Source organism: Streptomyces panaciradicis, from assembly GCF_023516615.1.
Lineage (GTDB): Bacteria > Actinomycetota > Actinomycetes > Streptomycetales > Streptomycetaceae > Streptomyces > Streptomyces panaciradicis.
The window spans coordinates 1-44,408 of record NZ_JAMGBF010000141.1 but is presented as its reverse complement, the minus strand read 5'-3'; the positions used below and the strand labels follow the sequence as shown (position 1 = coordinate 44,408).

The window sequence follows — 44,408 nt, the reverse complement described above, 5'->3', positions numbered from 1 at the left end:
GGGCGGGGTCGCGCCCGGGGGCGGGGCGAAGCCCTGGGCGGGCTGCGGCGCCGGGGCGGGAGGTGCGGCCGGGGCGGCGAACGCGGGCGGTGCGAAGCCGGGAGCGGCGCCCGAGGTCTGCGGCTGCTGGGGAGCCGCGGGGGCCTCCTCCTCCGCGACCTCGCCGCCGAAGTTCTTCAGCAGCGCCTCCAGACCGCCGTCGAAGCCCTGGCCGACGGCCGCGAAGCGCCACACGTCCTTCAGGTAGAAGTCGCCCAGCATCACGGCCCGCTCGGTGGTGAACTCCGAGCCGTTGAACGCGTACCGGGCCACCTCCTCGCCGCCCGCGACGATCCGCAGGTAGCCGGGGCCGACCTGCGACATCTGGCCGGCGCCGTCGATGGTCGCCGTGAAGGACAGCTTCTGGATCTGCGGCGGGATCCGGTCCAGCGTGATCCGGAAGGACTCGGTGTCGCCTGCCTGCGCACCCAGGAGCTGGATGGACTCCTCGGGGGACTTGGGCTGGTTGAAGAAGATGAAATAGCGGTCGTCCGAGAGCCGTTCCTCGGCGTCGAGACCGAAGCAGCTGATGTCGAACGTCAGCCCGGGTCCGCCGATCTGCACGCCTACGTACAGATCGGTGCCCGGGGTGAGGTCACTGATCTTGGCCTTGTGGCCGCGTTGGAATTCCCTGGCCATGCGTAACGACCGTCCCCCATCCCGAATGTGAGTGCGTCGCGCCAGGCTAACGGCTAACTCCGACATCGGAAGAAGCCGGTACAGACCCGGTACACAACCGCGTCCCGGCGGCCGGGGCGGCCGTCAGTCCTCGCGGACGCCCGGCAGATGCGGCAACCGTTCGGCGGCGACCACTCCTTCGAGGTAGCCGCGGGCCCGCTCGGTGCGCGGATAGGCCTCCAGGAGCCGCCAGAACCGGGGGCCGTGCCCGGGCACCAGCAGATGCGCCAGCTCATGGACGAGCACGTAGTCGATGACGTACTCGGGCATCCCCTGCAGCCGGTGCGACAGGCGGATGCTCCCCTCCGACGGGGTGCACGAGCCCCAGCGCGTGTTCTGGTTGGTGACCCAGCGCACCGAGGCGGGCCGCGCCCGGCCCTCGAAGTACTGGGCGGACAGCCGCTCGGCGCGCTCGGCCAGCGCGTCGTCGCCGAGGATCCGTTTGCTCTCCTGGGCGGCCAGCTTGTCGAGCATGACGGTGACCCAGCGCTGCTCCTCAGCCTCGGACATCCGGGCAGGGATGAGCACGACGGTGCGATCGCCCTCGCGGTACGCGGAGACCGTCCGGCGTCGCCGGGCGCTCCTGCGGACCTCGATCGCGCTCGCCCCCGAGCCGCTCGGCGGCTGGCTCGTCGTGCTGCGCTGTGGCGTTCCGGCGCGGTGCAGTGGGTCGGCGGGCACGCCCCGACGTTACCCGCTGTACCTGGGGAAGTCCCGACTCCGGGACGGTTCCGTGCCGATCCCCCACCGAGCGTTTGATTCGTACGACGAATATCCACTGCCTGTGGACAACTTTCGGCACGCTCCGCCGGGCCCGTGCATGCTGGGTCCCACCGCGGAGGCCGACCCGCCTCCGCTGGCGGACGGGATGTTCTCTCAGGGCTACGGGGGCCTGCCGATGAATGCGACGGATGCACTGCTTGCCGCAGATGCCGGGAATGTCACGGATGTGATCGCGCCGGTGATGAAGCCCGCGCTCAGGCGCGGCTGGCGTGATCTCAACACGGTGCAGTTCGGGATGGCCGCGGCGCACGCGCTGACGCTGGGTCCGATGGACTCCGCGACCGGCAGCTTCCTCGACCTGCTCGACGGCACGCGCGGTCTGCCGCTCCTGCGCGAGGAGGGGCGCCGCATGGACCTGCCCGACGGCCACGTCGACAGGCTGGTGTCCCGGCTGGCCGGAGCCGGTCTGCTGGACGACGCCAAGGGGGGCGGGCCGGCCGCCGACACCCTGCGCGGCAGGAAGGAGGTCCTGGACCGGCTGCGCCCCGACCTCGCCTCCCTGTCGGTGTTCAGCACCGCACCGGGTGAGGCGCTCGGACGCCTGGCCGCCCGGCGTTCCCTGCGCGTGCAGGTCCGGGGAGCGGGCCGGGTGGGAGCGCTGCTGGCCTCGCTGCTGGCGGCCGCGGGCGTCGGCGAGGTCGACGTCCGCGACATCGGCCGGGTCGAGCGCTGGGACGTCTCGCCCGGCGGCCTGCCCCCGGAGTCCGTCGGCGCCCGCCGGGACGAGGCCGCCCGGCAGGCGGTACGCCGCTGCGCACCGGGCCGTCCGCCGCGCCGCGGCCCCGCGGCACCTCCCTCTGAAGGCGACCCCGGATTCTCGCTGGTGATCCTGGCCCCGCGCGACGACGTCGCCGTCCACGCCCCCGCGCCGTCCGCCGCCGAACCCCTCATCACTTCGGGTACGCCCCATCTGTACGCCGGTGTGGTGGAGGCGACCGGTGTCGTCGGCCCCCTCGTGCTGCCCGGCGAGACCGGCTGCGCGGGCTGTCTGCACGAGGGGCGCACCGACCGGGACCCGGCCTGGCCCCGCCTGGTCGCGCAGTGGCGGTCGGGTTCGGGCAGGTCACGGCAGGTGCGGCCGTGCGATGTGACACTGGCCACCACGGTCGCCGGACTGGCGGCGGCCCACGCGCTCGCCTTTCTCGACGGCCGTCTCCCGGGAAGCGCCGGAGCCCGCTGGGAGGTCTCTCTACCGGCTCTGAGCTGGCATTCCCGGCCGGTCTGGCCGCACCCGGCATGTCCGTGCGGAGCGGAGGAGAAGGTAAGTAAAGGGGGACACACCGATGAGGACGCGGAGCGGCACGCGACAATGAAGGGGCAACGGTCGCCGATGAAGTTGTGCCGTGAGGCAGAGGCGGCGCGGCCGGCAGGGACTTGGAGGGCGCATGTCTGATCTTCCCCGCAAGGCGGTCACCCGGACCGCCAAGCTCGCCGCGCTCCCGCTCGGCTTCGCCGGGCGGGCCACCTGGGGACTGGGCAAGCGGATCGTCGGCGAGTCGGCGGAGATCGTCGGCCGCGAGCTGCAACAGCGTACGGCGGAGCAGTTGTTCAAGGTGCTCGGCGAGCTCAAGGGCGGTGCGATGAAGTTCGGGCAGGCTCTGTCCGTCTTCGAGTCCGCGCTCCCCGAGGAGGTGGCCGGCCCCTACCGTGCGGCGCTGACGAAGCTGCAGGAAGCGGCCCCGCCGATGCCGACGCGCACCGTGCACACGGTGCTCGCCGAGCGGCTGGGCACTGACTGGCAGGAGCTGTTCCTGGAGTTCGAGGACAAGCCGGCCGCGGCGGCCTCGATCGGTCAGGTGCACCGGGGAGTGTGGCACGACGGCCGCGAGGTGGCGGTCAAGGTGCAGTACCCGGGAGCCGGCGACGCCCTCCTGTCCGATCTGAACCAGCTCAGCCGTTTCGCGCGTCTGCTGGGTCCGCTCATCCCCGGTATGGACGTCAAGCCGCTGATCACCGAACTCCGCGACCGCGTCTCGGAGGAGCTCGACTACGGTCTGGAGGCCCAGGCCCAGCGGACCCACGCCGAGGAGTTCACGGGCGACCCGGACGTGGTGGTGCCGGCGGTGGTCCACCAGTGCGACCAGATCCTGATCACGGAGTGGATGGACGGCATGCCGCTCTCGGAGATCATCGCCGACGGCACCCCGGAGCAGCGCGACCGCGCCGGCCAGTTGCTGGCCCGCTTCCTCTTCTCGGGGCCGGCCCGCACCGGTCTGCTGCACGCCGACCCGCACCCGGGCAACTTCCGTCTGCTGCCCGGCGACCCGGAGACCGAGGGCGACTGGCGGCTGGGCGTGCTGGACTTCGGCACCGTCGACCGTCTCCCCGGCGGGCTGCCCACCCCCATCGGCGACTCCCTTCGGATGACCCTCGACTCGGACGCGGAGGCCGTCTACGAGTTGCTGCGCGAGGAGGGTTTCGTCAAGGAGTCCATAGAGCTGGACCCCGCGGCCGTCCTCGACTACCTGCTGCCGATCATCGAACCGGCGCGGGCGGACGAGTTCACTTTCACCCGAGGCTGGATGCGCAGCCAGGCGGCCCGTATCGCCGACCCCCGCTCCCCCGCCTACCAGCTCGGCAAGCAGCTGAACCTGCCCCCCGCCTACCTGCTGATCCACCGGGTCACGCTGAGCACGATCGGGGTGCTGTGTCAGCTGGGAGCCACGGTGCGGCTGCGCGAGGAACTGGAGGAGTGGCTGCCGGGGTTCGTCCTGGAGGACGAGGAGGACGAGCCGGCCGCGGAGGCCTGAGCTACCACCAGGCCGAGTCCAGCCGGCCCTCGATCGCCCTGAGATTCTCCCGCGAGCAGGCGTCGCAGTAGTGCCGGCGGACGCCGTCCTCCACCGAGAAGGTCCAGGTGGGCGGCGCTTTCTCGGCCCGGGCGCCACAGCGTGCGCACACCACCGGCCGGGGCTCCGCCGCGGAGCCCGAGTCGTCACGGTTCCCGGGATGACTCGTCATCCGGCGACGATACCTCCGGCGCCGGGGCGCGGGCGGGCACAACGCACCGCGGGGGCCGGTCCGTTCGCACGGACCGGCCCCCGCGGGGAGCCGGCGCCTCCCGGCTCGGGAGGCGCCTACATGGGACAGGCGGCTACTGCATGACCGCCATGGCGAGCGCGCGGCGAGCACGCCGGGAGGCGAGCTCGGCACGGCGCTGCATCCGGCGGGCGGCCATCAGGCGCGCGGCCGGGCGTTCCCGCTCGGCCTCACGCAGCCGCTCGTGCATATGCGCACGTGCCAGGGCTTCTGGAATGAGTTGCATCTCTCGGGTCCTGTTCTGACGCGAACCGGTCACGCCGGTGCTGGTGGTGGAGTCTTCGATCGCGGAGCCGGTGGGCTCAGTGGTGGACGGCTTCATCGGGGCCTGCTTCTTGGGGTCGTGCGTGTGGGGACGGTCGATCGTGCCTGCGGTGTTCATGCCGTGACCGGGTTCTTGCGCGGGCGGCCACGCGGCCGCTTGCGGGCGACGACGACACCCTGGACGAACAGCTCGCCACCCCAGACGCCCCAGGGCTCACGCCGCTCCTTGGCGCCGGCGAGGCAGGCCTCGATCAGCGGGCAGGTGCGGCAGAGGGACTTGGCGTACTCGACGTCGGCCGGCGACTCGGCGAAGAAGACCTCCGGGTCGTAGGAACGGCAGGGGACGGGTACGCCGAGGTTCTCGATGGCGTCGTCGAGCGCGGTGAGCGCGGTGAGCGGGGTCAAGGTGGAGTCCTCCGTGAGGCCGGGCGGGGGGATCGTTTCGGAAGGCGGTACGGACGGGGCGTGCGCTTCGAGTTGCACGTGTCGTCTTCCTCGTCTGTTCGTTTCCGGCCCTGTTGGGCCGGGAGGCGGCTGGTACCGGGTTCTGCTGTTGTCCCGAGGCCCCTTCGCTCCGTCGTCCCCGGTGCGGGGACAAACAGAAGGGCCGCGGATCCCGGATGGGGTTCCGCGGCCCTGAAGGCGCCGGCCTGATCGGCTGTCAGGCTGGATCACTCCAGGGTTCTCGCCCACGGAAGGCCCACATCAGGTGGTGCTGCGTCTGCTTCCGGCTGCCGGCACCGGCCGCCGTAAAGGCATAGGCCTGCGCCTGTGCCTCTACTGCTTCCAGTGCCTTCGTCGGTCGCTCATTGCGCTCACGGACGGGAAGACCCGCGAGAGACACAGGGGACGCCGGACGCACGGCACGGATGCCGGACAGACCGGTGCCCGGGATCGAGGCGCCGAGCATGCACAGGGAGACGACGACCGAGTGATCGGTCATTTTGACGGTGCTGGTGGAGCTGCTGTTGATGCTGATCACTGGACTCGCCTCCTCTCGGCGCTTCGGGGACTGGGATGAACCAGTCCGACGGATATGCAAGTAGAGCACGGAATCAGGGCCTTCGAGAAGGCCTCTGTCCCCGTGGCTAAGAACCTATGGGGATTGCTGGGGCATGCGCAAACTATTTTTCCGACGAGTTCGCATCAGTCTTTCGCGCCGTCTCCCGCGAGGTCCTGGCCTGCGCAGAGGGCCAGTACGTCCGCCCCGTAGCGGTTGAGCTTGCGCTGTCCTACCCCGGGGATGCGGGCCAGTTCGTACTCGTCGTCCGGCACGGCCTCGGCGATGGCCACGAGCGTCTTGTCGGTGAAGACGCAGAAGGCGGGCTGTCCGCTGCGCCGCGCCTGCTCCGCGCGCCACTCGCGCAACCGCTCGTACAGGCCCTCGTCCATGTCGGAGGGACAGTCCTCGCACCGCATCAGCTTCATCTCGCCGGCGTCGGTGAGGGTGCGCCCGCAGACCCGGCAGCGGGCCGGGGTGCGCTGGGTGCGTCGCGGGGCGACGGCCTCCGGTCTGCTGGTGCGGCCGCGCTCGACGCCCCCCGCGCCGCCCGTCGCCCCGCGCCCGGCGGTGCCGGTGGAGCCGGGGCGCAGACCGTCCAGGAAGCGGCTGGGACGGCGGTTCGGGCGGCCGCCGGGCGAGCGGGACAGCGCCCAGGAGACGTGCAGGTGCTCACGGGCGCGGGTGACACCGACGTACAGGAGGCGGCGCTCCTCCTCGATCTGCTCGTCGGTCTTCGCATAGGTGATCGGCATCATGCCCTCGGCGACGCCGACCAGGAACACGACGTCCCACTCGAGGCCCTTGGCGGAGTGCAGCGAGGCCAGGGTGACGCCCTGCACCGTCGGGGCGTGCTGGGCGTTCGCCCTCTCGTCCAGCTCGGCGACGAGGTCGGCCAGGGTGGCGCCCCGCTCGGCGGCGGCGAAGTCGTGGGCCAGGTTCACCAGGGCGGACAGGGACTCCCAGCGCTCCCTGACGGCGCCGGAGCCGGCCGGGGGCTCCGTCGTCCAGCCCTCGCCCGAGAGCACGGCACGCACCTGGGAGGGCAGGTCGACGGCGTCGTCCAGCCGGGAGTCGTTGCCGCCGAAGCGGGCCGCGCCCCTGAGGTTGACGATGGCTCTGCGCACCTCGGGCCGGTCGAAGAAGCGCTCGGCGCCGCGGAGCTGGTAGGGGACTCCGGCGTCGGCGAGGGCCTGCTCGTAGGTCTCGGACTGGGAGTTGGTGCGGAACAGGATCGCGATCTCGCTCGCCGGGACGCCCGCGGCGATGAGTTCGCGGATGCGGCGGGCGGCGCCCTCCGCCTCGGCGGGCTCGTCGGTGTACTCGGTGTAGCGGGGCTCGGGTCCCGCGGCCCGCTGGGAGACCAGTTCCAGGCGGTGGTCGGCGGCGCGTCCGCGGGCCTGGGCGAGGAGGCCGTTGGCGAGATGGACGACCTGCGGGGTGGAGCGGTAGTCGCGGACGAGCTTGACGACGGTGGCCCCGGGGTGGCGGGCACGGAAGTCGAGAAGGTGGTCGGGGGTTGCTCCGGTGAACGAGTAGATCGTCTGGCTGGCGTCACCGACGACGCACAGGTCGTCCCGGTCGCCGAGCCACAGTTCCAGCAGGCGCTGCTGGAGGGGGCTGACGTCCTGGTACTCGTCCACCACGAAGTGCTGGTACTGGGCGCGGACCTGCTCGGCGATGTCGTGCCGGTCCTGCAGGACGGCCACGGTCAGCAGCAGGACGTCCTCGAAGTCGATGACGGAGCGGTCCCGCTTGAGGTCCTCGTAGACGGAGTAGAGCTGGGCGATCTCGGCGGGGTCGCGGGGGGACTCGCGGCCGGCCTTGGCGGCGGCCGCCGCGTAGTCGGCGGGGACGGTCTGGGTGACCTTGGACCACTCGATCTCGCCGGTGACGTCGCGCAGCTCGCCCCGGTCGAGGCGGATGCGGCAAGCGGCGGCCGCGTCCGCGACGAGCTGGATCTTGCGGTCGACGAGCCGGGGCATGGAGCCACCGACCGCTTTCGGCCAGAAGTACTGCAGCTGGCGCAGGGCCGCCGAGTGGAAGGTGCGGGCCTGGACGCCGACGGCGCCGAGCCGGCGCAGCCGGCCGCGCATCTCGCCGGCGGCGCGGTTGGTGAAGGTGACGGCCAGCACGCTGGACGGCTGGAGGATCCCGGCCCGCACCCCGTAGGCGATGCGGTGGGTGATCGCCCGGGTCTTGCCCGTGCCGGCGCCCGCCAGCACGCACACCGGGCCGCGCAGGGCGGTGGCCACCTCGCGCTGCTCGGGGTCGAGCCCTTCGAGTACCGCGTCGGCCGAGTCCGGTACCGGCGGGAAGAGCGTGGAGTGCGTTGCTGCTGTCACACAGCCATGCTGCCAGGTCGCCGGAGACGGGTGCTCCGGTTGTCCACAGGCAGGCACCTCTTGTCGTACTAATGCGGCAGGCGTCGTGGATCGATGTGGATCGATGCGGCAGGCATCACGTGGGGTCCTGGGCCGCGTGCGGGAATGGTGGCCCTTTCAAGTACGTTCCCTCTCTGCGACCACCGATCCCCAGCAGCTGAGGAGCCGAGAGACATGCCGGGCACTGTGACGATGTACAGCACCACGTGGTGTGGCTACTGCCGTCGGCTGAAGAGCCAGATGGACCGCGAGGGCATCACGTACGACGAGATCAACATCGAGCAGGACCCGGCGTCCGCCGCTTTCGTGGAGAAGGCGAATGGCGGAAACCAGACGGTTCCCACCGTGCTGTTCCCGGACGGTTCGACGCTGACGAACCCGTCGCTGGCCCAGGTGAAGCAGAAGATCGGCGTGTGACACCCGGCACTGGCGTACAGAAAGGCGATACCCGAGGTCGACTCGGGTATCGCCTTTTCGTTTTCGCGGTCCGCCCTGCGCCGTAAGGCCGTCACACGCTCCGCGTCGGCAGCGGCTTGCCGTACCAGAGCTCGATCAGGCGGGCCGCGATCGAGATGCCGTAGGGCGGGAGCACCTCGCCGGAGTCGAAGGCGGCGCCGAGTTCGTCGCGGGAGAACCAGCGGGCCTCGTGGATCTCGTCGCCGTCGACGTCGATCTCGATGGAGGTGGCGTGGGCCATGAAGCCGAGCATCAGGCTGGACGGGAACGGCCAGGGCTGGCTGGCGACGTACTCGACCTGGCCGACGCTGATGCCGGCCTCCTCGAAGACCTCGCGGCGCACCGCCTGCTCGATGGACTCGCCGGGCTCGACGAATCCGGCGAGCGTGGAGAAGCGGCCCTCCGGCCAGTGGACCTGGCGGCCGAGGAGGATGCGGTCCTCGGCGTCGGTGACGGCCATGATCACGGCGGGGTCGGTGCGCGGGTAGTGCTCGGCGCCGCACGCCGGGCAGCGGCGGATGTGGCCGGCCGCGGCGATGACGGTGCGCTCGCCGCAGCGGGAGCAGAAGCGGTGGGTGCGCTGCCAGTTCTCCAGGCCGACGGCGTGCACCATCAGGCCCGCGTCCCGGGGTGAGAGCAGCAGGCCGGCCTCGCGCAGGCCGGCCGGTCGCGCGGACTGGTCGATCCGGCCCGGCAACGCGTCCTTCTGGAGGGCGAAGTAGCTGACGCCGTCCTCGTCGGTGCCCAGGAAGTAGCGGTGCGCCTCCGTCAGAGGAGCCTCGAAGGACGGGGTCATGACGAGTTCGGTGCGCCCGTCGGGCGTCTCGTCGATGAGGACCTGGCCGCCGGAGACCACGAAGCAGCGGGTCGTGGGGTGGCTCCACGCCGCCGCGAGCCAGGCCTCGTCGAGCCGGTGGTGGGCGGCGCGGTCGATGCCGCTCGGGGCGGTGAGCGAGATGGGGCGGTCGGCGGTGTGGTCGGTCCAGGTGGTCACGGGTGCTTCCAACTCCCCCTGTGGAACGGGTTGTTTCGGCGATCGGTTCGGCGGGACGCAGTGCGGGAGGTGACCGGTTCCGGTGGGGCTGGTCGGTGCGGGGCGTTCCCTCCAGTGTGCCCCTGGCAGCCTGCCCGTCCGGGCGGCGCGGGATGCTCAGGGCTCATGACGCCAGGTCCGGGCGAGGTCGTCCCACAGGTACGCGGTGGTCTCGACGCCCTTGAGGAGCAGGTCGAGCTCGACCTTCTCGTTCGGCGCGTGCCAGCCGTCGGAGGGGACGGAGATGCCCAGGAAGAGCACCGGTGCGTCCAGGACCTCCTGGAGGTCGGCGGCCGGGCCGGAGCCGCCCTCGCGGGTGAAGCGGACCGGCTTGCCGAAGGCGCAGCCCATCGCGCGGACCACGGACTGAAGGGCGGGGTGGTCCAGCGGCGTCAGGCACGGGCGCGTGGCGGCACCGAACGTGATCTCGTGCCGGATCCCCGCGGGCACCTGGGTGGCGGCCCAGTCGCGGACGACCTTCTCGATGTGGGCGGGGTCCTGTCCCGCGACCATGCGGAAGGAGAGCTTCACCATCGCCGAGGACGGGATGATCGTCTTGCTGCCGGGGCCCTGGTAACCGCCGCCGATGCCGTTGACCTCGGCGGTGGGGCGGGCCCAGATGCGTTCCAGGGTGGTGTGTCCGGCCTCGCCCCGGGCGGCGTAGGACTTGGCGGTGCTCAGCCATTCCTGCTCGTCGAAGGGCAGTTCGGCGAAGAGTTCCCGCTCGCGGTCGGTGAGTTCGACGACGCCGTCGTAGAAGCCGGGGACGGCCACGCGTGCGTGCTCGTCGTGCAGGGCCGCGACCAGACGGGCGGCGGCGGTGGCCGGGTTGGGGACGGCGCCGCCGAAGGACCCGGAGTGGATGTCCTGGTCGGGGCCGAAGAAGTGGATCTCGCACTCGGCGAGACCGCGCATGCCGGTGCAGACGGTGGGGGTGTCCTCGGACCACATGCCGGTGTCGGAGACGATCACTGCGTCGGCGGCCAGCCGCTCGGCGTGCTCCTCCACGAGGGCACGGAAATGCGGCGAACCGGACTCCTCCTCGCCCTCGATCAGCAGCTTCAGGCCGACGGCCGGGGTGGTGCGGCCGGTGGCGGCGAGGTGGGCGCGGACGCCGAGGGTGTGGAAGAAGACCTGGCCCTTGTCATCGGCCGCCCCGCGCGCGTAGAGGCGACCTTCGCGGACGGCCGGCTCGAAGGGCTCGCTGTCCCAGCCGTCCTCGCGGGCGGCGGGCTGCACGTCGTGGTGCCCGTAGACGAGGACCGTGGGCGCTCCCGGATCGTCGGAGGGCCACTCGGCGAAGACGGCGGGGGCGCCCGCGGTCTCCCAGATCTCGGCGGTCGGGAAGCCGGTCTCCCGGAGTTTGGCGGCGAGCCAGTCGGCGCTGCGGCGTACATCGGGCGCGTGGTCCGGCTGGGCGGACACGGACGGGATGCGCAGCCACTCCGCGAGGTCCCCCAGGAAGGCGGAGCTGTGCTGCTCGATGTACGTACGGACGGCGCTGTCCGGGGTCTGGCTCATGGTCACGAGCCTATCGGCCCGCACCGACATCCTCGGTGGGCGGTTCCTCACACTTTGCCGACGCGGCCGGCTCGCCCAGGAGCAGCCGCTCCAGCGCGGCGCGGTCCGGCAGGCCCCGCGGTCGGACCACGTCACCGGTGCGGACGTACAGGAACGTCGCGTTGACGGACTCCAGGGGGACGCCGCGCTGCTCGGCCCAGGCGAGCCGGTACAGGGCGAGCTGGAGCGGATCGGCGGTGCGGTCGCGGCCGGTCTTCCAGTCGACGATCTCGTACGTCGCCGCGTCGCCCTCGCCCTCCTTGTAGACGGCGTCGATACGTCCCCTGATGACCCGGCCGGCGATGGTGAGCTGGAAGGGGGCCTCGACCCGGTGGGGCGTGCGGTGGGCGTACTCGGTGCGTTCGAAGGCCTCCTTGAGGGCCTCCAGGTCGCGCTCGTCGGCGATCTCGGCGTCGCCGCCGGGCAGTTCCTCCGGCTCCAGCACGGGCAGGGTCAGCTCTTCGAAGCGGGCTTCGACCCAGGCGTGGAAGCGGGTGCCCCGGCGGGCGGCGGGCTGCGGCGGGCGGGGCATGGGGCGGGCGAGTTCCTGCGCGAAGCCGTCCGGGTCGGCGGCCAGCCGCAGCACCTGCGAGGCGGTGAGGGTCACGGGCAGGGGGACCTCGGTGACGGCCGCCCGCGCGCGCAGGAGCTCACCGGTGAGGGCGTCGAGGTCACGGTCCCAGGAGGCGATGGTGCGGGCCTCCTCGGGGGTGGGCCGGGGGCGGGGGTGCTCACGCGCGTGCGTGTTGCCGGGCACGCGCGTGCCGTGCTGCGCCGCGCTCTGCGGTCCGGTCGCCTGGTGCGGGACCGCCGGGCGGTCCGCCGACCAGCTCTCCCAGTCGCCGGACTCCTCGTCCCGGAACGGGTCCTCTTCCCCGTAGGACGCGTCGCCGTCGTAGGGGTCTTCGTCGTCGTACGGCTCTTCGTCGTACGGCTCCACGTCGTCGTGGGGCTCTTCGTCGTCCGGCGGTACGGGCCAGTCCGGGTCCTCGTCACCGTCCGGGTCGTGTACGGCCGCGGGGTGGCCGTCCTCGTGGGAGGCGAGGTCCTCCAGGTGAGCGAGGACGGTCTCGGCGGCCCTCCGGCGGCGGGCGAAAGACGCCTCGTCCAGCGGCAGGGGCCAGACCTGGTCGGCGCTCGCCGTGTGCAGGACGGGGTTTTCCTCGTCCTCGGCGGGCTCCTCCGCCCATGCCTCGATCTCGCCGTACCCGGCAGCGCAGTGCTCGTACAGGTCCAGCAGGAAGCTCGAGGGGCCGCGCCGCTTCTTCTGGGTGGGGCCCCACCAGTGGCCGGAGCCGAGGAGGAGGCTGCGGGGGCGGGTGAAGGTGACGTAGCCGAGGCGGAGCTCCTCGGTGTGCTGGTGCTCCTTCATGGCCTCCTGGAAGGCCTTCAGGCCCCGGGAGTCCCAGGAGCCGACGTCGGGCAGGGTGTCGGCGTCGCCGCGCAGCGCGTGCGGCAGCACCTTGCCCTGGGCGGTCCACTTCTCGCGGCCCTTGGTACTGGGGAAGGTGTCCTTGACCAGGCCCGGGACGGCGACGACGTCCCACTCCAGGCCCTTCGACTTGTGGGCGGTGAGCACCTTCACGGTGTTCTCGCCGCCGGGCAGGGCGTTGTCGAGGCCCTTCTCGTACTGCGCGGCGGTGCGCAGGAAGGCCAGGAAGGCGAGCAGGGTGGCCTCGCCGTCGCCGGCGGCGAAGGAGGCGGCGACGTCCAGGAAGTTGGAGAGGGTCTCGCGGCGGCGGGCGGCCAGGGCGTGCGGGGACGCCGACAGTTCCACCTCCAGGCCGGTGACGGCGAGGACGCGGTGCAGGACGTCCATCAGCGGGTCGGACAACGACCGGCGCAGATCGCGCAGTTCGGTGGCCAGGCGCGCGAAGCGCACGCGCGCGTCCGGCGAGAACGGCAGTCCGTCGTCCTCTCCCTCCGCGTCGAGCGGCATCTCCAGGAAGGTGTCGAGGGCGTCCGCGAGCGATATCACCTCCGACGGATCGACCCCCTCGACGGCTTCGGCGAGCCGCCGGTCCCGGTCGTCGTCGTCCTCCACGCGCGCGTGGGACACGAGCAGCCGGGCCCGGCGTCCCAGGAGGGCGAGGTCGCGTGGGCCGATGCGCCAGCGCGGGCCGGTCAGCAGCCGGACCAGGGAGGCGTTGGCGCCGGGGTCCTGGAGTACTTCGCAGACGGCGACCAGGTCGGCGATCTCCGGAAGGTGCAGCAGCCCGGACAGCCCGACCACCTCGACGGGGACGTCCCGGACGACGAGCGCGCCCTGGATCTCGGCGAAGTCGCTCGCCGTGCGGCACAGGACGGCGATCTCACCGGGCGCCTTGCCGGTGTCGACCAGGTGGGCGATCGAGTCGGCGATCCAGTCGATCTCCTCGGCGTGGGTGGGCAGCAGCGCGCAGCGGACGACGCCGTCCCGTTCGGCGCCGGGGGCCGGGCGGAGGGCCTCCACGCCCGCGTGCATGGCGCGCAGGGGTTCGGCGAGGCCGTTGGCGAGGTCCAGGAGGCGGCCGCCGCTGCGGCGGTTCTCGCTGAGGGCCTGGCGGGTGGCGGGGCTGCCGTCGGGGCGGGCGAAGTGCTCGTGGAAGTCGTCCAGGTTGGCGACGGACGCGCCGCGCCAGCCGTAGATGGCCTGGCAGGGGTCGCCGACGGCGGTCACCGGGTGGCCGGTGCCGCCGCCGAACAGGCCCGCCAGAAGGATGCGTTGGGCCACGGACGTGTCCTGGTACTCGTCCAGGAGGACCACGCGGAACTCCTCGCGCAGGACGCGGCCGACCTCGGGGATCCGCGCGAGCTGTGCGGACAGGGCGATCTGGTCGCCGAAGTCGAGCAGGTCGCGTTCGCGTTTGGCGGCGCGGTAGCGGACCACCAGGTCGGCGAGTTCGCGGCGGGCGGCGGCCGCCTCGGGGACCTTGCGCAGATCTGCGTTGGTGAGCTTGGCGCCCTGAAGGGTGCCGAGCAGCTCTGCGTCGTACGCGCGCACGTCCTCGGGGCGCACGAGGTGCTCGGCGAGTTCGGCGTCGAGGGTCAGCAGGTCGCTGACGAGGTCGGCGAAGGAGCGGGTGAGGGCCGGATAGGGGCCGGGGGCCTCCCGCAGCACGCGCGCGGCGAGCTGGAAGCGGGTGGCGTCGGCGAGCAGGCGCGAGGTCGGCTCCAGGCCGATGCGCAGACCGTGGTCGGTCAGCAGGCGGCCGGCGAACGCGTGGTAGGTCGAGATGACCGGTTCGCCCGGCGGGTTGTCCGGGTCGATGACGTCCGGGTCGGTGACGCCCGCCTTGATCAGCGCCTTGCGCACGCGCTCGGCGAGTTCCCCGGCGGCCTTGTTGGTGAAGGTCAGGCCCAGTACCTGCTCGGGGGCGACCTGTCCGGTGCCCACCAGCCAGACGACGCGGGCCGCCATCACCGTCGTCTTGCCCGATCCGGCGCCGGCCACGATCACCTGCGGGGCGGGCGGCGCGATGATGCAGGCCGTCTGCTCCGGGGTGAACGGAATCCCGAGGAGCTCCTTGAGCTGATCGGGATCGGTGATAGGGGGCGGCACGTCGAAGAGGCTAGCCGCGACCACTGACAGCGGAGGACGCAATCACCCTGCGCTTCGGTGGAAGCGCAGGTCAGCCCGGGTGGTGTGATGAATCACCCGGGCTACTCGACGATGTGGCGGCCCTCGGGGCGGGCGCTGCAGGACGCCCGGAACGCGCAGTGCGTGCAGTGCTGTCCGGCCGTCGGCGTGAACCGCTCGTCGAGCACCTTTCCGGCGGCGGTGGCGAGCAGTTCGCCGACCCACTCCCCCGCCGGGCCCTCGACGGGCTCCTGGGCCTGCACCTTGGGCAGCGTCTCGCCGCCGTCGCGCTGCGCGGCACCCTGCCGCAGGTGCACCAGTTCGGCGCCGCCCGGTTCGGGGCGCAGACCGTCGAAGGCCTCGTCCACGGCGCCCTCGCGGACGGCGAGCTGGTAGACGGCGAGCTGGGGGTGGCGCTCGACCTCGCGCGCGGTGGGCGCCTGTTTGCCGGTCTTGAAGTCGACGACGTAGGCGCGGCCCTCGCCGTCGGCCTCGACGCGGTCCATCTGGCCGCGGATGCGCACCTCGTAGTCGCCCGCCTCCAGGGTCACGTCGAAGTCGTGCTCGCTGGCCACCGGGGTGCGGCCGGTGCGGTCCATGACGTGCCACTTCAGGAAGCGTTCGAGCGCCACGCGCGCGTTCTCCTTCTCCTGCGCCGACTTCCACGGCGCGTCGAAGGCGAGGGCGTTCCACACCGAGTCGAGGCGTTCCATGAGGACGGCGAGGTCGGCGGGCGTGTGCCCGGAGGCGACCTCGTCGGCGAGGACGTGCACGACGTTGCCGAAGCCCTGGGCGGTCGTCGCGGGCGCGTCGGCCTTCACCTCGCGGCCCAGGAACCACTGCAGGGAGCAAGTGTTGGCGAGCTGGTCGAGGGCGCTTCCGGAGAGCACGACGGGCTGGTCGCGGTTGCGCAGCGGCACCTTGCTCTCGGTCGGCTCGAACATGCCCCACCAGCGGTAGGGGTGGGCGGAGGGGACGAGCGGGCGGCCGTCCTCGTCGGCGAGCGCGGCGAGGCGCGCGAGCCGTTGGGCGGCCGCCTCCCGGAGGGTGTCCGAGACGCGCGGGTCGACGGTGGTGGCGCGCAGTTCGGAGACCAGCGCGGCGACGGACAGGGGGCGGCGTGGCCGGCCCGTGACGTCCTTGGGTTCGACGCCCAGTTCGGTGAGGAAGCGGGAGGGCTGGTCGCCGTCGTCGGACGGTGCCTTCACGGCGGTGACGACGAGGCGTTCACGCGCGCGTGTGGCGGCGACGTAGAACAGGCGGCGCTCCTCGGCGAGCAGGGCGCCCGGGGTGAGCGGTTCGGCGAGTCCGTCGCGGCCGATGCGGTCGGCCTCCAGGAGCGAGCCACGGCGGCGCAGGTCGGGCCACAGCCCTTCCTGGACGCCGGCGACGACGACGAGGCGCCACTCCAGGCCCTTGGAGCGGTGCGCGGTCATCAGGCGTACGGCGTCCGGACGTACCGCCCGTCGCGTGAGGGTGTCGGCGGCGATGTCCTCGGCCTCGATCTCCTCCAGGAAGTTCAGGGCGCCCCGGCCGCCGGTGCGTTCCTCCGCGCGCGCTGCGGTCGCGAACAGCGCGCAGACGGCGTCCAGGTCACGGTCGGCGTTGCGCCCGGCGGCCCCGCCGCGCCGCGCGGAGCGCTCCAGGCGGGTGGGCCACGGCGTGCCCTCCCACAGGTCCCACAGCGCCTCCTCGGCCGTGCCGCCGCCCGCGAGGCGTTCCCTGGCCTTGCGGAGCAGGGCGCCGAGCCGCTGGGCGCCGCGCGCGTACGCGGGGTCGTGCACGGCCAGGCGCTCCGGCTCGGCGAGGGCCCGCGCGAGCAGTTCGTCCGACGGCGGCGGCAGGGCGTTTCCCGCGGCCCGCTCCTCGTCGCGCAGGGCCCGGCCGAGACGGCGCAGGTCGGCGGCGTCCATGCCGCCGAGGGGCGAGGCGAGGAGGGTGAGGGCGGTCTCGGTGTCGAGCCAGCAGGGGGCCGCCTCCCCGGAGGGGGGCTCCTCGTCGTCCGCCTGCGCCGCCGCCTCCGCGCCGGCCACCGCCCGCAGTGCCGTCAGCAGTGGGGCCACCGCCGGCTCGTGCCGCAGGGGCAGGTCGTCGCCGTCGATGTCGAGCGGGACGCCGGCGGCGGTCAGCGCGCGGCGGACCGTCGGGATGGTCCGCGACCCGGCACGCACCAGGACGGCCATGTCGCGCCATGGGACGCCGTCCTCCAGGTGGGCCCGGCGCAGGATGTCTGCGATGTTGTCCAGCTCCGTGCCGGACGTCGGGTACGTGTACACCTCGGCGTGGCCGCCCTCCCGGACGGGGGCGAGTTCGCGGTGCGCGCGGACCTTCTCCGCCGGCAGCCGGGTCAGCGGCATGCGCTGGGTGAGCAGGCGGGTCGCGGCGAGCAGCCCGGCGCCGGAGCGGCGGGAGGTGCGCAGGACCTGCACGGGCGCCGGGCGGCCGTCCGCGCGCGGGAAGGTGTGCGGGAACTCCAGGATGCCGTTGACGTCGGAGCCCCGGAAGGCGTAGATCGACTGGTCGGGGTCACCGAAGGCGACGAGCGTGCGGCCCCCGCCCGCGAGCGCGTGCAGCAGCCGTACCTGGGCGGCGTCCGTGTCCTGGTACTCGTCGACGAGGACGGCGTCGTACTGCGCGGCGAGCCGTTCGGCGACCTCGGGCCGGCGGGCCAGGAGGACCGCGCGGTGGACCAGTTCGGCGTAGTCGAGCACGCCCTGCAGGTCGAGGACGTCGAGGTACTCGGCGAGGAAGGCGGCCGCGGCACGCCAGTCGGGGCGGCCGATACGGCGGGCGAAGGCGTCCAGCGCGACGGGGTCCAGGCCGAGTTCCCGGCTGCGGGCGAGGACCGCGCGGACCTCATCGGCGAAGCCCCTGGTCGTCAGGCAGGCGCGCAGTTCGTCCGGCCAGCGCACGTGCGCGAGGCCGAGCCGCTCCAGGTCGGGCTGCCCGGCGAGCAGTCCGCGGACGGCGACGTCCTGCTCCGGGCCGGACAGCAGACGCAGCGGCTCCACGAACAGCTCGGCGTCCTGATGGGCACGGACGAGGGCGTAGCAGAACGAGTGGAAGGTGGTCGCCTGGGGAGCGCGGGCCGCTCCCACGCGCAGCGCCATGCGGTCGCGCAGCTCGACGGCCGCCTTGCGGCTGAACGTCAGCACGAGCACGCGCGCGGGGTCGCCGCCACGGGCGATTCGGGCGGCCACGGACTCCACGAGGGTGGTGGTCTTGCCGGTGCCGGGACCTGCGAGAACGAGCAGCGGACCGGACCTGTGGTCAACCACGGAGCGCTGAGCGGCGTCCAGACGAGGGGGATCCGGTCGGGCCGGAGGGGTACGCACCAGTCGGTAAGCGCCACGGTTCCCCTGTCGCACCGCGGGGTGCGACAGGCGCCTGGTGGAGGAAGAGGAGCTCACGTGGTTCGCCGGTCCTGGTGGGTGTGCTGGTTGTCGGACCACCGTCCGTGCAGGGCGGTGATCGGGGGGTGAGGGGGACTCGTGCAGCCGACGCTACGCCGACGGACAGGTCGGAAGCAGAGCTTCCGCTTCTTCCCTCCCGGCACTCACGCCTCGCGTGTCCCTCGCCCCTCGAACGTACGGCATGGGACAGACGTGCCCCTGTTCCCCCATCCGGATCACGGGTCACACACGGGGTTGCCGGATGGCGGAAGCTGTCAGGTGTGAGCTTCAGCGCGTCCGTCGCCGTCCCAGCGCGCCCGCTTCATGTCGAGGCGCGGCAGATGGCCCTCGGCGGCCCTGCTCGCCTCCTTCAGGGGCGTGCCCTCGGCGCGGTAGTGGTCGAGCGCCCGCAGCTCGTGCCCGGGCAGCAGCACGCCGTCCGAGCGGACGACCCGCCACCAGGGCACGGCCCCTCCGTAGAGGGCCATCACCCGGCCGACCTGCCGGGGTCCGCCCTCCTGAAGCCACTCGGCGACGTCCCCGTACGTCATGACACGCCCGGGCGGTACCAGTTCGGCCACCTCGAGGACGCGCTCGGCGTACGCCGGCAGCGCGTCCGGGTGTTCCCCTCGGTCCTCGTGCGGCAGGCTCTCCTCGCTCATCCGGCCCATCCTGCCCCACGCCACCGACAGTGCAACGCGCTCGTGACCGTGCGTATCCCTCGCCCCCGGGCAGCGCTTCCGGCAGACTGTGCGCCCCCGCGTTTGCACCCTGATGCCCCCGTGTGTCGGTGGGGCATGCCACCATCGTGCGGGCGGTGACCGGTGATACGAGATCAAGAAGAGACGATGAAGCAGCAGGGTGTGCACCCAGAGGACGCGGAGAGCACCTCTGACGCTTCGTCGCGCCCGGAACCCGTTTCCGATGGCAAGGGGACGCCCCCGAAGGCCTCGGACAAGGGCCGGGCCGACTTCGTCGACGAGGCCCACATCGACGAGGTGGAGGGCGACGAACCGCTCCTCCCCGCGCGCGTGCACCGCCCCTCCGACCTGATGCGCCTCATGGTGGGCGTGCTGGGGATCGTCCTGCTGCTCGCGATCGCCGCGTTCGCGCACGGCACCACCTCGGGCCTCGAACAGGACATCAACAAGGGCACCGGGCAGGCGCCCGACCTGCTCATCAAGATCGCGGGCCTGGTCTCCAGCATCGCCATCCTGCTGGTTCCGGTCGCGTTCGCGATCGAGCGGCTGATCAAGCGGGACGGGCTGCGCATCGCCGACGGCGTGCTCGCGGCGGTCCTCGCCCACGGTGTGACACTCGCCACCGACCTGTGGGTCGCCAAGGCGGCCCCCGGCTCCATCCAGGAAGCGCTCACCCAGCCCTCCCCCGGCGACATCCACGCCCTGACCGACCCGGTGCACGGCTATCTCGCGCCGGTCATCGCCTACATGACCGCCGTCGGCATGTCCCGGCGGCCGCGCTGGCGAGCGGTGCTGTGGATCGTGCTGCTCCTCGACGCGTTCTCGATGCTGGTCACCGGCTACACGACGCCGTTCTCGATCATCCTGACGGTGCTGATCGGCTGGACCGTGGCCTACGGCACGCTCTACGCCGTCGGCTCGCCGAACGTCCGCCCCACCGGCCGGACGCTGATGGCGGGCCTGCGGCACGTCGGATTCCGCCCGGTGACCGCGGCCCGCGAGGAGATGCCCGAGAACCACGAGACCGGCGACCGCGGCCGGCGCTACTTCGTCACCCTGGAGGACGGCCCGCCCCTGGACGTGACCGTCGTCGACCGCGAGCAGCAGGCCCAGGGCTTCTTCTACCGCGCGTGGCGCAATCTCACCCTGCGCGGCTTCGCCACCCGCAGCAGCCTCCAGTCGCTGCGCCAGGCCCTGGAGCAGGAGGCCCTGCTCGCCTACGCGGCCATCGCGGCCGGCGCCAACGCGCCCAAGCTGATCGCCACCTCCGAACTCGGCCCCGACGCGGTCATGCTCGTCTACGAGCACACCGGCGGGCGCACGCTCGACTCCCTGGCGGACGACGAGATCACCGACGAACTGCTGCACGACACCTGGCACCAGGTTCGCGCCCTGCAGTCCCGGCGCATCGCGCACCGCAGACTGGTGGGCGACGCGATCCTGGTGGATCGTTCCGGCACGGTCATCCTCACCGACCTGCGCGTCGGCGAGATCGCGGCCGGCGATCTGCTGCTGCGCATGGACGTCTCCCAGCTCCTGGTGACCCTCGGCCTGCGGGTCGGCGCCGAGCGCGCGGTCGCCTCGGCGGTGGCCGTGCTCGGCCCCGACGCCGTGGCCGACTGCCTGCCGATGCTGCAGCCCATCGCCCTCAGCCGCACCTCCCGGGCGACCCTGCGCAAGCTGGCCCGGGAGCGGGCCCAGCGCGAGCGCGACGCGGTGCTGGAGGCGTCGCGGCAGGCCAAGCAGGCCCGGCTGGAGGCGGCCGAGGACCACGCCGGGCCCACGCTCGAAAAGCCCGACAAGAAGGCCGTACGGGCGGAGGCCAGGGCCGAGAAGCGGGCCATCGACGAAGCCATCGACGAAGCGCGGGAAGAGGATCTGCTCACCCAGATCCGCCACCAGGTGCTGCTCATCAGGCCGCAGGCACCGGTCGAGCCGGCCCGCCTGGAGCGGGTGCGGCCGCGGACGCTGATCAGCTTCATCGCGGGCGCCATCGGCGCGTACTTCCTGCTGACCCAGCTCACCCACATCGAGTTCGGGCCGTTGATCGAGAACGCGCAGTGGGGCTGGGTCGTCGCGGCCCTCGCCTTCTCAGCCGCCAGCTACTTCGCGGCGGCGATGGCCCTGCTGGGCTTCGTGCCGGAGCGGGTGCCGTTCCTGCGGACCGTCGGGGCCCAGGTCGCCGGCTCGTTCGTGAAGATCGTCGCGCCTGCCGCGGTGGGCGGTGTCGCGCTCAACACACGCTTCCTGCAGCGCGCGGGCGTACGGCCCGGCCTGGCGGTCGCGAGCGTGGGCGCCTCCCAGCTGTTCGGGCTCGGCTGCCACATCCTGATGCTGCTGTCCTTCGGCTACCTGACCGGCACCGAGAAGACGCCGTCGCTGTCGCCGTCCCGGACGGTCATCGCGGGTCTGCTCACTGTGGCGGTGCTCGTCCTGGTGGTCACCTCGGTGCCGTTCCTGCGGAAATTCGTCGTCACGCGCGTGCGGTCGCTCTTCGCGGGCGTCGTGCCGCGCATGCTGGACGTGCTGCAGCGGCCGCAGAAGCTGGTCACCGGCATCGGCGGCATGCTGCTGCTGACGGCCTGCTTCGTGATGTGCCTCGACGCCTCGATCCGCGCCTTCGGCCAGCAGGGGACCTCGCTGAGCATCGCCAGCGTCGCCGTCGTCTTCCTCGCCGGAAACGCGCTCGGCTCCGCGGCGCCGACCCCGGGCGGCGTCGGCGCGGTCGAGGCGACGCTCACGGTCGGTCTGATCGCCGTGGGCCTGCCCAAGGAGGTCGCGGCCCCGGCCGTCCTGTTGTTCCGACTGCTGACGCTGTGGCTGCCGGTGCTGCCGGGCTGGCTGGCCTTCAACCAGCTCTCGCGCAAGCAGGCCCTCTGACACGACGCCTCTCGTACGACGTCCGTACGCGCGCGTACCTCATACGGCCCGTGTCCCGAGCGGGCCGTCCGGCGCGGGCACAGGATGGAAGCATGCCGAAGCCTCAGCGCCTGCGGGCCGCTGCCCTGACCGCCGTACTGCTGTCCTCCGTACTGGTGGCCTGCAGCGGCAGCGCCAAGAACGACGAGGACCTGTCGGCCCAGAAGCTGGACTGGAAGGACTGCCCGGCCCCCTCCGCGGCGGAGGGCGGGGGCGCCGCGCCGTCCCCGCTGCCGAACGGCGGCACCTGGCAGTGCGCCACCATGAAGGCGCCGCTGGACTGGGACAAGCCCAAGGGCGACACGATCGGCATCGCGCTCATCCGGGCGAGGACGAGCGGAAGCGCGAGCAAGCGCATCGGTTCCCTCGTCTTCAACTTCGGCGGGCCCGGCGGCTCGGGCGTCACCACGCTGCCCTCCTTCGGCCAGGACTACGCGAAACTGCGCACCCGCTACGACCTCGTCAGCTTCGACCCGCGCGGAGTCGGCCGCAGCGCGCCCGTGAAGTGCGAGAACGACCAGCAGCTCGACAGCTACTTCCAGCAGGACGCCACCCCCGACGACGCCGCCGAGCGCACCGCCTTCGTGAACAACACCAAGGACTTCAACTCGGCCTGCGAGAAGAACTCCAAGAAGGTGCTGCCGCATGTGCGCACCACCGACGCGGCCCGGGACATGGACCTGATGCGGCAGGTCCTCGGCGACGACAAGCTCTACTACTTCGGCATCTCGTACGGCACCGAACTCGGCGGCGTCTACGCCCACTTGTTCCCCCGGCACGTGGGCCGGGCCGTCTTCGACGCGGTCGTCGACCCGACGCAGAACGCCGAACAGAGCTCGCTCGGGCAGGCCGGCGGCTTCCAGCTCGCCCTCGACAACTTCGCCGAGGACTGCACGTCCAAGGCCCAGCCCTGCCCGGTCGGCGACACCCCGCAGGACGTCAAGAACCGCATCGCCAAGCTCCTGACGGACCTCGACAAGAAGCCGATCCCCGGGATCTTCCCGCGCCAGCTCACCCAGACCGCCGCGACCAACGGCATCGCCCAGTCCCTGTACTCCAAGGACTTCTGGCAGTACCTCACCGAGGGACTGCAGGAGGCGTACGACGGCGACGGCAAGATCCTCATGGCGCTGTCCGACTCGATGAACGGCCGTAGCGAGAACGGCGAGTACAGCAACATCACCGCCGCGAACATCGCCATCAACTGCGCGGACGACAAAGCCCGCTACGACACCGCCTACGTACAGCACAAGCTCCCCGAGTTCCGGGCCGTCTCGCCGCTCTTCGGCGACTTCCTGGCCTGGTCCATGGCGAGCTGCACCGACTGGGCCGTGGCGGGCGCCGCCGACCACCCCGACGTCAGCGCCGCCGGATCGGCGCCGATCCTCGTCGTGGGCAACACCGGCGACCCGGCCACGCCGTACGAGGGCGCGAAGAAGATGGTGGACGCGCTGGGCAAGGGCGTCGGCGTGGAGCTGACATACAAGGGGCAGGGGCACGGCTCGTACGACAGCAAGAACAAGTGCGTGCAGAGCGCGGTCAACGGCTATCTGCTGGACGGGAAGGTGCCGGCGGCCGGAACCGTCTGCTCCTGACGGCAATCCGGGATTCCGGATAAAAGCGCAGGTCAGAACGTTATCCACAGGTCGGCACGGGCTCGGCGTGATCTGCCTAGTATGGCCTGACCGCGGTCCGCGGCTCGATGCGGACGGCCTGTCAGGGGGGACGCACATGGCGCGACTCGCACGGTGGACGGCTTTCGGAGCCGCCGCCGCACTGCTGGTGGCGGGCTGCAGCGGCGGCTCGTCGTCCGACGGCGGCGAGGGCAAGGACGGGTCGAGCACGAGCCCGGCGGCCTCGTCCTCGACCGGCTCGTCCGGTACGACCGCCGCCCTGCCCTCCTCCCTGACCGGGCAGAAGCTCGCCTGGGGGCGTTGCAAGGCGACCGCGGACGCGACGGCGCCGGGCAGCGACTGGCAGTGCGCGACGCTCAAGGTGCCGCTGGACTGGTCCAAGCCGGACGGCGGGACGATCGGGCTGGCCCTGATCCGCGAGAAGGCCCGCGGGGGCAAGCGCCTCGGATCACTGCTGTTCAACTTCGGCGGTCCCGGCGGCTCGGGCGTCTCGACGATGCCGCAGTACGCGGCCACCGTGTCCCTGCTGCGCGAGCGCTACGACCTGGTCAGCTGGGATCCGCGCGGAGTCGCCGCCAGCGAGGGGGTGCGCTGCCGCGGCGACAAGGCGATCCAGGCCGCCGAGGACATCGACGCCACGCCTGACACCCCGGCCGAGGAGAACGCGTACTTCCAGGACGCCGTCGCCTTCGGCAAGGGCTGCCAGAAGGCCGCCGGGAAGCTCCTGGCTCACGTGTCGACGACCGACACCGCCCGCGACATGGACCTGATGCGCCAGGTGCTCGGCGACTCGAAGATGCACTACTTCGGCATCTCCTACGGCACGGAGCTCGGCGGCGTCTACGCCCATCTCTTCCCGAAGAACGTCGGACGGCTCGTCCTCGACGCGGTCGTCGACCCCAGCGCGGACTCGGTCGGGCACGCGGAGAACCAGACCCGGGGCTTCCAGCGGGCGCTTGACGACTACCTGAAGTCGACGGGCCAGGACCCCGCGCAGGGCACGCGGAAGATCGCGGACCTGGTGAAGCGGCTCGACGCCGACCCGCTGCCGACCTCCTCCGGGCGCAAGCTGACGCAGACCCTCGCCCTCACCGGCATCGTCCTGCCCCTCTACAGCAAGTCGGGCTGGCCGACCCTGACCAGCGCCCTCGACTCCGCGGAGCGGGGTGACGGCACGGAGCTGCTCACGCTGGCCGACGGGTACAACGAGCGGGACTCCTCAGGGCACTACGGCACGACGACCCACTCCCAACGGGTCATATCGTGCCTGGACGACAAGCAGCGGCCCACCGCCGCGCAGACGAAGAAGCTGCTGCCGGCGTTCGAGAAGATCTCTCCCGTGTTCGGGGCCTTCCTCGGCTGGGACACGGCCGGCTGGTGCCACGACTGGCCGGTGGCCGGGCAGTACGACACCCCGGAGGTGAGCGCGCCCGGCGCGGCGCCGGTCCTGGTGGTCGGCAACACGGGCGACCCGGCGACGCCGTACGAGGGCGCCAGGAAGATGGCCGACGAACTGGGCAAGGGCGTCGGGGTGGAACTCACCTGGAAGGGCGAGGGGCACGGGGCGTACGGCAACGGGAGCGACTGCGTCGACTCGACGGTGAACGCCTATCTCCTGGACGGGAGGGTGCCGAGGGACGGGAAGGTCTGCTCGCGGTAGGTCGCGGGGGGCGGGCAGCGGAAAGGGGCCCGGCACCTGTGGTGCCGGGCCCCTTTCGGGAAAACGTCTGCCTAGTAGACCGGCTTGTGCGGCTCGATCTGGTTGACCCAGCCGATCACGCCGCCGCCGACGTGCACGGCGTCGGAGAAGCCCGCGGACTTCAGGACCGCGAGGACTTCCGCACTGCGGACACCCGTCTTGCAATGCAGGACGATCTTCTTGTCCTGCGGGAGGGTCTCCAGGGCGGTGCCCATGAGGAACTCGTTCTTGGGGATCAGCTTGGCGCCGGGGATCGACACGATCTCGTACTCGTTGATCTCGCGGACGTCGATGATCTCGAGGTTCTCGCCGTCGTCGATCCACTCCTTGAGCTGCTTCGGAGTGATCGTCGAGCCGGCCGCCGCCTCCTGGGCCTCCTCGGACACGACGCCGCAGAAGGCCTCGTAGTCGATGAGCTCGGTGACGGTCGGGTTCTCGCCGCAGACCGCGCAGTTCGGGTCCTTGCGGACCTTGACCTGGCGGTACTGCATCTCCAGGGCGTCGTAGATCATCAGCCGGCCGACCAGCGGCTCGCCGATGCCCGCGAGGAGCTTGATGGCCTCGTTGACCTGGATGGAACCGATCGACGCGCACAGCACGCCCAGCACGCCGCCCTCGGCGCAGGAGGGGACCATGCCCGGCGGCGGGGGCTCCGGGTAGAGGCAGCGGTAGCAGGGACCGTGCTCGGACCAGAAGACGGAGGCCTGACCGTCGAAGCGGTAGATCGAACCCCACACGTACGGCTTGTTCAGCAGCACGCACGCGTCGTTGACCAGGTAGCGGGTCGCGAAGTTGTCCGTGCCGTCGACGATCAGGTCGTACTGGCTGAAGATGTCCATCACGTTGTCGGCCTCGAGCCGCTCCTCGTGAAGGATCACGTCCACGTACGGGTTGATGCCCTTGACGGTGTCGCGGGCGGACTCGGCCTTGGAGCGGCCGATGTCGGACTGGCTGTGGATGATCTGGCGCTGCAGGTTCGACTCGTCGACCTCGTCGAACTCCACGATGCCGAGGGTGCCGACACCCGCGGCGGCCAGGTACATCAGCGCCGGCGAGCCCAGGCCGCCGGCGCCCACACAGAGCACCTTGGCGTTCTTCAGCCGCTTCTGCCCGTCCATCCCGACGTCGGGGATGATCAGGTGGCGGGAGTACCTGCGGACCTCGTCTACGGTGAGCTCAGAGGCTGGCTCGACCAGGGGTGGCAGCGACACGGGGACTCCGTTGGTCGGTCAATCAGTACGGTTGTTCTGCCTGTAACAGTGCCATGGCCTTTTTCATTCCGAGACACCCGTTCCGATCCGCGAGACGATGTCGTCCCAGTAGCCGGGCATGGTCTCCCAAGGGTCGACGCGTCCGCCGCGGTCCGTGTGATCCGTGAAGTAGATCGTCGACGCGCCCTGCCAGCGGGCGATGCGCAGCGCCTCGTCGAGGTGCGGGCCCGGCACCCCGTGGACGAAGTGGCAGAAGCGGTCGGGCGGGTAGTCCGCGGTCCACTCGGCCACCTGCGACCAGCGGTAGTCGCTCCACGGCCCCGAGAAGGTCACCAGCTGGTCGGCCGTCTCGGCGTAGCCCGGGTAGGGGTGGGTGCCGTGGCCGAGGACGATGTGGGCGTCGTCACGGACGGCGCGGAGCGTGGTGACCGTGCGGCGGATCTCGGGCAGCGACGTGCGCTCGGTCGGGCAGCGGTCCAGGAGGAAGCCGTCGACCCGGTACCAGTCGATGTAGCGGTGCGCGTCGGAGATCAGCTCTCCGAAGGTGCGGGCGCCGAAGGTGGCGTCGAGGTGACCGAGAACGCGCACGCCCGCGTTGCGCAGACGGCCGGCCGCCTCCAGGCAGTGCGGGTCCGGGCGGCTGCCGGGGCCGTCGGCGACGTTCAGGACGACCCAGTGCAGGGGTGTCCCGGGGCGGGTCAGCCCCGCCCACTCGGTGGGGGCGACGAGCGGGTGCGCGTAGCCGGGGATACCGAAGCGGGTGCGGAACGCCGTGCTCGGGGAGTACGTCGTGGTGCTGGTCAGATGCGGCATGCCGCCTCCATCCAGATGTCGGCGAGGGACTCTTCGAGGTTGATCCGGGGCCGCCAGCCGAGCCGGTCGCGTGCGGTGCGCACATCGGCCTGCTGCCAGCTGCCGCAGCCGTCGGGGTACGACGGGTACGCGACGGGGGCAGGATGGTCGGAATCGCCGCGCGGGTGGCCGATCGGGGCGCGCAGCGGGCCGGGCGGGCCGTCGAGCTCGTGGAGGGCGCCGCCGTATCCGGCCACGCGGGCGAGGGTGGCGGCGGCGTCGCGCAGGCGGACGGCGCGGCCGGAGCCGATGTTGATGACGCCCTGCGCGGCGGAGAGGCTCGCGGCGTGGACGGCTCGGGCGACGTCGCGTACGTCGACGAAGTCGCGCTGGGCGCCCAGGCCCGCGAGCTTGAGTTCGCCGTCGCCGGACTGCATGGCGCGGCGCATGGCCTCCGCGAGGCGGCCGAGGGGGGAACCGGCCGGGGTGCCGGGGCCGGCGGGCGAGAAGACGCGCAGGACGACCGCGTCCAGGCCGGAGCCGAGGACAAGCTCGGTGGCGGCGAGTTTGCTCACGCCGTACGGGCCGCCGGGGCGTGGGATCGCGTCCTCGGCTGTGGAGGAGCCGGGCTGGCTGGGGCCGTACTCGGCGCCGCAGCCGATCTGCACCAGACGGGCGCCGCAGCCGCTGCGGCGCAGGGCCTCGCAGACGGTGGCGACGGCGACGGTGTTGTGCCGGGTGAGTTCGCGGGCGCCGCCGCGGGTGGCTCCGGCGCAGTTGATGACGACGCCCGGGTGCACCGCGTCGAGGAAGCGGGTGAGGGCGCCGGGGCTGCCGGACGCGAGGTCGAAGCGGACGTCGGCGTCGTCGCCGCGGCCGAGGGCGGTGAGCTGGACGGCCGGGTCGGCGAGGAGGCGGTCGGCGACGAAGCGGCCGAGGTAGCCGTTGGCTCCGATCAGCAGGACTCTCATCGGGCGGCTCCTTGGGCGCCGTCATGGGTGGGGTGGGCGGTGGTCATCTGTGGTGCTCCTTCGAGGCGGTGGCCTCCGGGCGGGTGCGCCGGGATGCCTGCGGCGCCTGTGCGACTTCAGTGGTGGTGCGCGGGGCGCCTGCGGATCGGTGGGTGGGTCGGGGCCGCGCCGGGGGGTGTCCGTCCTCGGTCGGGCGGTGCTGTCGGCCGTGTGGTGCTGTGTCTTGACGCCCGACACTGCGGGCGGGCACCCCCCGGCGCGGCCCCTTCTCGCCGTGCGCGGCTGCCGCCTGGGCGGGAGCGGCTCAGCACCGGGGCTCCGGTGGGGTGTGGGCCTCCGGTGGGGTGTGGGCCGAGGCTCTGGTGAGGGTGCGGCTCGCGTGGAACAGGAGAGCGAGGGCCGCGGTGGTGCAGGTGAGGATCGGGACGCTTGCCGGTCCCCAGGTGTCGGCCAGGGTTTGTACGGGGATGGCGAGGGCGTCGCAGCCGGGGAGGCGGGCGGCGAAGACCGCGGCCGTGGCCGTGGCTTCGGTGGCGGCCGTCGCCATGAGGACGGTGGCCGGGGCGTGGGTGAAGCCGTGGGTCGTGAGGAGGCGGGCGAGGAGCAGGAGGGCGCCCAGGGGGAGCGTGCGTGCGTAGGGCGCGGGTTCGCCCAGGATGGCGCCGGTCAGGGCCAGGAGGGGCGTCAGGGCGGCCAGGTAGAGCGTGAGTGTGGTGAGGATCAGGGGGCGTACGGCTGTGGAGAAGTCGTCCAGTGCGCGACTGGTGGTCAGTCTGCGGTGGGCGCGGGTCGCCAGGAGGTGGGCGGTCCAGGCCGCGGGGGCGAAGGACCAGGCGAGCGCCAGGAGGGGGGCCGGCGTGAGGGGCCAGGGGTCCGCGGTGGTGCCGGTCGGCAGGGCGTCGGGGCCGCCGGTCAGGGCCGTCTGCAGGAGGCCGTCGCCGAGGAGGGCGTAGGCGAGCAGCCAGGCCGTCCAGACGCTGGTGCCGGACGTGTTCGAGGTGTGGTGGTGAGGTGGGGTGGCCAGGGGGCCTCGGGAGAGTGCTGCGCGTAGGGCCAGGGCCACGGTGAGGATGCCCGCGGCGGCGATCGCCGGGCGCGGCCGGCCCTCGGTGAGGCGCAGGGCCGTGACGGTCGCCGTGGCCAGGAGGCCGGGGAGGAGGGTGAGCACCGCCCAGTCGAGGCGTACGCGGGGGGCGTCGGTGGTTTTGTGGTGGGCGGAGGGTGCGGCGTCCCTGGTGGCCCGGGCGAACATCTCCTCGGCCAGGGAGAAGACGTCACGGTGGCGGAAGCGTGTCGCGGTGCGGTCGGTGATGCCGTGCGCCTCCAGGCCGGCCGCGATCTCCAGAGGGTTCACCGCCCGGTTGCAGAGGTCCTGGTGACGGTGCATCAGCGCCTTCACGGGGTCGGCGGCTGTGCGGCGGGGAGTGGTGGGGGTTGGGGCGTTGACGGGGGCGGCTGGTTTTGTGGCGGATGGCTTCTTTTCGTTCGGCAGCCATTGCTGTGAGCGGTCGTCCCATGCGCCGGGGCTGCCCGGGCGGTCCAGTTCTCCCAGGTCGCTCATCGTGCGGCCTCCGTGGCCGGAGTCGGGGTCGTGGCGCCCGTCGGTGCCTGCGTCGCCCAGCCGGGGGTGCCGCGGGTCACTACGCGCGGGCCGGCCCAGCGGCCCGGTACGTGGGCCTCGGCCGGGACGGCGAAGGGCAGGGGGTCTCCGGTGGCGTCGACGACGACCCGGCGCACCGGGGTGCGGGAGACGATCTCCAGGTAAATGCCGTGAAATGCCGTGGTGTTCTGCTCCACGGTGAACAGTTCGAGGGCACGCGCGCGTGCCGCCGCGCCCAGGCGCTCGCGGCGCGCGGGGTCGCGCAGCAGCGCCACGCACGCCTCGGCGAGCGCTCGCGGATTGCGGGGCGGTACGACGAGTCCGGTGCCGCCGATGACCTCCACGACCGCGCCGACGTCGGTGGAGACGGTCGCGCGACCGCAGAGCATCGCCTCCACCAGGCTGATGGGGAAGCCCTCGACGACGCTGGAGAGAACCGTCACGCCACCGGCGGCGTACGCGTCGGCCGGGGTCGGCAGTTCCGGGCCGCCGATCTCGGTGAAGGAGACCGGGTTGTCGCCGACGGTGTGCGGGCCCTCGGCCTCGTCGGGGAAGAGCTGGGCGGCGAGGGCGCGGCAGTGGCCGAGGTAGGCCTCGCCCTCGGGACCGGCCGGAGTGCCGATGATCCGCAGCCGGGTCTTGGGCTCCTCCTTGCGGATCTCGGCGAAGGCGTGGAGCAGCGACACCAGGTCCTTGGTCGGTTCCACGCGCCCCACCCAGACCAGCGTGTCGGGGTCGGCGCAGTCCGGGGACTCCCCGACCTCGGCGAAGGGGGTGGCGTCCATGCCCGGGTGGACCGTGCGGAGCTTGGCGCGGTCGGCGCCGCAGCGCTCCTGCCAGCGGCGGGCGTGCGCGTTGCCGGACGTCACGAGCGTGGCCCGGTCGTAGATCTCGGCGGCGAGCCTGCCGTGGAAGGCGGCGAGCAGGGAGCGTACGGCGGGCGGGGTGTCGGTGGCGGCGAGGTGGTGCGTGCGCAGCCGCACGCCGTACTCGGTCAGCAGCAGGGGGACGCCGAAGAAGTGGCGGGCGAGCAGGCCGGGCAGGGCCGCCGGGCCGCCGGAGGTGGCGTGGCACAGGTCGACGGCGCCGAGGTCGTCGTCCTGGTACCAGTCGAGGGAGAGGGGGCGCAGGGTGCGTTCGAGATGGGCGGTTACGGCGAGCAGATCGGGTACGCGCGCCTCGCGGGCCGTCTGCTGTGCGCCGGGCGCGCGACAGGCGCGCTCCAGAGCACGCACGGCGCTTTCGGAACGCAGTGCGCCCCCGAGGCCGCCCCCCTCGTCGCGGGCGAGTTCGGCGAGCCCGTACAGCGCGCTGCCGAAACGGTCCGCCTCAAGGGTCGGCGCGGCCTCCGGGGAACCGGGCGCGCACAGGGCGGCGGCCAGTTCGCCGTAGCACTCGGCGAAGCGCCGGCGTGCGCGCCGTCCGTACACGACGCCGTCGTCCTCGGCCGACCACAGGGGGGCGGTGCGCACCCGGCCGACGTGCGGGGGCAGCGGGATCCAGCCCTCGTCCTCCTGGCTCCGGCTGCTGCTGAGCGCGTAGACGTCGAACTCGTGCTGCCCGAGCCCGCGCACGAGCCGGTCGCACCAGAGCCTGGCGTCACCGCTCACATACGGATAGCCACCCTCCGTAAGCAATCCGATGCGCACGTGCGCACCCCCGATCTCCCGTTTGGGGAGCCGCCGTTGACCCGGCGGCTCGCAGCGGGAAGAACGTATGCGGACAAGGCGGTGGCGCGATGGACGGTTGTCCATCGCGCCACCAAAAGGGGTGAACGGTCGTAACTTTCCCGTGCGAGTTGCGTTCGATCGCGCTACGAGATCATGCAGTCACATTCCGTCAGAGGGCGGCGGGCTCGCGCCGGGCCGTCCTGCGCCGGGCCGCCACCTCGGGGTCGAGTGCCGGTACGGCGGCCAGGAGCTGCTTGGTGTAGAGGGCCTGGGGGTTGTCGTACACCTCGTCGGCGGGTCCGGACTCGACGATACGGCCCTGGCGCATCACCGCGACCCGGTCGCTGACCCGGCGCACGACGGCGAGGTCGTGGGCGACGAAGACGAGCGCCAGGCCGAGTTCGCGCTGGAGTTCGGCGAGCAGGGCGACGACCTGGGCCTGGGTCGTCACGTCGAGGGCCGAGACCGGCTCGTCGCAGACGATGACGCGCGGGTCGGCCGCGAGCGCCCGCGCGATGCCCACGCGCTGGCGCTGACCGCCGCTGAACTCGTGCGGGTAACGGTCGTAGTGCGCCCCTTCGAGCCCCACGCGCTCCAGCAGTTCCGTCACGCGCCCCCTGATCCGCTGCTCGTCGCGTTCGCCCCGGGCGCGTAGGGGGTCGGCGATCGACTCGCCCACGCTGCGGCGCGGGTTGAGGGAGGAGACGGGGTCCTGGAAGACCATCTGGACGGCCCTGTTCACGCCCACGCGCGCGTGGCCGTCGTATCGGACCTGTCCGGCCGTCGGCTCCAGCAGCCCCACCAGCATCCGGCCGAGTGTCGTCTTGCCACTGCCGCTCTCGCCGACGATGCCGAGGGTCTCGCCCCGGTGGACGCGCAGGGACACGTCGTCGACGGCCGCGAACGCCCGCTTGCCGCGGCCGAATTCGCGCCTGAGCCCGGTCGCCTCCAGGACGATCTCCTCGGAGGGCTGTGAGGGGGCGCGGGGCGCGTCCACGCGCGGTACGGCGTCGAGCAGTTCGCGTGTGTACGCCTGGGTGGGCGAGCCGAGGACCGCGCCGACCGGGCCGTGTTCCACCACGCGCCCGTGCCGCATCACGAGCACCTCGCCGACGCTCTCGGCCGCCACGCCGACGTCGTGCGTGACGAGCAGCAGGCCCATGCCCGTCTCCGCGCGCAGGGTGTGCAGCAGGTCGAGGATCTGCGCCTGGACGGTCACGTCGAGGGCGGTGGTCGGCTCGTCGGCGATGAGCAGGTCCGGCTCGCAGGCGAGCGCCATGGCGATGAGCGCGCGCTGGCGCATGCCGCCGCTGAACTCGTGGGGGCGCGAGCGCGCCCGGCGAGGTGCGTCCGGGATGCCGACCCTGTCGAGCACCTCGACGGCACGCGCGCGTGCCGCTCGCCGTGACGCGCGCGTGTGCACGCGGTACACCTCGGCGATCTGGTCGCCGACGGCGTAGTACGGGTCGAGGGAGGACAGCGGGTCCTGGAAGACCATCGCGGCCTTGCCTCCGCGCAGCCGCCGCAGTTCGTCTTCGGAGGCCCGTTGCACGTCGGTGCCGGCCACCTCGACGGAGCCGCCGACCCGGGCGCCCGTGCCGCGGTGCAGGCCCAGGAGGGCCGAGGCGACGGTGGACTTGCCGGAGCCGGACTCGCCGACCAGGGCGAGCGCGGCGCCCGGCGCCAGCTCGAAGGAGAGACCGTCCACGGCCGTCAGGCCGCCGAACTCGACGGTCAGGTCGGTGACTCGGACGAGACTCACGTCAGTACCACCCGTCGGTCGGCCACCGCGTACAGGACGTCCGCGACGGCGTTGGCGAGGACCACGAAGAAGCCGATGACCAGGACCATGCCGACGACGACCGGGAGGTCGACCACGTTGACGGCGTGGACGAGTTCCTGGCCGATGCCGGGCAGGCCGAAGAGGGTCTCGGTCAGCACGGCGCCGCCCACCATCGCGCCGACGTCGTTGGCGTTCAGCGCGATGATCGGCGCGAGGGCGCCGCGCAGGGCGTGGCGGCCGACGATCGACCGCTCGCCGACGCCGTAGGCCCGGAAGGTGCGGATGTGGTCCTCCGCGAGGGTCTCCAGCATCGACGCCCGGGTCAGCCGGGCGAAGTAGGCCGCCTCGCCGAGGGCGAGGGTCAGCCAGGGCAGCAGCAGGTTCCACATCCACTGCTCGGGATCGGCGGAGAGGGGGACGTACTCCGGGAAGGGGAGCAGTTCCAGCTGCCCGCAGACCACGATCATCAGGACGAGGCCGATGACGAAGGACGGTGTGGCGACGCCCGCGAGGGTCACACCGGTCAGGGCCCGCTCGGTGAGCCGCCCGCGTCGCCAGGCGGACAGCACGCCGGTGCCGACGCCGAGCAGCAGCCAGAGCACCATCGCGCCGAGCACCAGCGAGAGGCTGACGGGGAGCTTGCCCAGGATGATCTGCATGACCTGCCGGTCGCTGCGGTACGACAGTCCGAGGCAGGGCGCGGAGCAGCGCTCCACCGACGTGCCGGTCGAGTAGTCCTGGCCGGCGACGACGCCCTGCAGGAAGTGCCAGTAGCGCACGTACAGCGGGTCGTCGAGCTTGAGCTGCTGGGCGACCTGGTGGACCTGTGCGGGCGAGCAGCGGGGGCCGCAGGTGATCTGGGCGACGTCGCCGGGGGTGGCGTAGAAGACCACGTAGACGATCACCGAGATGGCGAGCAGGGTGACGATCGCGCCCACGGCGCGGCGCAGGGCGAATCCGGTGAAGCCGGTCATGCCTTCGCCTCCCCCTTGTGACCGGTGCCGACGCGCAGGCGCGAGGCGGTGCGCGGGTCCAGGGCCGTGCGTACGCCGTCGCCCAGGACGGTGAGGGCGAGGACGGTCACGAACAGCGCGCCGGCGGGCAGCAGCAGGTACTGCGGGGCGGCCTGGTACCAGACGTCGGCCGACGAGAGCATCTGTCCCCAGGACGGGGTGGGGGGTTTCACGCCGACGCCGAGGAAGGACAGTGAGGCCTCGATGCCGATGTTGACGGGCACCATGAGCGCGGCGTACGTGATCACGGGCGCGGCCAGGCCGGGCAGGAGTTCGCGGCGGGCGATCCTCAGGGTGGACCAGCCGCTGAGCCGGGCGGCGGCGACGTAGTCGAGTTGCTTGAGGGTGAGCGTCGCCGCGCGGGTGATCTTGGCGATGGTGCCCCAGGCGACGAACCCGATGATGAGCGCGACCAGGACCGGCCTGGGGAAGCTGCCGGGTACGACGGCCAGCAGGGCCAGTGCCATGATCATCAACGGCATGGCCACGATGATGTCGCTGATGCGGCTCAACAGTTGATCGACCCATCGGTTGCCGAGCGCCGCGGTGATCCCCACGACGACACCGAGGAGGATCTGCACCGCGGTCGCCCCCAGGGCGACGCCGAGGGAGACCCGGGCGCCGTACACCAGGCGCGCGAACAGGTCACGTCCGGTCTGCGGCTCGACGCCCAGCCAGTGCTCCGCGCTCGCGCCGCCGAACGAGCCGATGGGGACGCCTCCGCGCGCGGAGTCGACGAGTGACGGGTGGTACGTCGTCGGGTCCTGGCCCTCGATCGCGGTGAGCAGCGGTGCGGCGACGGCGATCAGGGCGAGCAGCGCGACGACGGCCGCCGCGACCAGGGCGGCGCGCTGCGCTCGCAGCCGCCGCCGGAACTGACGGGCCCCCGAGGTCCCCGAGGCGGACGCCCCGGGGACCTCGACGGCGACAAGTGCCTCGCTCATCGCGCTACTTCACCGCGACCTGCGAGATGTCCAGCACACCGGTCCAGTCGCTGATCACGACGTTCCGGATGTCCTTGCCGACCAGCCGCTTGTAGACGGGGTGGAACAGCGGGACGGTCAGCGCCCGCGCACCGATCTTCTCGTCCAGTGCACCCCACCTCTTGGCGGCGGCGTCAAGATCGGTCAACTTGTTGATCGCGTCAATCTCGGCGTTGACCGACTTGTCATCGAGCAGGCCGTTGTTGAAGTTCGCTCCATCCTTGACGATCTGCCGCCCGTCGAAGATCGGGGCGAGGAAGGGACCGCCGGAGGGCCAGTCGGCACCCCAGTGGGCGAGGAAGAACCCGGGCTCGGTCTTCACACTGTGGATCTTGTCCCGGTAGTCGTTGTCCTCCAGGCCCTGCAGCTTGACGGTGATGCCGGCCTTCTTGAGCGCGTCCTGGAGGGCGGTCGCGATCTCCGGGCTGGTCTCGAAGCCCTTGCTGTTGGAGTGGGTGAGGGTCACGGTGAGACCGTTCTTGTAACCCGCCTCCGCCAGCAGTTCCTTGGCCTTGGCCGCGTTGCCGGTCCGGCCCGCCGGGAACAGGTCGTAGGGCGTGTAGCCGAACGACTTCTGGTTCGGCAGGAAGGTGGTCGCGGCCTCGGCGAGGGCACTGCCACCGGCCGCGTTGATCACCGACGAGCGGTCGACGGCGTACGAGATCGCCTGGCGCACCTTGGCGTTGTCGAACGGCTTGACCTTCGGGTTGAAGGCTATGTAGTTCGTGTAGCCGAAGTGTCCGGTGCCCACGCGGGCGGCGAGTTCCTTGTCGCCGGTCACCTTGGCGAGTTCGGCCGGACCGAGGTTGGTGTCGGTGGTGACGGCGGTCGCGTCGGCCCCCTGGGACGCGGAGAGCCGCTGGTTGATCACGGACGAGTCCAGTCCGGACCGTACGTCGACCTTGTCCGGGTAGGCCTTGCGCTCGGCGTCGGTCGCCGCGGACCAGTACGTGTTGCGTACGAGCACCAGGTGCTCGCCGTCGTTGTCGTTGCTGACGACCTTGTACGGGCCGGACGAGACCGGGTGCTGCGCGTACTTCGTGCCCGTGTCCTTGGCCTTCGGTACGGGCGTGAACTGCGTCTGGGTGGCCAGGTACGGGAACTCGCCCTCGGGCTTGTTCAGGTGGAAGACGATGGTCCGGCTGTCCGGCGTCTCGATCGCCGACAGGCCCTTCTTGTCCTTGTAAGGCCCCTGGTAGTCCGCGGCGCCGACCAGCCAGTCCCGCAGGTAGGGCGCGCCGCCGGACAGTTCGGGCGCGAAGGAGCGCTCGATGCCGTACTTGATGTCGGCGGACGTGATCGCCGTGCCGTCCTCGTACTTCAGGCCCTTCTTCAGCGTGTACGTCCACACGGTGGCGTTCTCGCTGGGGCGTCCGGTGTCGGTGGCGAGGTCGGGGACGACCTTGGCGCCGGCCGCGCCGTTCTCGCGGTTGCGGGTGGTCAGGGTGCGGAAGACCAGGGAGGGGACGTTTCCGCCGCCGGAGGTGTACAGCCGCGCGGGGTCGAAGTCCGTCTGGGGCTCGGAGTTCAGGACCGTGAGGGTGCCGCCCTTGTGCGGCGCGGAGTCGCCGGCGGAGCCCTTGGCATCGTTGTCCTTCGGTCCGCAGGCGGCGGCGCCCGCTGCCAGGACCAGGCCTACGGATGCCGCGGCCGCACGGCGCGCTATGTCGGACGGATGACGCATCGGATGGACGACCTCTCGAATGATGAGACAGAGTGACGAGGAGTGAGATGAAAACGCACGCACGTCTGCCCGGGCGCCGGGTCGTCGAGAGCCGTGACGCGAGAGGTCACGGGAAAAAGGAAGGGTCGCGACGCGAACGCCTGAGGGCGGACGTCAGCGACAGAGGATGTCGGCCACGCAGAGCGGGGTCACGCCGATGAGCGCCAGCTCGAAGGCTGCGCAGGCGGTGGCGTGGGGGGTCGACATGCCCAGAAATATGTATGACTTTCCTGCGCATGTCAACGTGACTTCTGAGGCGCCCGTCAACTCCGGGGAAACGGCCAGGGGTTGGGCAGGCAGTGGATTCCGTCGTGGTCGAGGAACTTCGTCTGCTGCTGCATGACGGGCGCGAGCTGGCCGCTCTTGCTGCAGCTGACGTGGCCGTAGCCGAGCCGGTGGCCGACCTCATGGTTGATCAGCATCTGCCGGTAGGCGTGGATCCGGTCGCCGTAGGTCGTCGACCCCTGGGCCCATCTGTATGCGTTGATCATCACTCGTTCGGTGGACGCCGAGTCGCAGGAGACGTTGTCCTCGGTGGTGTCCAGGCCGGACTTGGCGCACCAGGTGGCCGTGGTCCCGGGGCTGGCGAGCGTGATGACGAAGTCGGGTTTGCCGGTGTCGACCCGCTCGAAGGTGCGGGCGCCGTCGTGGGCCCAGCTGCGGTCGTCGTTGAGCGTCTTCTGGACGGCCTCGGCGAAGAGGGCGCCGTCCAGCCCCAGTCCCCGTTCCACGTCCACGCGGTAGGTGTACTTCCGGCCCTTGCCGGGCGCCCGGTCGGTCCCGGGGACCGCGTCGAACTTCCCCGAGCCCCGGAAGGTGGCGCCGAGCGCGTACTTCTCGCCCATCGCCTGCTCGTACGTCAGCGTGGCGACGCTGGGCGACGGCGACGCCGACGGCGTGGACCGCACGTCCCGCGCCTGGTCGGTGGCCGCCTGCGTGCCCACGGCGGTGTCGTCGCGTCCGTGCGTGACCTGGCCGGCGACGACGACGGCCAGCACGGTGGTGACCGCGGCGGCCGCGATCCCGGTGAACGTCCGCCCCTTGGAGCCGGTGTTCTGCGCGGGGACGCCGGTGGGCGGCGCCTCGTCCTCGTCGGCCTCGGAGGGGACACCGACGCCGGGGCGGGGGGCCCGCCCGGCGGCGGAGGGGTACGGATCGGCGGCGTGCGCGGTGCCGCCGGGGCGACGCGCGAAGACGTCGTCGGACTCGTCCTCCTCGTCGAAGGCGTCGAGGTAGTCCTGCCGGGGCCCGAAGCGGGGCTCCTGCCGCTGCCGCGGTATGGCGACACCGGGCCCGGCGGAGGGTCCACGCCCGGTGGACGGCCCACGCCCGGTGGACGGCCCGGTTCCGGTGGAGGCCCCGTAAGAGGGGCCGCGTCCGGCGGGCGGTACGCGCCCGCTTCCGCCCTGGCCCCTCAACTCGCCCCATCCGCCGCCGGGTTCACGCTGCTGGGGGTGTCCGCCACGGACCTGGGGTACGCCCCGGGCCGGCGTGCCGTCGGGGAGGCGAGGGATTCCGCGAGCCGGTGTGCCGTCCGCGTACCTGGGCGGGCCCCCGGCCGGTGTGCCGTCGGAGGGGCGGGAAACCCCGCGCGCCGGCGCGCCGTCCGCCCGCTGCGCCGTCCCGCGCTCCCGTGCTCCCGGCGGCTCCTGAGAGGCTCTGCTCCCGCGCCCGGCGCGCTCGCGCTCGGCCTCGTCCTTCGCCGCGGGAGCACTCCCGCGGCGGCTGTGGCGTCCCACTCGCCCCTCAGCTCCCCGCGCTCTCGGCAGCGGTCTCGTCCTCGCCGGCGGCACCGCGACCAACGGAACCCCGCCCACGGGAGGTTACCCCGTCCGGCAACTGCCCGGTCTCTCCGAGCAGTTCCACGAAGGCACGGGCCACGGTGTCCGGGTACTCCATCATCGCCACGTGTCCCGCGTCCGGCATCGTCAGCAGGCGGGAGTCACGGTAGGCGCGGGCCGCCCTGCCGGCCATGCGGAAGCCGACGAGCTGGTCGCGGCCGCCGTAGACGAGCAGGGTGGGGGCGAGGACGCGTTCGGCCTGGCGCCACAGGCTGTGCTGGCCGCCCAGGGTGTAGGCGTTGACGATGCCGCGCGCGGAGCGTGCCATCGCGTCCCAGAAGTACGGCAGTTGCAGCCGGCGTTCCATCTCCTCGACGGCGTGGCGGAAGCCCTCCGGCGTCACCCGCCCGGGGTCGCCGTAGCACAGCGCCATGACGCCGGTGACCCGCTGCTCCGCCGTCCACTCCCGGGTGAGCCGGTAGAACAGCGCCGCCACGCCGGGCAGCGCGAGCAGCCCGGTGGGCACCGCGCTGCGCTGGACGCGGATCTCCGGCAGGGCCGGGGACACCAGGGTCAGGGTCCGCACCAGGTCGGGCCGCAGGGCCGCCACGCGCGTGGTCACCGCGCCGCCGAGCGAGTTGCCGAAGAGGTGCACGGCACCGCGTCCGGCCGCGTCGAGGTGACGGATCACCGCGCGCGCGTGCCCGGTGACCGAGTAGTCGCCGTCGTCGGGCGGCGGCGAGTCGCCGAAGCCCGGCAGGTCGAGGGCCTCGCCGTCGACGACGCCCTCCAGCTCCTGCATCAGCGCGGACCAGTTCTGCGAGGAGCCGCCGAGTCCGTGGACGTAGAGCGCGGGCGGCAGGCCCTCGCGCGCGGGCGGCCGGGAGCGAATGGTGAGCGTGATTCCGGGCAACCCGACCGACCTGAGCCGCTCGCCCTCGGCGACCCTGACGGGCGCCACCTTGGGGAGAACGTTGCTCGCCGGTACGGACGGCAGGTCGGTCGAGGACATGCGGCAATGTTACGAGACGATCACGTAGTGGTTCATGTGTTCGCCGTCACAGATGACACCAGGTGACCTGCGGATCGCATGGCGTCCACATCGGGTGTTGCCTACGCTCGTACAGAGGGCACCCGCTGTGGCCCCTGCTTCTCCCAGGGACGTTCGTAGGAAGGGAGCCCACGATGACCGTAGACCCCAGCGATCCCGAGGCGTTCGCCGACGAAGAGGCCCGCAAGGCATCGGAGTTCGACGTCGAGGCGCCGGAGAACGACGCCGCCGAACAGCAGGCGGACCTCGCGCCGGACCAGGACGACCCGCTCGACGACGTCGACCCGGCCCGCGCGAACGAGGCCGACGTGGTCGAGCAGCACCGCGTCGTCTCCCTCGACGAGGACGACTACCGCTGACGAGGCACACGCGTGCGCCCGCGGGCGCCGCCGAGCAGGAAAGGAGCTCGCTCCTGCCCACTGCGACCCGGTCCGAAACCACCCGTCCGGCTTTCGTCGCCGTCCGGTCCGTGAAATTCTGCGCTCGCACCGCGCACACAGGGGTTACCCAAAAGTACGATGGCCGCGCGGCGCACACCGCATGTGGACGAATTTGGGAGGCGGCGTGACAGCCATCGAGCAGACAGAGGCGGCGCGCCCGAGGGGCACGCGCCTGCCGCGCCGAGCCCGACGGAACCAGCTGCTGGGCGCCGCCCAGGAAGTCTTCGTGGCGCAGGGCTACCACGCGGCCGCGATGGACGACATCGCCGAGCGCGCCGGCGTCAGCAAGCCGGTGCTCTACCAGCACTTCCCGGGCAAGCTCGACCTGTACCTGGCCCTGCTGGACCAGCACTGCGAGTCGCTGATCCAGGCGGTGCGCAGCGCGCTGGCGTCGACGACCGACAACAAGCAGCGCGTACGGGCGACCATGGACGCCTACTTCGCGTACGTCGAGGACGACGGCGGCGCGTTCCGCCTGGTCTTCGAGTCGGACCTGACGAACGAGCCCGCGGTGCGCGAGCGCGTCGACAAGGTCACGAACGAGTGCGCGGAGGCGATCTGCGACGTGATCGCCGAGGACACCGGTCTCTCGCGCGCGGAGTCGATGCTGCTGGCCTCCGGTCTCGGCGGACTGGCCCAGGTGGTGGCCCGCTCCTGGCTGCACAGCGACCGCAGTGTCCCGCGCGACCAGGCGGTGCAGCTGCTCACCTCGCTGGCCTGGCGCGGCATCGCGGGCTTCCCGCTGCACGGCACGGACCAGAACCACTGACCGGCACGCGCGCGTGGGCGCCGTACGGGACACCACGTCACCGTCGGCGCGCACGCGCGCGTGAAGGTCGTCTGTTCCCGTCGGCTGTTCGCTCCTGGCGTTCTCACGCGGAACGTGTACGTCCCCTCACCGGGCTAATGTGTGCTGGGTACGGCGCGGATTGGTCGCGCACTTCACTGACCGTCGGAGGGACATAGCCGTGGAGGTCAAGATCGGCGTGCAGCACGCGCCCCGCGAGATCGTTCTGGAGAGCGGTCAGAGCGCCGAGGAGGTCGAGCGGATCGTGGCCGAGGCCCTGGCCGGGAAGTCGCAGCTGCTGAGCCTCGTGGACGAGCACGGCCGCAAGGTCCTCGTGCCGGCCGAGCGCCTCGCCTACGTCGAGCTCGGCGAGCCGGCCCCGCGCAAGGTGGGCTTCGGCGCGCTGTAGTCACACGCGACGAAAGGGCCCGGCGACCGTCGAGTCGCCGGGCCCTTTCGTATGTCGCGACACCGCCGCGACTACGGCCGCGGGCGGATGTCCTCCTCCACGGATGGAGCACGGGTCTCTCACAGGGGAGGATTGCATTCCGCAGGTCACGGGTATGACGGGCTACGACCGTGATACGCGCAGTGCGCGCCGTGTGGCCGTGTGGGAGGGACCCCATGATGTTGATCGAAGCACTCGGCTCCGCTCTGCTCGGTCTCGTACTGGCGTGGACGGCGAACCGCCGCCTCGCGCACCGTCTGCCGGCCCGCTCCCTGGTCCTGGCGACCGGTGTCGCCGGAGCCCTCTTCGGCGCCTTCCTCACGCACAGCGCCTTCGACCCCGGCAACTCCCTGCTCGTCCTCATCGGTGCGGCGATCGTCTCGGCGGCGTCCCTGTCCCTCCTCCTGCGCCCCGCGGGAAGACTCCGCCGGCGCCAGGCACCGGCATAGATCCTCCCGACGACGGCCGGGGAAGCCCACCATGAGCTCCCCCCGAGGGGCGTGCGCTACGCGGCCAGTCCCAGCGCGGCCATCCGCTTGGTGTGCGCCTCGGTGATCCGCGAGAACATCCGCCCCACCTCGGCCAGGTCGAACCCGTCGGCGACGCCGCCCACGAGCATCGTGGACAGCGCGTCGCGGTCCGCGACGACCCGCTGGGACTGCGACAGCGCCTCGCCCATCAACCGCCGTGCCCACAGGGCGAGTCGCCCGCCGACCCGCGGCTCGGCGTCGATGGCGGCGCGCACCTTCTCCACCGCGAAACCGGCGTGCCCCGTGTCGTCCAGGACGGCCAGGACCAGCTCACGCGTGTCCGAATCGAGCCGGGCGGCGACCTCCCGGTAGAAGTCGCTGGCGATCGAGTCGCCGACGTACGCCTTGACCAGTCCCTCCAGCCAGTCCGAGGGGGCGGTCTGCTTGTGGAAGCCGTCCAGGGCGGCGACGAACGGCTCCATCGCCCCGGTCGGCTCCTCGCCGATCTCGGTCAGCCGGTTCCGCAGCCGCTCGAAGTGGTGGAACTCGGCCGACGCCATCTTCGCCAGCTCCGCCTTGTCCGCCAGCGTCGGCGCGAGCTTCGCGTCCTCCGCGAGCCGCTCGAACGCCGCGAGTTCGCCGTAGGCGAGCGCGCCGAGCAGGTCCACGACGGCGGCCCGGTACTGGGGTTCCGCGGAGGCCGTGGCCCAGTCCTGGGCCGCCACTCCGGTGTGCTCGGCGGGTGCGTCAGAGGTGTTGTCAGGCGTCGTCATGAAGCGCACAATAGTCCGCTCGCCGGGCTGGGGAAGGCCCTGGTCAATCAGTGTGATGACGGCTACGTGACCAAATCGGCCATCGCATGTGCGCGATTCCGGGGTACAGTGGTAATGCGCCTGCCGAGGTCTCGACAGGCCGCACGTATGAGGATGCCCGGTCGGTGGCCCGATCGGCTCCGACCCGACAGACCTCCAGACCGTACGGCACATCGCGTACGACCTCCGGAGGGACACCCTCAGCGGTACGAGCGCTAGAGCGTCGGCAGTGGTCCCGTGCGTTACGGCAAGCCCGTAAGGCAGCCGACGTCCCCGGCACGGTCCGTCAAAGACCCCCGCGCTCGCCTCGCACCGCGCACACAGAAGAGGCAGCACCCTGACTACGACGTTCAGAGATCTCGGAATCCTTCCCGAGACCGCCGAGGCCCTCGAGGCCGTCGGCATCATCACCCCCTTCCCCATCCAGGAGATGACCCTCCCCGTCGCCCTCTCCGGCACGGACGTCATCGGCCAGGCCAAAACCGGCACCGGCAAGACGCTGGGCTTCGGCCTCCCGCTCCTCGAGCGCGTCACCGTCCCCGCGGACGTGGAGGCGGGCCGCGCGAAGCCCGAGGACCTCACCGACACGCCGCAGGCGCTCGTCGTCGTCCCCACGCGCGAGCTGTGCACCCAGGTCACCAACGACCTGCTGACCGCGGGCAAGGTGCGCAACGTGCGCGTCCTCGCCATCTACGGCGGCCGGGCCTACGAGCCCCAGGTCGAGGCCCTGAAGCAGGGCGTCGACGTGGTCGTGGGCACCCCGGGCCGGCTCCTGGACCTCGCGGGCCAGAAGAAGCTCAACCTCAGCCACGTCAAGGCGCTCGTCCTCGACGAGGCCGACGAGATGCTCGACCTGGGCTTCCTGCCCGACGTCGAGAAGATCATCAACCTGCTGCCGGCCCGCCGCCAGACCATGCTGTTCTCGGCGACCATGCCGGGCGCGGTCATCGGTCTCGCGCGCCGCTACATGTCGCAGCCCACGCACATCCGCGCCACCGCGCCGGACGACGAGGGCAAGACGGTCGCGAACACCGCGCAGTTCGTCTACCGCGCGCACAACATGGACAAGCCCGAGATGGTCGCGCGCATCCTGCAGGCCGACGGCCGGGGCCTGGCCATGGTCTTCTGCCGTACGAAGCGCACCGCGGCCGACCTCGCCGACCAGCTCAAGCAGCGCGGCTTCGCCGCCGGAGCGGTCCACGGCGACCTCGGCCAGGGCGCCCGTGAGCAGGCGCTGCGCGCCTTCCGCAACGGCAAGGTGGACGTCCTCGTCTGCACCGACGTCGCCGCCCGCGGCATCGACGTCGAGGGCGTGACGCACGTCATCAACTACCAGTCGCCGGAAGAGGAGAAGACCTACCTGCACCGCATCGGCCGCACCGGCCGCGCGGGCAAGAAGGGCATCGCGATCACGCTGGTCGACTGGGACGACATCCCGCGCTGGCAGCTGATCAACAAGGCGCTGGAGCTGAACTTCAACGACCCGCCGGAGACGTACTCCACCTCCCCGCACCTCTACGAGGAGCTGAGCATCCCCGCGGGCACCAAGGGTGTCCTGCCGCGTGCCGAGCGCACGCGCGCGGGTCTCGACGCGGAGGTGCTGGAGGACCTGGGCGAGACCGGCGGCCGCGGTGCGCGCGGTCGCGGTGGCCGGGGCGGCGACCGGGGCGGCCGGGACGAGTCCCGTTCCGCCGAGCGCGAGCGTCCGGCGCGTACGCCGCGACGGCGCCGTC

The 44,408-nt window shown here is 72.1% G+C and carries 36 protein-coding genes; 11 read left to right on the top strand and 25 right to left on the bottom strand.

All coding sequences use genetic code 11. The features are described from left to right. Both M8J74_RS35090 and M8J74_RS35085 read right to left on the bottom strand, forming a co-directional pair. Window positions 1-678, bottom strand: a 678-nt coding sequence (locus M8J74_RS35090; RefSeq protein ID WP_249840303.1) for a TerD family protein, incomplete at its 3' end; no start/stop codon positions are given. 123 nt (window positions 679-801) lie between these two features. Next, entirely contained in the window at window positions 802-1,398 is a 597-nt protein-coding gene (locus tag M8J74_RS35085; RefSeq protein ID WP_058923360.1) for a M48 metallopeptidase family protein, read from the bottom strand. Between the two features lie 271 nt (window positions 1,399-1,669). Here M8J74_RS35085 and M8J74_RS35080 point away from each other — a divergent pair, with 271 nt between their 5' ends. Both M8J74_RS35080 and M8J74_RS35075 read left to right on the top strand, forming a co-directional pair. After that, on the top strand, window positions 1,670-2,893 hold the full coding sequence (locus tag M8J74_RS35080; protein WP_249840304.1) for a TOMM precursor leader peptide-binding protein: 1,224 nt from the start codon (window positions 1,670-1,672) through the stop codon (window positions 2,891-2,893). Further along, complete coding sequence (locus tag M8J74_RS35075; protein ID WP_249840302.1) at window positions 2,886-4,250, top strand: ABC1 kinase family protein; 1,365 nt, start codon at window positions 2,886-2,888, stop codon at window positions 4,248-4,250. The genes M8J74_RS35080 and M8J74_RS35075 overlap by 8 nt, the downstream gene beginning before the upstream one ends. Before the next feature lies 1 nt (window position 4,251). Here M8J74_RS35075 and M8J74_RS35070 read toward each other — a convergent pair whose 3' ends face one another. The 5 genes from M8J74_RS35070 to M8J74_RS35050 all read right to left on the bottom strand — a co-directional run bounded on the left by M8J74_RS35070 (window position 4,252) and on the right by M8J74_RS35050 (window position 8,148). Next, a complete protein-coding gene (locus M8J74_RS35070) occupies window positions 4,252-4,461 on the bottom strand; it encodes a hypothetical protein (RefSeq protein WP_249840301.1) in 210 nt (69 codons plus the stop codon). A gap of 133 nt (window positions 4,462-4,594) precedes the next feature. Continuing rightward, window positions 4,595-4,921 (bottom strand): putative WhiB-interacting protein, encoded by a 327-nt coding sequence (locus tag M8J74_RS35065; protein ID WP_058923363.1) that lies wholly within the window; start codon window positions 4,919-4,921, stop codon window positions 4,595-4,597. After that, window positions 4,918-5,286: a WhiB family transcriptional regulator gene (locus tag M8J74_RS35060; RefSeq protein ID WP_019072119.1), complete on the bottom strand. Its 369-nt coding sequence runs from the start codon at window positions 5,284-5,286 to the stop codon at window positions 4,918-4,920. Before M8J74_RS35060 ends, M8J74_RS35065 begins: the two co-directional genes overlap by 4 nt. A gap of 178 nt (window positions 5,287-5,464) precedes the next feature. Further along, a complete protein-coding gene (locus M8J74_RS35055) occupies window positions 5,465-5,785 on the bottom strand; it encodes a hypothetical protein (RefSeq protein ID WP_249840300.1) in 321 nt (106 codons plus the stop codon). A gap of 164 nt (window positions 5,786-5,949) precedes the next feature. Next, on the bottom strand, window positions 5,950-8,148 hold the full coding sequence (locus tag M8J74_RS35050; RefSeq protein WP_249840299.1) for an ATP-dependent DNA helicase UvrD2: 2,199 nt from the start codon (window positions 8,146-8,148) through the stop codon (window positions 5,950-5,952). A gap of 213 nt (window positions 8,149-8,361) precedes the next feature. Here M8J74_RS35050 and M8J74_RS35045 point away from each other — a divergent pair, with 213 nt between their 5' ends. Beyond that, complete coding sequence (locus tag M8J74_RS35045; RefSeq protein ID WP_249840298.1) at window positions 8,362-8,604, top strand: mycoredoxin; 243 nt, start codon at window positions 8,362-8,364, stop codon at window positions 8,602-8,604. Between the two features lie 91 nt (window positions 8,605-8,695). Here the strand turns inward: M8J74_RS35045 and nudC are convergent, their stop codons facing one another. From nudC to M8J74_RS35020, 5 genes are all read right to left on the bottom strand, one after another. Beyond that, window positions 8,696-9,637, bottom strand: coding sequence for an NAD(+) diphosphatase (gene nudC / locus M8J74_RS35040; RefSeq protein ID WP_058923366.1), 942 nt, complete (start codon window positions 9,635-9,637; stop codon window positions 8,696-8,698). A 156-nt stretch (window positions 9,638-9,793) separates the two neighbouring features. Continuing rightward, complete coding sequence (locus M8J74_RS35035) at window positions 9,794-11,197, bottom strand: dipeptidase (protein WP_249840297.1); 1,404 nt, start codon at window positions 11,195-11,197, stop codon at window positions 9,794-9,796. A 10-nt stretch (window positions 11,198-11,207) separates the two neighbouring features. Beyond that, window positions 11,208-14,777, bottom strand: coding sequence for an ATP-dependent helicase (locus M8J74_RS35030; protein WP_249840296.1), 3,570 nt, complete (start codon window positions 14,775-14,777; stop codon window positions 11,208-11,210). Window positions 14,778-14,878: 101 nt separating this feature from the next. Then, window positions 14,879-18,205 (bottom strand): ATP-dependent helicase, encoded by a 3,327-nt coding sequence (locus M8J74_RS35025; protein WP_249840295.1) that lies wholly within the window; start codon window positions 18,203-18,205, stop codon window positions 14,879-14,881. 257 nt (window positions 18,206-18,462) lie between these two features. Beyond that, window positions 18,463-18,849 carry an MGMT family protein gene (locus M8J74_RS35020; protein WP_249840294.1) on the bottom strand — a complete coding sequence of 129 codons (387 nt, stop codon included), beginning with the start codon at window positions 18,847-18,849 and terminating at the stop codon, window positions 18,463-18,465. 186 nt (window positions 18,850-19,035) lie between these two features. Here M8J74_RS35020 and M8J74_RS35015 point away from each other — a divergent pair, with 186 nt between their 5' ends. The 3 genes from M8J74_RS35015 (at window position 19,036) to M8J74_RS35005 (ending at window position 25,101) form a co-directional block, all read left to right on the top strand. Beyond that, window positions 19,036-21,768 carry a lysylphosphatidylglycerol synthase domain-containing protein gene (locus M8J74_RS35015; RefSeq protein ID WP_249840293.1) on the top strand — a complete coding sequence of 911 codons (2,733 nt, stop codon included), beginning with the start codon at window positions 19,036-19,038 and terminating at the stop codon, window positions 21,766-21,768. Between the two features lie 92 nt (window positions 21,769-21,860). Further along, window positions 21,861-23,402 (top strand): alpha/beta hydrolase, encoded by a 1,542-nt coding sequence (locus tag M8J74_RS35010; RefSeq protein ID WP_249840292.1) that lies wholly within the window; start codon window positions 21,861-21,863, stop codon window positions 23,400-23,402. A gap of 136 nt (window positions 23,403-23,538) precedes the next feature. Beyond that, window positions 23,539-25,101: an alpha/beta hydrolase gene (locus tag M8J74_RS35005; RefSeq protein WP_249840291.1), complete on the top strand. Its 1,563-nt coding sequence runs from the start codon at window positions 23,539-23,541 to the stop codon at window positions 25,099-25,101. A 71-nt stretch (window positions 25,102-25,172) separates the two neighbouring features. Here M8J74_RS35005 and moeZ read toward each other — a convergent pair whose 3' ends face one another. The 12 genes from moeZ to M8J74_RS34950 form a co-directional block, all read right to left on the bottom strand. Continuing rightward, a complete protein-coding gene (gene moeZ, locus M8J74_RS35000) occupies window positions 25,173-26,351 on the bottom strand; it encodes an adenylyltransferase/sulfurtransferase MoeZ (RefSeq protein WP_058923372.1) in 1,179 nt (392 codons plus the stop codon). Between the two features lie 63 nt (window positions 26,352-26,414). Continuing rightward, on the bottom strand, window positions 26,415-27,164 hold the full coding sequence (locus M8J74_RS34995; protein WP_249840290.1) for a spherulation-specific family 4 protein: 750 nt from the start codon (window positions 27,162-27,164) through the stop codon (window positions 26,415-26,417). Beyond that, the gene (locus tag M8J74_RS34990; RefSeq protein WP_058923374.1) at window positions 27,152-28,114 is read right to left on the bottom strand and encodes an NAD-dependent epimerase/dehydratase family protein; all 963 of its coding nucleotides are present in this window, start codon (window positions 28,112-28,114) and stop codon (window positions 27,152-27,154) included. Before M8J74_RS34990 ends, M8J74_RS34995 begins: the two co-directional genes overlap by 13 nt. A 304-nt stretch (window positions 28,115-28,418) precedes the next feature. Further along, the gene (locus tag M8J74_RS34985) at window positions 28,419-29,501 is read right to left on the bottom strand and encodes a hypothetical protein (RefSeq protein WP_372500362.1); all 1,083 of its coding nucleotides are present in this window, start codon (window positions 29,499-29,501) and stop codon (window positions 28,419-28,421) included. A 170-nt stretch (window positions 29,502-29,671) separates the two neighbouring features. Further along, window positions 29,672-31,363, bottom strand: coding sequence for a DUF3492 domain-containing protein (locus M8J74_RS34980; RefSeq protein ID WP_249840288.1), 1,692 nt, complete (start codon window positions 31,361-31,363; stop codon window positions 29,672-29,674). A 190-nt stretch (window positions 31,364-31,553) separates the two neighbouring features. Further along, entirely contained in the window at window positions 31,554-33,146 is a 1,593-nt protein-coding gene (locus M8J74_RS34975) for a dipeptide ABC transporter ATP-binding protein (RefSeq protein WP_249840287.1), read from the bottom strand. Next, on the bottom strand, window positions 33,143-34,141 hold the full coding sequence (locus M8J74_RS34970) for an ABC transporter permease (protein ID WP_249840286.1): 999 nt from the start codon (window positions 34,139-34,141) through the stop codon (window positions 33,143-33,145). The genes M8J74_RS34975 and M8J74_RS34970 overlap by 4 nt, the downstream gene beginning before the upstream one ends. Next, window positions 34,138-35,124 carry an ABC transporter permease gene (locus tag M8J74_RS34965; protein WP_249840285.1) on the bottom strand — a complete coding sequence of 329 codons (987 nt, stop codon included), beginning with the start codon at window positions 35,122-35,124 and terminating at the stop codon, window positions 34,138-34,140. The genes M8J74_RS34970 and M8J74_RS34965 overlap by 4 nt, the downstream gene beginning before the upstream one ends. Window positions 35,125-35,128: 4 nt before the next feature. Then, window positions 35,129-36,847, bottom strand: coding sequence for an ABC transporter substrate-binding protein (locus tag M8J74_RS34960; RefSeq protein WP_249840284.1), 1,719 nt, complete (start codon window positions 36,845-36,847; stop codon window positions 35,129-35,131). A gap of 153 nt (window positions 36,848-37,000) precedes the next feature. Beyond that, complete coding sequence (locus M8J74_RS45090) at window positions 37,001-37,093, bottom strand: Ms4533A family Cys-rich leader peptide (RefSeq protein WP_343234001.1); 93 nt, start codon at window positions 37,091-37,093, stop codon at window positions 37,001-37,003. A gap of 56 nt (window positions 37,094-37,149) precedes the next feature. After that, window positions 37,150-38,625 (bottom strand): DUF3152 domain-containing protein, encoded by a 1,476-nt coding sequence (locus tag M8J74_RS34955; protein ID WP_249840283.1) that lies wholly within the window; start codon window positions 38,623-38,625, stop codon window positions 37,150-37,152. 7 nt (window positions 38,626-38,632) lie between these two features. Further along, window positions 38,633-39,679 (bottom strand): alpha/beta fold hydrolase, encoded by a 1,047-nt coding sequence (locus M8J74_RS34950; protein ID WP_249840282.1) that lies wholly within the window; start codon window positions 39,677-39,679, stop codon window positions 38,633-38,635. Between the two features lie 173 nt (window positions 39,680-39,852). Between M8J74_RS34950 and M8J74_RS34945 the strand changes: the two genes are divergently transcribed. The 4 genes from M8J74_RS34945 (at window position 39,853) to M8J74_RS34930 (ending at window position 41,842) form a co-directional block, all read left to right on the top strand. Further along, entirely contained in the window at window positions 39,853-40,077 is a 225-nt protein-coding gene (locus tag M8J74_RS34945) for an Rv3202a family protein (RefSeq protein WP_249840281.1), read from the top strand. A gap of 205 nt (window positions 40,078-40,282) precedes the next feature. Then, the gene (locus M8J74_RS34940; protein WP_058923384.1) at window positions 40,283-40,927 is read left to right on the top strand and encodes a TetR/AcrR family transcriptional regulator; all 645 of its coding nucleotides are present in this window, start codon (window positions 40,283-40,285) and stop codon (window positions 40,925-40,927) included. Window positions 40,928-41,126: 199 nt separating this feature from the next. After that, window positions 41,127-41,354: a DUF3107 domain-containing protein gene (locus tag M8J74_RS34935; protein ID WP_058923385.1), complete on the top strand. Its 228-nt coding sequence runs from the start codon at window positions 41,127-41,129 to the stop codon at window positions 41,352-41,354. A 218-nt stretch (window positions 41,355-41,572) separates the two neighbouring features. Next, the gene (locus M8J74_RS34930) at window positions 41,573-41,842 is read left to right on the top strand and encodes a hypothetical protein (RefSeq protein WP_142147309.1); all 270 of its coding nucleotides are present in this window, start codon (window positions 41,573-41,575) and stop codon (window positions 41,840-41,842) included. Between the two features lie 56 nt (window positions 41,843-41,898). On the opposite strand, the gene M8J74_RS34925 is transcribed toward M8J74_RS34930, so the two are convergent. After that, a complete protein-coding gene (locus M8J74_RS34925) occupies window positions 41,899-42,636 on the bottom strand; it encodes a ferritin-like fold-containing protein (protein WP_249840280.1) in 738 nt (245 codons plus the stop codon). Between the two features lie 469 nt (window positions 42,637-43,105). Between M8J74_RS34925 and M8J74_RS34920 the strand changes: the two genes are divergently transcribed. Further along, on the top strand, window positions 43,106-44,408 hold a 1,303-nt coding region (locus M8J74_RS34920; RefSeq protein ID WP_249840279.1), incomplete at its 3' end, for a DEAD/DEAH box helicase.

What these genes read in the sequence shown, in the direction of transcription:
- M8J74_RS35075 (WP_249840302.1), top strand. Translation starts at nt 2,886, where the DNA reads ATGTCTGATCTTCCCCGCAAGGCGGTCACCCGGACCGCCAAGCTCGCC.
- M8J74_RS35070 (WP_249840301.1), bottom strand. Translation starts at nt 4,461, where the DNA reads ATGACGAGTCATCCCGGGAACCGTGACGACTCGGGCTCCGCGGCGGAG.
- M8J74_RS35065 (WP_058923363.1), bottom strand. Translation starts at nt 4,921, where the DNA reads ATGAACACCGCAGGCACGATCGACCGTCCCCACACGCACGACCCCAAG.
- M8J74_RS35045 (WP_249840298.1), top strand. Translation starts at nt 8,362, where the DNA reads ATGCCGGGCACTGTGACGATGTACAGCACCACGTGGTGTGGCTACTGC.
- M8J74_RS35035 (WP_249840297.1), bottom strand. Translation starts at nt 11,197, where the DNA reads ATGAGCCAGACCCCGGACAGCGCCGTCCGTACGTACATCGAGCAGCAC.
- M8J74_RS35020 (WP_249840294.1), bottom strand. Translation starts at nt 18,849, where the DNA reads ATGAGCGAGGAGAGCCTGCCGCACGAGGACCGAGGGGAACACCCGGAC.
- M8J74_RS35015 (WP_249840293.1), top strand. Translation starts at nt 19,036, where the DNA reads ATGAAGCAGCAGGGTGTGCACCCAGAGGACGCGGAGAGCACCTCTGAC.
- M8J74_RS35010 (WP_249840292.1), top strand. Translation starts at nt 21,861, where the DNA reads ATGCCGAAGCCTCAGCGCCTGCGGGCCGCTGCCCTGACCGCCGTACTG.
- M8J74_RS35005 (WP_249840291.1), top strand. Translation starts at nt 23,539, where the DNA reads ATGGCGCGACTCGCACGGTGGACGGCTTTCGGAGCCGCCGCCGCACTG.
- M8J74_RS34995 (WP_249840290.1), bottom strand. Translation starts at nt 27,164, where the DNA reads ATGCCGCATCTGACCAGCACCACGACGTACTCCCCGAGCACGGCGTTC.
- M8J74_RS34990 (WP_058923374.1), bottom strand. Translation starts at nt 28,114, where the DNA reads ATGAGAGTCCTGCTGATCGGAGCCAACGGCTACCTCGGCCGCTTCGTC.
- M8J74_RS34985 (WP_372500362.1), bottom strand. Translation starts at nt 29,501, where the DNA reads ATGCACCGTCACCAGGACCTCTGCAACCGGGCGGTGAACCCTCTGGAG.
- M8J74_RS34970 (WP_249840286.1), bottom strand. Translation starts at nt 34,141, where the DNA reads ATGACCGGCTTCACCGGATTCGCCCTGCGCCGCGCCGTGGGCGCGATC.
- M8J74_RS34965 (WP_249840285.1), bottom strand. Translation starts at nt 35,124, where the DNA reads ATGAGCGAGGCACTTGTCGCCGTCGAGGTCCCCGGGGCGTCCGCCTCG.
- M8J74_RS34960 (WP_249840284.1), bottom strand. Translation starts at nt 36,847, where the DNA reads ATGCGTCATCCGTCCGACATAGCGCGCCGTGCGGCCGCGGCATCCGTA.
- M8J74_RS45090 (WP_343234001.1), bottom strand. Translation starts at nt 37,093, where the DNA reads ATGTCGACCCCCCACGCCACCGCCTGCGCAGCCTTCGAGCTGGCGCTC.
- M8J74_RS34950 (WP_249840282.1), bottom strand. Translation starts at nt 39,679, where the DNA reads ATGTCCTCGACCGACCTGCCGTCCGTACCGGCGAGCAACGTTCTCCCC.
- M8J74_RS34945 (WP_249840281.1), top strand. Translation starts at nt 39,853, where the DNA reads ATGACCGTAGACCCCAGCGATCCCGAGGCGTTCGCCGACGAAGAGGCC.
- M8J74_RS34930 (WP_142147309.1), top strand. Translation starts at nt 41,573, where the DNA reads ATGTTGATCGAAGCACTCGGCTCCGCTCTGCTCGGTCTCGTACTGGCG.
- M8J74_RS34925 (WP_249840280.1), bottom strand. Translation starts at nt 42,636, where the DNA reads ATGACGACGCCTGACAACACCTCTGACGCACCCGCCGAGCACACCGGA.